Below are 57671 nucleotides of genomic sequence, written 5' to 3' on the forward strand. Positions count from 1 at the left end.
CAGTGGAAGAAGTGCTACTGTATTTGATCCAAATGGAAACATTACAAGAGAAGAAATGGCAACGATTATTGGAAAAGTACTTACACAAAAAGGCAAAGAAAAAGCAAATGTCAACGAATTAGAAAGGTTTAGTGACAAAATAAATATAGCTCCTTGGGCAGATGAGAATGTATCATTATGCGTAAAGGAAAAAATCATAAATGGAATGCCAGATAATACACTTATGCCAAAACAAAATGCCAATAGAGCTCAAGGTGCTGTAATGCTTTATAAACTCTATCAATCTATACAATAAATTAAAAACACTAGCATCTGCTAGTGTTTTTAATTAGATAAAAAATAAAAAAAGTATAAACTGTATATTTATAATTTGTATTATAGATTATAAAACGGAACATATTGTTTTAAAATGAAAAATATGGTAACGTTATAATGGAATTTAGATGATGTTATTTCTTGTGAATAGGATAAGAAGATTAAAGACATTACTATAAAATATTTTATGATTTTAAAATATATAGTAGTTTATGTAAAGCATTTTTTCTTATGGAGAAGATGATTTTTTAATAATATGAATAAGGAGGAAGTGAAAAAATGTCAAATAAAAAATGGAGAAAGCAGTTAGCTTTATATCTTAGCTTTATCATGATTTTCTCAGTATTTAGTTCGATATGCGTCTGGGCAGATGAAGGGTTAAATCAAGATATTACAAAAAATGAAGTTTTAAAAATTTCCAAAGAAGAAAATATGACTAAAACTAAAGAATCACTAAATAAAGTGGTTGAATATTATAGAAAAAATCAACCTACAATGCCAATGGATGATTGGGAAGCCTTTGTTGCTTTATGGGCAGCAGGAGAAAACTTTGAAAAATCTCCATGGAAAAATTATTCGTGGAAAAAGAAAGATCCAGGTTTTAGTGCTACAGTTGGTGGTAACGATCATATTCATCATATTTTTAGTTTGTTAGGAGTAGGTAAAAATCCTGCAAAGGCATTCGAAACAAATAGAAATCTTTTTGCTGAATTAGCAGCTCAACAAAATAAAAAAGGAAGCTTTGGAACAATAGGTAAAACAGTATGGGCAATAGTTGCTTTAGATGTAGGTGTAGAATTAGGGGTAGATGTAGGTGTATGGAATGAAGAAAATAGAGAAAAAGCTATTGAAGCATTAATAAAAGAACAAAATGACAACGGAAGCTTTGGATCTTTTAGTAATATTGATAATACAGGTTGGGCATTGATTGTATTATCAAAATCAAAAGGAGAAGAAGTACAAGAAAGTATTCAAAAAGCTAAAGAATACTTAAAGAGTATGCAGTTAGATAATGGGGCCTTTGGTGGAAAGGGTCAGTGGGATCAAGAAAATTCGAATAGTATTGCTTGTGCAATTCAAGGTTTGGTAGCAATCGGAGAGAATGTTGTTGATGCAAATGGATATTGGGCAGTAAATGGAAAAACCCCAGTAAATGCTCTTTTAAAATATCAAAATAGAGATGGTTCTTTTAGATGGAAATTAGATGATGGCGGATCTGTAGGTATGGCAACAAAGCAAGCCGCAATAGCTGTATGTGACATGGTTCATCAAAGTTCAACTTGGTATAGATTAGGACAAATTAAATTTCAAGATGACACATCAAAACCAGAAATAAATAAAGAAGAATTAACTAAGGCAATAGAAGTAGCTAATAAAAATAAAGATTCAGTAGTCATAAGTGTAGAGGGACAAGATGTATCATTAAAAGATGTGTGGGTAACAGAAAAAGATGTAAAAGATTATGTAACTGAAATAAAAAAAGCTCAAACAATATCTTATAAAGCAAATGCTACACAAGAAGAGGTAGACAATGCACTAGCTTTATTAAACATAGCTACACAAACGTTTAATAAAGCTAAGAAAAATGGGAAAAAAGAAGGAGTAGAACAAGAATATGTAACTATATCTATAGAGAAATTTACTTTAGGACAAGGATACTACAAAGAGCCAATAAAAATGCCTTTGAATAAAGGCGATAATGGAGCAAAAATGATAACAAGGCTAATAGGAGAAGGAAATTATAAACATACAGGAAAAATTGATCGAGAATTTTATCTAGCTAAAGTAAGAGATGATGATAAAAGTCAAGTTAAAATTCCACAATATATTTTAGATAAAGTTGAAAAAGAAATAGGATCAAAAAAAGAAGAAGAGTGGCTTGGAGAATTTGACTATACTTCTATGTCTGGTTGGATGTATTCTGTGAATAATAAAATTGTTAATTATGGTTTTTCAAATTATATACCAAAGAATGGAGATGTTATTAGATGTCAGTTTACTGTATATGGACTTGGTGCTGATCTTGGAGGTACAGATTTTATGGGAGAAGATCCTTATATTACTCCTGCTAATAAAGATGCTTTAACAGCAAAAATTGCTGAGATTAACAGTGATTGGGCTAAAAATAAGATTCTTTCCAATACATTAGTATTAAAAGCATATCATCATGCCTATGATGTACTAAAAAATATGGAAGGCAGTCAAGAAAGTGTAGATGATGCTTTGTTACACCTTGATAAAGCATTAGTAGGCGAAGAAGAAAAACCAATAGAAATAGTAGTAGAGGGTTTAAATCATAATATGAAAGTTAATAAACCCAAAATGAGCTTTAAAGCTTATGCAAAAGACAATGAAAGTAGTATTGTTGTAATTCTTAATGATAAAATAATAAAAGAACAAGGTGGACAATACAATGTTACCTTTAAAAAAGGAAAAAATACACTTATCATTAAAGCAGTAGATCAAGAAAATAAATATAATTCAGTAATAAAAATATCAAAACATATAATAGAGTAGAAGAATTATTTCATGAGTAATTATGATAAAAAATATAAATTTTATTGAATAATGTTTTATATTATGGAAGAATATAAAGAAAATTTTTAAAAATATGTAACATATTGGTTGAAAAAGAAACTAGAATATGAAATAATATTTATAGAGATGAATAAAATTATATTTGAATAGATTCTTATATAAAATTACATATTATTTTTTAGGTTCTTTGATGTATACATCAAAGATGAAAAAGGGAATTAGGTGAAAATCCTAAACGGTCCGGCCACTGTAAGTGGGAAGCTACCTTTGATATACCACTGGGAAACTGGGAAGGTAAAGGAAAGCGTTGATCCACAAGTCAGGAGACCTGCCTAAAAAGTGTAGCATTTAACCTTCCGAGGAAAGGTGATATGCAAGGTAAAATAAGAAAATATAAATATAAGTGAAATGTACTTATGTTAAAAAAGCCTTGACTTTCATTAGGAAGTCAAGGCTTTTTTATAGAAAAGTATAGATGTTTTTTTGTGATTTTATTTTAAACTTCACCCTTTGACAGATAAATTTTCGACAAATTTGTTATATAAAATGATTGTAATCACAAAGGGAACATTTATACAAAAAGTCCTAATAAAATAAAAATTAGGACTTTCCTATTGCTTTTATTTATTATTATGAAAGGAGAAGAAGAATGAAAACAAAATTACAATAAAAAAGGAGGACGGTCATGAAAAAATCTATTAGTATACTTTTAGCAGTTGCAATGTTTTTTTCGTATATACCAGGGATTGACAATTTAATGTATGTTTATGGACAACAAACAGTAACAGATCATGTATATGAAAAAGAGAAAACGACAACTGAGGATGTCTATGAAGAGAATGGCTACAAAAAAGAAGTAGAAGAGGTGATAGAAAAGGTTGAAATACAGCCTCTTATGGAAGAACCAAAGACATTAAATTATAAAAGTGAGATTGATGATGCACTAGAAAAATTAAAGGAGTATTATAAAAATGAATCATTAGATTACATATCAGCTATGGCATATCGTCATTCAAGTAAAAACTTAAATGAAGACATAAAAATTATTAAGAACAATTTAAGAAAATATGAACCTAAAAATGAATTTAATTGCTATAAGGGAATCATGGAAGCTATTTCTATAGATCATGATCCTAGAGCTTTTGATTATAAAGGAGATATTGTAAATTATGTAGATGTTCTTGCACAAAAGCAAAAACCAACAGGAGAATTTACTACTCTTACAGATGGATTATCCTATTCTATACTAGCATTAGATTTGGCAAGTGCAGACTATGATAAAGAAAAAGCAGTAGAAGCTTTAAAAAATAAATTTGAAATAAAAAAAGATCAAGCTTATATAAAGGGAACTAGTAGTGCTGATTTAAAACAGACTGCTTTAGCTATGATTGCTTTGTCTAATCATAAAGATCATGTAGGAGTTCCTAATTTATTGAAAAAATGTGTAAATTATATAAAAGTATCTCAACAGAATGATGGAGGATTTGGAAATTATTCAACTGACCCAGAAACATTAGGAAAAGTAATTCAAGGATTGATTGCAGTAGAAGAAGATCCATTAACTGGAGATTATGTAAAAAATAAAAAAAACATAATGGATGTATTGATGGAATATCAAAATGAAGATGGAGGATTTAGAAAAGGTGCATGGAAGGCTCCATCAGATACAAAATCTACAGAAGCAGCTTTTGCAGCCTTGGCAGATTTGGATAGAAATGAGTCTATGTATCATGCTTTAAAAATAAAGCTAGGAGATGTAGCATCTAAAATTGAGATTAAAGCAGAAAAAACTGAAATCATCAAAGGAAAGAGCATAAAACTTCAAGCTAAGGTTCTAGATAATGAAGATAGATTGGTAACAGGACAAAAAATAAAATGGACAAGTTCTAATCCAAATATCTTAGAAATTGAAAAAGGAGTAGTTACAGCAAAAGAAAAAGGAGATTCAATTATCACAGCACAAATAGAAGAAAATGCTTCTATCAAAGGATTTATAAATATAAAAGTAGTAGATGCAAAGCCATCTTTTATAAAAATTTATTTAAAGGATCAACAGATCAAAGATATTAAAATCAAAAAAGATGAGATTATTGAAATTACTGCTAAAGTATTTGATCAAGATGAAGTAGAAATAAAGGATAAAGAAATTATATGGAGCGTAGAAGATGAAAATAAGCTTGTAAAAATAGAAAAAGGAAAAATTACAGGCTTATCAAAGGGAAATACAAGTATAAAAGCTTTATGTGAAGGAATAGAAGAAATCTGTAATATAGAAGTTGTTACAATTAATGATATAGCAAAAGATGTATTAGATGAAGTAAAAGGTTTCTATCAAGATAAATCACAATATTCTGAGATAGAGGCTTTAGGTTTAAGTTATATAGGAGAAGACAAAAAAGTAATAGGAGAAAAAATTAAAATAGATAATAATTTATATACTCCTAATGCTTATGCTAAAAATATAATGATGTTGATTGCAGCAGGATTAGATCCAAGGGATTATAAGGGACATAATTATGTAGAAGAATTGTCAAGATCTCAAAATGATACAGGATATTTTAAAATAGGTAGTAGCTTTACTTATCCAACAAAGGCAGAAGATATGATTTTACCAATTATAGCATTAGATATGGCAGGTGCAGTATACAATAAAGAAAAAGCAATAAGCTTTTTACAAAATACAGCAAAGACAGATAAAGATAGCAAATATTTTGATAAAAGCTATAATTATAATCAAATGGAAATGACAGCTATGGCAATGATAGCTATGTCTAATCACATGGAAATAGATGGAGTAAAAGAGCTAGTACAAGAATGTAAAATATATCTTAGAAAATATCAAAGTAAAGAAGGCGCAATAACTGCACCATCTGGAAGTAATGGATATTTAGAAGATAATTGTAAAGCTACGTCAGTTACTATACAAGCTCTTTTATCAATAGAAGAAGATCCTTTTTCAGATGAGTTTAAGAAAAATGGAAACTCACTACTAGATGGACTACTAACATTTAAAAAAGAAAATAAATTTAAAGAAAAAAAATCTGATTTTATTACAGATGACAAAGCTACAGCTTTAGCTTTTGCAGCTATGACAGATATTTATACGGGTAAATCTATGTATAAAGAAATAAAGATACAAATAGGAAACCCTGAAAAAGTAGAGATTCAAGCAGAAAACGATCAAAAAGAGCTCAAGATAGGAAAAAAATTAAAATTATCAGCAAAAGCATTAGATAAAGACGGTAAGCTTGTACCTTCTCAACAATTTACATGGTCTGTAAGTGATCCAGCTATTGCAACGATAAATGCAAACACAGGAGAAGTTACAGCTATAGGTTCAGGAACAGTAGTTATTACGGCTATGGTGAAAGATTTTAAAAGTGCTAAAAATACTTTTGAATTAAAGATTATTACTGTAAATCCTAACAAAATAGAAGTATCTGTAGATCAAGATATTAAAGAAATAGAAGAAGGTAAAAAGATAAAAATCAATTCAAAGGTATATGATACAGATGATGATTCTGTTGAAAACTATCCTGTAGAATGGACTGTTGCTCCTAATGATTTAGCAAGTATTGATTCATCGGGTATTGTAACAGCTCTAAAAGAAGGAATAATCAAAATAACAGGAACTGTACAAAAAGAAGATGGACAAGAAATTCAAGGTGAAGTAACTTTAACAATTGTTAAAGGAAAAACAAATGAAGAAAAAATTAATGAAGCCATTCATGATGTAAAAGAATATTTTAACAAACAAGATTCATATGATTTTATCACATCTTTAGGACTTAGATTTACAGATGAGAATATAAGTGACATAAGTTCTAAAAAGAATATTTATTCCTATAGAAATCTCGAAAATGATGCAAAAAATATTATTAATATTATTGCAACAAATGAAGATCCTAAAAATTATAAAGGTAAAAACTATATAGATTTTATTTTAAATGATAAATCTAAGTTTTATAATGATTCTAATGCTGGATCTATAACAAAAGCTATCATTGCCCTTGATATGGCAGGAGAAAGCTATGAAGAAAAAGAAGCTATTGATGCTTTAATAGGAAAGATTACAAAGGATAATGACCAATACTATATAGCAGGAAGATTTGCTATAGAGGATACATCTTATGCATTGATTGCTCTTTCTAATCATAAAGAAAAATTAGGTGCACAAGAAGCTATAGAAGGAATTAAAAAATATTTAAAAGAACAACAAGATGAAAATGGATTCATTGAAAGCTGTTCAGATACTGCAATTGTCATTCAAGCTTTAATAGCAATAGGTGAAAATCCATTTTCAGATGAATGGACAAAAATTGATGGATACGGAAATAAAATTACTCTATTAGATGCTATTTTATCATGTAAAGATGGGGAGCAGTTTAAATCAAAACCTTCTTCAACGTTTAAATCAAAACCTGCAACATCGTATTCATTAGCAGCATTAGGAGATTTAGCTAAAAATAAATCAATGTATCATGAGTTAAAATATGTACCAGCAGGAAAAGCAAAGAGTATAAAAATTAACTCAGAGAATTTAAATCTTTTTGTAGGAGAAGAAAAATCTATAGAGGTACAAGCTTTTGATGAAAACAATGTATTAGTAAAAAATGCACAGATAATTTGGGAGAGCTTAACTTCTACGATTGTGGAAGTTAAAGATGGAAAAATAAAGGCATTACAAATTGGAGAAGGAAAAGTAAAAGTAACATTACAAGAAAATAAAGATGTATTTGATGAAATCACAGTAAAAGTTATTGAAAGTCAAGATATTAGCTTGAATGTAAAAGTAGCTATAGATAAATTAGTAGCTTTTTATGATCAACATGGCTCTTATGATTATATGGCAGCATTAGCTTCCAAACATATAGGAGAAGAATTTAATGTAGATCAACAAAAAGTAGCGTCAAATTTAAGACTTTATAGAAAAGATTATGCAATCCATTATGCAAAAAATATAATGGAAATTATAGCAGCAGGACAAAATCCTAGAGATTATAATCTAAAGGATGAAAAAGGAAATATTGTAGAAAGTAAAAACTATGTACATAATCTTGAGAAGGCGCAAAAGAAAAACGGAGAATTTATAGTTCAACAAACAACAGATCAAGATAGTGTAGTTACTTTATCTTTATCTATTATGGCACTGGATATGGCAGATGGAAAATATAATGTAGAACAAGCTGTAAATAGACTTGTCAATATGATGAAAGATGAAAAATATCAAAAGGATGGTCTGTATACAGAAATTGAAACAAAAGCATTAGCCATTACTGCTTTGTCTAAGCATAAAGATATAGATGGAGTAAAAGTTACTATTGAGGAATGTATTACTTATATTAAAGATAATCAAAATGAAGATGGTGGATTTGACCATGGTGGTTATAAAAACAATCCATTTGCTATAGGGACTGTTATTCAAGGACTTGTTGCAAATAAAATAGATCCTATGAAGTGGGTCAAAAATGGAAAGAACATGGTACAAATTTTACTAGATCGTCAACTTGATAATGGTGGATTTGAATATAATGAGCAATTGCCTTCGACACCAAATAAAGAGATATTTGATGATTTTAAATGCACAGAAACGGCATTTGCAGCACTAGCAGATTTATATAAAAATAAATCTATGTATCACTCTATTGAAATTAAGAATGATGTAGATGATGAAATAGATGAAAAAATAAAAGAAGAAATAGAATTTTTAAATAAAGCGTATCAACAAAAGAAAATATTAGATTATTTATCTGCTTTATCAGGAAATTTATCAGGATTAGACAAACAATTGATACAAAATAAAATACCTGAAAATAAAAAAGCAGATAGAGCTCAGTTTGTATCAAAACAAATTATGTGTTTAATCGGTGCAGGCTTAGATCCAAGAGGTGCATTGATCGAAAAGGATGAAGTGAAAAACTTTGTTCATGAGTTAGTATCTTCACAAATGGTAAGTGGAGATAACAAAGGAGAATTTATACTAAAAGATAGCGATCAAAACTCTATTGAAGCTTTAGCATACTCTATCATAGCCCTTGATATGGCAGATGGAAAATATGATCAAGAAGCAGCAGTAAAAAGACTTATTCAAATGCTTAATGATAAAGATTCTAAAACTTATAATGAAGTTACAACAGAAGCTTTAGTTTTAACAGCTTTATCAAGACATAACGATATAGATGAAGTAAAAGAAACAATTAAAAATTTAATACATTTCTTAAAATCTAAACAAAATGAAGATGGTGGATTTGATACTAAATCAAGATCGTTAGGATTAAAAAATAGTACGATAGCAACAGGTAGAGTGATTCAAGCATTGATAGCAAATGGTATTGATCCTATACATAGCAAAGAATGGATAAAAAATGATCAAACTATGTTGGATGGGTTGTTAAAAAATAAAATATTACAAGACAATCCAGAAAAATGTGGTTATGGAAAAGGTGGAGGACAAGGAGAAGCATATTTACATGCTGATTCAACTCATCAAGCATTTGCAGCTTTAGTAGATCTTTATAATCACGAATCTATGTTTGAAAAACTTGCTATCAAAAATGATGGACCAGAGATCACATCAAAAGAAAGAATTGATAAGCTCATTAAAGCAGTAAACTCCTACTATCAAACAGATTATTTTATACAAAACCAAGGAAATTTAAATGCCTTAGAAACAGCAACATTAAAAAGAGCAGGAGTAGATTTAAGTAAATGGAGTACAGATATAAAACATACTACAAAGTATGATACAACCTTAAAAAATCTATCTAGTATCATTACGCAAGTATCTATTTTATTAGATATACAAAAAGATCCAAAAGATTTTGAAGGAAAGAATTTGGTACAAGAAATTGTAGATAAGCTGGATCAAAGTACAAATCCAAATGAATATATCAATGCTGTAACAATTTTGGATAAATATAATGAAAAATATCCAGATCAAAAGGCAGTATATAGTATAGAAAAAACTATCAAAAAGATTATTTCAAATCAAACAGATGATGGAGGATTTGCACTAAGAAAAAATATATCAAATCCTAGAACTACAGGAGATGCATTGCTTGCATTAAGTAAGCACAAAGATATAGAAGGAGTAGAAGAAAGTATTAATAAGGCTGTATCTTATCTTCAATCTATCCAAAAAGAAGATGGAGGATTATACGATAACGTATATATTACAGGATATCATGCAGATGTAGTGAGAGGACTTTTATCAGTAGAAGAAGATTTAAAATCACAAAAATGGATGAAGTCAGGCAAAAATCCAATAGATGCATTGTTTATACTATGGAAAGAAAATAACTCCTTTGATAATCAAAAAGGAGAAAGTATAAACAATAGAGGATGGATAGAAGCTACACAAAAAGCATTGTATACATTGATAGACTTACAAGAAGCTGGATATGAAAATTACTATGTAAAAGATGTAAAAATATCAAGTGAGATTCAAGAACCAGAACAGACTAGTACTGTTTATACAGCTATTGTTGTACCAGAAAGCGGAAAATATGTAGCATATTCTAAACCACAACAAGTGACTATTAGTACAAAAGAGCATAATGGAGGACTTACTGCATTTGGAGCATTACAAGCTACTACTACTTTATATAAAGCCATAGGTGGATTTGTTACAGAAATATATGGCATCCAAAACAAAGGTATGGGTGGCTGGATGTTTACTTTAAACGGAAAAGTAAGTGACGAATATGCAGATAAAACTATTGTAAAAGATGGAGATCAAATTATTTGGTACTATAGTTCAGAAGGAATGGAAGGAAAAGTTCCAAGATGGGATGAAATAGAAGGTGAAATTTCTAAAGAATTAAAGCTTATTGTAGATGGAATCTCTGATCAAATGATTGTAAATAAAGAAGAAATAGTATTTACAGCAAAAGCTTCAGAACAAGAAGTAAATATTATAGTAAAACTTGGGGATATAGTCATTAAACCAGATAAAGACCATCAATATAAGGTACTTTTACAAAATGGAGAAAATAATATTATTATAGAAGCAATACACAAAGAAAAGAAAATACAAAATGTATACAAAGTGATATATATAAAATCAAGCAAATTTGCAACAAAACTAATAGAGTATACACCAGCTCCAGGACAATTTATCAATTCAAAATTTGGAACGATAGAAGATGCAAAATCAACTTTAAATGGAAAAAATGGGTTGATATCTTTAGGAGGATTTGGAGGATCTATTGTATATGGTTTTGATCATCCAATTAAAAATAAAAAAGGAGCTTGTGATTTTAAAGTATATGGAAATGCATTTAAAGGTAATGAAGAACCTGCTGGCATAGCTGTTATGAAGGATGAAAATAAAAATGGACTAGCAGATGATACGTGGTACTATTTATCAGGATCAGAATACAACAAAAAAGGAACTATAAAAAATTATCAAGTAACTTATAAAAATCCAAAAAGTGCAAAAGATGTAGAATGGATAGATAATCAAGGAAATAGTGGAGTAATCAAACAAAACAGTGATCATAAACAAGCTTATTATCCATCAAAAGAAAACTTTCCACATATTAACCAAAATGAATATACACTAAGTGGAATACGTATCAATACAAGAACTCCACAATGGGGATATGCAGATGTAACACCAGGTGGAGATGAAATGAATATTGACTGGGCAGTAGATGAGAATGGAAATAAAATAGACCTAGATGAAGTAGATTTTGTAAAAGTATATACAGCAGTACAAATGGATGCAGGTATGTTTGGAGAAGTATCTTCAGAAGTATCAGGAATAGAAGTATTAGATAAAGTAGAAGAAGACCAAAACCCACTTGCAAAAGTTTCAGTTACTTGTGAGAAAGTCACTTCAAAAGAAGTAACTTTAAAATTCTCTACAAAGAATACATCAGCAATTGATCATTATAAAATATTTAGAGATCATTTTGATAAAGAAATAGCTATCTCTAAAAACAATATTTATATAGATAAAACAGTTGAACCTAATAAAGTTTATCAATATAAAATAAAAGCAGTAGATACTTTAGGCAATGAATCAGAGTTTAGCGATATATTAAAAGTCAAAACTTTAGCTGATGAAAACGGTAATGTTACACCGCCAGAGAATAAATCTATCAAAGTAAATGTAAGAGTAGAAGGAAATAAAAGTACAATGATTCAACCAACAAAAGTATATCTAAGTGAAAGTGATTTAGATTTGAACAAATATGGTATTGATAGAATCTATAAAAACTATATGGCTATTCATCCGACAATAAAAACATTAGAAGAAAAAGGCATATCATATGATTGTAAAAATTCAGATTACAATTTTGTTACTATGATTAATGGATTAAAAATGAATACAGTCAACGAAGGAAAAGATGGTTGGATGTATTATGTAAATCACAAATTTGCAAATCGTGGATTAAGCGAATATTCTATTCATGATGGAGATAGTATAGTATGGTTTTTTGCTGAAGATCATACAAATTATTGGTATGCTTGGTTTGATAAGGAACAAATCAAAACAAAAACAGGACAAGACGTAGTACTAAATCTTCAAGGAAGTCATTATGATATGGATAGTGGAAATGTTTTAACAACATCCATTCAGGATGCAACAATCCTTGTAAACAATGAAAAATATAAATGGAATGAAGAATTTGTAAAAACAGATAAAGATGGAAAAGTTATTTTAAAATTCAATCAAGCAGGAACTTATTATTTGTCAGCAGAAAGAATGAATGAAAGCATACGAGATATTTCAAGACCATATTGTAAGATTGTAGTAGAAAGAAATATAGTTTTAGATGATGGAGAAGATAATATTTCAAATGAAGATTATGATAAAGAATATTCTAAAGTGATAGATCCAAATTCAAGCGAAAAAGATATCATAAATGCAACAAAAGAGGTAGCAAATAAGCTAGATAAAAAAGTGAATGAAATGAAAACAGAAAAAGATGCACAAAATATAGTAAAAGAGGTAAATGATGTTGTAAAGATTATTGAAAAAGCAGCAGATCGAGTTATTACTGAGGAAGGAGCCAAAGCAGTAGCAAAAGATAGTATAAAAATTGTAAATTCTTTAGTAAAATCAACAGAAAAATTATCAAAAGATAGTGATCAAAAAGAAATAAGCAAAGCAGTAGATAAAAATATAAAAGTTACAATAAAAGCAATAGATAAAGTAAATGATACAAAAGAAATGAATAAAGTGGCAGGGGATATGATTGATGCTGCTGGTAAATTAATTGAAAATATAGGAAATAAAAATGGAAAAGAAGTTATTGAAAGCACAATCCAAATAGCACAAAAAGCAGTACAAAAAGTTAGTGTGAAAGAATTGGATAAAAAGCTAGTAAAAGTACAACAAGATAAAGCTATAGCACAAATAGATGTAGATATAATAAAAGAAATGTCTCAAGACACATCATATACAGTAAAAGAAATGAATGAAAAATTAAAATCAAATGGTATAGAGGGTACTTTACTAGAAAATAAAGTGATTGTACAAATACCAAAAGTAGAGAAAGAACAAGTAGAAGTAATACTTCCAGCTAATATGATGAAAATAGTAAAAGAAAATAAGATAGAAAAAGTAGCTATTCAAACAGAAAATACAATCTTTAATGTAACACCAAACACATGGATTCAAAAAGATGAAAAAATAACTTTAAGTTCAAGAATAATAAATCGAAATGATTTAACAACTTTTGAAAAAAATAAAGTACCAAAGCGCTGTATAGTAGTAGATTTAAATGTAAAAATAGGAGAGCAAAAAATAACTCAATTTAATGAACCTATGCAAGTATCTATACCGTACAATGGAGAAGTTAAAGCTAAAGAAGTAGTACAAGCCTTTTACTTAAATGAGGATGAAAGTGTAGAAAATATGGGTGGAGTATATGATTTTACTACTAAAATGGTAACATTTGAAACGACTCATTTTAGTAAATACTTTGCTCAAAAGATAGTAAAAGAACAAGAAATAAATAAAGAAGCACTAAATGCTGCAAAAAAAATAGCAAGCACTAAAGATGAAAAATATTACACAGAAGAAAGTTATAAAGCTTTAAAAGAAGTATTAGAAATGCCAGAGACAACACAAGAAGAAGTAGACGCAAAGGTGAAAGCTATAAATAAAGCCATTGAAGAGTTGATCAAAAAATCAGAAACACCAGAACAACCACAAAATCTAGAAATAATAGTAGAAGGTTTAACAGATGATATGAAAGTAAATAAACCACAACTAACCTTTAAAGCATATGTTAAAGATCACGAAGACAGCATTAAAGTAATCTTTAACGAAAAAACAATAATAGAACAAGATGAAAAATATTCTGTTACATTACAAGAAGGAAAGAATATAATCATAATCAAAGGAGTAGACAAAGCAGGGAATAAAGTAGAAAAAAAATACAGTGTGATCTATGAAAAAGCTAAATCATCAATAGGTAGCTCTGGTGGCGGTGGAGGAGGAGGTTCATCACTACCAAGTGGAATAAAAGTAGAAAAAGATAAGGATTCAAAAGTAGAAAAATATAATTTAGTCATAGAAATACCAAAGGATGCAATAGACGAAGAGATGTATGTAAAAATAGAAAAGAAGGAAAATGTATCTAATTTAAAATTAAAAGACAATGAAAAATTAGTAAGCTCTATATATGAAATTACAAATGATAAAAATAAAGATTTCAAAAAAGTTATTACTATTACATTACCATTTGAAAAATCAAGCATAGATAAAAATCAAGAAAAGATTAGTATATGCTACTATGATGAAAATTATAAACAATGGGTAGAGCTTGAAAATATGAAAGTAGATTTTGAAAAAGGTAAAGTAAGTGGACAAGTTAAACATTTTGCAAGATTTGCAGTATTAGTAACAAAAGTTCAAAAAGAACAAGAAGAAATCAAAAAGCCAGTAGATCAAGAAGCAAAAGTAGATTTAAAAGATGTGAATGGACACTGGGCAGAAGGATTTATCAAAGAATTAATACAAAAACAAGCAATCAGTGGATATTCAGATCAAACCTTTAAACCAGATAAAAATATTACAAGAGCAGAATTTGCAATAGTAGTTATCAAAGCATTTAAACTACAAGATAAAGAAGGAAAAGTCTTTACAGATATAAAAGATCATTGGGCAAAAGATATAATCTCTACAGCATCAGCATATGGTATCGTATCAGGGTATGAAGATGGAAGCTTTAGACCAGATGAAATAATAACAAGAGAACAAATGGCAGTAATGCTAGTAAAAGCTTCAAAATTGGTAAAACAAGAAAATATACAAGTATTTATAGATAGTAAAGATATATCTAGTTGGGCAAAAGATGCTATAGGCACACTAGTAAGTAAAAAAATTATCCAAGGATATCCAGATGGAAAATTAAAACCACAAGGAAATGCTACAAGAGCAGAAGCCGTAACAGCAATAGTAAAAGTGATGAAGTAAAAGATAAAGTAATAAAATGAATAAAAAAGATAAGTTTTAAAAAGAGAATTCTTTTATAAAAAAGGATTCTCTTTTTTGTGTGTGTAATACAAATAAGAAAATAAAACTCTTTATATACAATCACTACATTTAGGTTAAAGTTGAAATTATATATAGAATCAGTTAAAATATACCATGTGTTCAAACAAAATAATTAATTATTACATTTTTCTTACAATGGTAAAAGAAAAATATCAACTCATTTTTAATACTTCAGCTGCAAATTATGCAAAAAATATTATGGCTTTAATAGAAACAGGACAAGACCCTAAAAATATGGTAGATGAATTACTAAGTAAACAGACAATAGAAGGGAAGTTTATTGTTCAGGGATGGGATGATTATCCATCTACTCAAGCTTATTGTATTCTTGCTCTAGATTTATCAAATGCTGATTATGATACACAAAAATCAGTCAAATCTCTTATAAAATATCAAAATACAGATGGAACGTTTGGCGAATATAGAGATATAGATACTTTGGCTATGTCTATTATGGGGCTTTCTAATCATAAAGACATAGAAGGCGTAAATGAAGCAATACAAAAGGCTGTACATAAATTACAGTTAGAAAAGAACAATATTATAAATAATGATAATGCAAATACATTAGCAACAGTGATTCAAGGGCTTGTTTCTGTAGGAGAAAATCCTTTACAGAGTCAATGGAGAGTAGATCAAAAAACTATGCTCAATGCTATGTTAAAGTATCAAAATGAAGGTAATTTTGGAAATGATTTAGCTACAGAACAAGTATTTGCAGCTTTATCTGATTTATATCAAAAACAATCAATGTATACAAAACAATCTATTTCTACAGAAGGTTTTGAAGATTATTTCATTTCTACTAAAAATGATGGATCAGGATCTGGAGGAGGCTCTATTGAACAAGGAGATGAAGCTTTTATTTCCATCAAAGGATATAATAATGATCCCAATATATCTAAAACAAAAATAAAATTGCAAAAAGGAGATACAGTTTTATCTGTAACAAAAAGAATTTTAAAGGATAAAAATATAAGCTATGTGTTAAATGAGCAAAAAAGTTATTTTAAGCGTATAGGAAAATATGGAGAATTTGATCAAGGAGCAAAAAGTGGATGGGAATATAAATTAAATGGAGAAAAAGTACAAAAAAGTGTAGATGATTGTAGTGTGAAAAATAAAGATGAAATAGAGTGGATTTATACTACAGATTATACAAAGAGTTCTTCAGCAAATACAGAAGAAGATGAAATTACGAAAGAAATAGACAAAATACAAGATATTTTAAATAATACAAATATAAATGAAGGAGATATTAAAAAAGCAGTAAAGAATGTAATAGATCAATTGAATAAAAAAGCAGAAGATATAAAAACAGAAGCGGATGCAAAAAATTTAGTATCTTATGGTAAAGAAATTTCTAACTCTATACAAAATGCTACAGAAAAAATAAAAAGTGAAGAAACAGCAAAAAATTTGCTAAAAGAAAATGTAAGAATACTAAATATTTTAGCGAAATCTACAGAAAAACTATCGAAAGAAGAGAATCAAAAGGAAGTAAGTGAAGTTGTATCAAAAAATATTTATAATACTTTAAAATTAATCAATAAGGTAAATGATCCAAAAGAAGTAGTGAGTTTAGCAGGAAACATCATAGATGAAAGTGGAAAAGTATTAAAAGTCATAGGAAAAGAAAATGGAGAAGAAATAGCAAAAAGTATTATAGATATGGCTCAAAGTACAATCAATAAATGGAGTATAATACAAGTAAAAAAAATAGAAGATGAAAGTGAAAAATCAGTAGCTCAGCTAGATGAAAATATAATCAAAGAAACAGCAAAAAATATAGAAAATACTACAAAAGAGATAAAGAAAAAATTAAATAAAAATGGTATTGAAGCTAATCTGATAGAAAATAAAATGATGATTCAAATACCAAGTATAAGCAAAAAAGAAGTAGAAACTATATTACCAGCAAATACAATAAAAATATTAAAAGAAAACAATATAGAAAAAGTGATTATAAAAACAGAAAAAGCAGTGTTTACTCTTACATCCACTACGTTTGATGAAGTAAAAGACAATATTATATTAAAAGTAAAGGAAATAGAAAAAAATACATGGACTTTTTTAATACCAAAAGAAAGTATAGTAGTAGATTTGACAGCTCATATAGGAGAAAAATCTATTAAAGAATGTAAAGAAAAAATAAAAGTATCTATTCCATATAATGGAGAATTTAAAACAGGAGAAATAGTACAAGTATTTTATCTAAAAGACAATGGTACTATAGAAAATATGGGTGGAGAATATGATTTAGATACAAATATGGTAACTTTTGAAACAAGTCATTTTAGTAAATACTTTGCTCAAAAAGTAGAAAATGGAGAAGAAATAGGATTTCATGATTTAAAAGATTATGAATGGGCAAAAGAAGCTATAGAAGAAATGGCTCAAAAGGGAATTATTAATGGAAGAAGTAAAGATGTATTTGATCCGAGTGCATCTATTACAAGAGCAGAATTTGTGACTTTTATTACAAAAATGCTTGGATTAAATATAGAAGATATAAATATAAGCTTTACAGACGTAGAAGATTCTGCTTGGTATACTCCATATGTAGAAACTGCTTACAAAAATGGACTCATCAGTGGAAAAAGTGAAGCTGTATTTGATCCAAATGGAAAAATTACAAGAGAAGAGATGGCAGTAATTATTGGAAAGGTATTGATACAAAAAGGATACACAAAGGAAAGTCTAGAGGAATTAGAAAGATTTAGTGATAAAGCCAATATAGCACCTTGGGCAAATGAGGATGTAGCATTATGTGTAAAAGAATCTATCATTAGTGGAATGACAGATAAAACATTTATCCCAAAAGAAAATGCAAATAGAGCCCAAGCAGCTATAATGCTTTACAAATTATACCATTTAGTTGTAGAATAAAATAAATAATAAAAACTGCTAGAATATGCTAGCAGTTTTTATTACAAAAGAAAAAGGTAAACACACGAAAGAAATCGCTATATGAAGAGCAATCGTATTTTTAAATTATATTTTAATAAAGATCAGGTGATAAAATGAAATTTCATCCATTAACAATGATATTGTTTTCTATAACTTTGCTATTTATGACCCTTGTATATTCTCATCCCGTATATATTGGTTCTATACTTTTATTTATGATTATGAGTATATGCACTTTAGGAGAAGGTAAAAAGATCATAAGTAGCGTAAAGTACGGAATTTATGGAGCAATACTTATAATTATCGTTAATCCTTTAGTATATCATGAAGGAAGAATGGTTATTTATGAAGGAATAAGACTTCCCATCATAGGAAGATTTAAAATTACTCTAGAAGCTTTGGCTTATGGTGGAAATAGTGCTTTAAAGCTCATTTGTATTTTATTAATCTTTGCTTTTTATGGAGTCATGACAGATCGTGATGATACTTTTAGTTTTTTTTCAAAATATGCTCACAAATTGACACTTACTTTATCTATGACCATTAATATGATTCATAGACTGAAGCTAGAGGTTTTAAGGGTAAAGGATGTAATGATCTTAAGGGGAGTCAATTTTAAAGAAAAAAAGATCATAAAAAGAGTAAAAGCTTATTATCCAATATTAAAGGTTATTTTTATATCCTCTTTGGAAGGATCTTTAGATCGAGCAGAGTCTCTTTATTCAAGGGGATACGGAAAATATATAAGAACTTCTTATTCAAAGCTTGAGATGAAGGGAAGAGATTATTTATTTTTAAGTTTAAATACTATTGTATTAGCGGTATTCATATATGGATTATTGTCAGAAAAAGGATTGGTGCTGTTTTATCCTACTTTTACAGGTTTTCATATAGAGAATCTTTTATTTGTAATTTGGATAGATGTAGCCCTATTTAGTTGTGTTTTACTATTATGGGGGTGTATGAGATGGAAATTTCTAAAATACAAGATTTAACTTATTATTATCCTAGAAAGTCAGAGCCTGCACTAGAAAAAATTAATTTATCTATAAAAGAAGGAGAATTTGTTCTTTTGTTGGGAGAGTCAGGATCAGGAAAATCTACATTAGGAAGAGTATTCAATAAAATTGTACCAGAGTTTTATGGAGGAAAAATACAGGGAAATATAGACAATCAAGTAGAGGTTGGAATGGTATTTCAAGATCCAGAAAAACAACTTGTCATGGATTGTGTAGAAAGAGAAATTGCTTTTGGGCTAGAAAATTTAGGGAAACCATATGAAATCATGAGAAAAAAAGTAATGGAGGCTTTAAGCTTTTTAAATATATGGGATATTAAAGATAAAAAAACCTATGAGTTATCAGGAGGACAAAAGCAAAAGGTGGCAATAGGAGCCACTGTTGCGATGGGTTATCGTTTTTTTGTTTTAGATGAACCTACTTCTCAACTAGATCCAGTAGCAGCAGAGGAGATTTTACATATTTTAAAAAGATTAAATGAAGAGTTAGGATACACTATTGTATTGATTGAGCAAAGAATTGACCGATGTTTTCATTTAGCAGATCGAGTGCTTTTTATGGAAGATGGAAAAATCGCATTTGATGGAGAACCACAAAGTTTTGTAAATTTTAGTTATGAAAATGATAAAAACTTTTCTCCTTCAGTCTCTGAGTATTTTATTAGAAAACAAAAAAGAGAGGTTCCTTTGACAATAAAAGAAGGAAGAAAAATATTAAGAAAAAAATTTTCTATGGATGATTCTACACCTTTTACATATGAAGAAGAAAAAATATCTAATGAAGAAGTTATATCTATTCAAAATTTATCTTTTACTTATGAAAATGGGAAAGAAGCTTTAAAAAAATTAAATTTAACTGTTTTTGAAGGAGAAGTTCTTGGAATTATGGGGGAAAATGGAGGAGGAAAATCTACTCTTCTTAAAAATATTTCAGGGCTTGTAAAACCTACAAAGGGAAAAGTAAAAGTAAAAAAAGAAGTAGGATATCTTTCTCAAAATCCAAATGATTATTTATTTAATGATACAGTATATGAAGAATTAAAATATACATTAGATCAAAAGAACATAAAGGATTTGTCTAGAATTGATAAAGTTTTAAAGGATTTAGAGATTTTTCATTATAGAGATAAAAATCCAAGGGATTTAAGTGGAGGAGAAAAGCAAAGAGTAGCTTTAGGTTCTATACTAGTTATGGAGCCTGAGATTTTGATTTTAGATGAACCTACAAGAGGACTAGATAGAAAACTGAAAGAAAGATTAGGAAAAATTATAAATGATTTAAAAAACAAAGGAAAAACTATTATTTTAGTAACTCATGATGCAGAATTTGTGTCAAAATATTGTGCTAGAGTATGTCTGATATTTGATGGAACTATTGCTCAAATAGGTTCTAAGTATCATGTATTGACAGACGGAATTTATTATACTACTCAAATGAATAAATTATTTAGTGGATATATAGATCATATTCTTACTTTAGAGGATGCTTTAAAAGCTACCAAAGAAGAGGTGAAAATATGAATTATGGACTTCTATCAGTAGCAGTTATATTGATCTGTTTTATATTTGTTTTTATTTCTTATGAAAGGAAAAAGGTTTCAGTAAAAGAAATATCTCTTATTGCTACTTTAGCGGGTTTAGCAGGAGTAGGAAGAGTTCCTTTTGCAGCTCTTCCAAATGTACAGCCTACTACTTTTTTGGTAATTATTTCAGGGTATGTATTTGGACCTTTTTTTGGATTTATGGTAGGAGCTTTTGCTGCTTTAGCTTCTAACTTCTTTTTAGGACAAGGACCATGGACTCCATGGCAGATGCTTGCTTGGGGACTTTGTGGAGTAAGTGCAGGGGTTTTAAAGAAATTTTATCAAAATCCTTCAAGAATTATGATTAGTATGTTTGCGTTTTTATGGGGTTTTTTATTTGATTATATTATGAATTTGTGGCATTGGCTAGCTTTTGTATATCCACTTACACTACAAAGCTTTTTATTCACATATATGAATTCATTTTATTTTGATTTGATGCATGCTATAGGAAATTTCTTTTTTGCTTATCTATTTGGAAAAGATTTTATTCATTTATTATCAAGATTTAAGGATAGAATTTCTTATACAGAAATACCTGTTGAAAAAATAAAAAACCTGCTTTAAGCAGGTTTTACATTGTCAATCAATCGTATAACTTTATTTTTTATGCATCTGCCAAAGCAGGTTCTTCAGAAGGAATAAGGAGAGATTCTCCACTCATCTCAATTGGTTTTTCCAGATCCATTAATTGCAGAAGGGTAGGGGCAAGGTCTGCAAGTTTTCCTTCTTTAATATCATATTCGCTAGAAGTATTGATTAAAAGAATAGGAACAGGATTTGTAGAATGAGAAGTAATAGGATTTTCATTTTTATCAAGCATCTCATCTGCATTTCCATGATCAGCAGTAAGGATCATTTGTCCGCCTACTTCTATGATTTTATCTACAATTTTTCCAACACAAGTATCTACAGCTTCTATAGCAGTAATCGTTGCATCTATTACACCAGTATGACCTACCATATCAGGATTTGCAAAGTTTACAACGATAAAGTCATAAATATCTTGATCTATTGCTTCTATTAATTTTTCAGTGACTTCATAAACGCTCATTTCAGGTTTTAAATCGTAAGTTGCTACCTTTGGAGAAGGAATCAATATTCGATCTTCTCCTTGTAGGGAAGCTTCTACTCCTCCATTAAAGAAAAAGGTTACATGAGCATATTTTTCTGTTTCTGCAATACGAAGTTGTTTTTTCCCTAATTTAGATAAATATTCTCCTAATGTGTTTGTAAGAGTTTGAGGCGGATAAGATACATTTACATTAGGCATAGTTGCATCATATTGAGTCATACATACATAATGAAGAGGGAAAAATCCGTTTTTTCTTTCAAAGCCTTGAAAATCTTTATCTACAAAGCTTCTTGTGATTTCTCTTGCTCGATCAGGTCTAAAATTAAACATAATAACAGAATCATTTTCAGATACTTTGGCAGTAGGCTCATTATTTTCTAATATAATTGTAGGTTTTACAAATTCATCTAATTCATTTTTAGAATAAGAATTTGTAATAGCTTCTATAGAGGAGTTAGCACATTCACCTACTCCTAAAGTAAGTGCATCATAAGCAAGTTTTACTCGATCCCATCTATTGTCTCGATCCATTGCATAATAACGACCAGAGATGGTTGCTATTTTTCCTACACCTATTTTTTTTATTTTCTCTTCTAATTCTTCTATATATTTTATAGCACTATCAGGAGGAACATCTCTTCCATCTAAGAAAGCATGAACATATACTTTTTCAATATTATTCTTTTTAGCCATTTCAAGAAGTGCATAAAGATGAGTATTGTGACTATGAACTCCTCCATCTGATAAAAGACCAAATAAATGAAGGGAAGTATTATTTTTTTTTACATGATCTATAGCAGATAACAAAGTATCATTTTCAAAAAAAGTTTTTTCTTCAATAGCTTTTGTGATTCTTGTAAATTCTTGATATACGACTCTTCCAGCACCAATATTTAAATGACCTACTTCTGAGTTTCCCATTTGGCCTTGGGGAAGACCTACATCTAAACCACTAGCATATATCTGATTATGTGGATATTTATTTAAATATTGATCAATATTTGGAGTACTTGCCATTTTTATAGCATTTCCATAATCATTTTCATTCCATCCAAAACCATCTAAAATCATAAGAATTGTAGGTTTTTGCATAGTAAAGCTCCTTTCAAATTTGAATATAAACTAATTTATACATACCCAAATGGGCGTATTACTCTTCAATGATTGCATGAAATTTACAAAGGCTTTTGCATTTTCCACAATGAATACATTTTTGTTGATCAATTTCATAGCCTTCTTTTGCAAGTCCTCCAATAGCTTCTACAGGACAATTTTTCAAACAGCTGTTACAGGCTACACAATCATTTTTTATAATAAAATATTTCTTCATATAAAAACTCCTTTTAAGATTTTATAGTACTATTATTATATCATAGTAAAAATATGTTGAAAAATAAAAGGAAGCCCTAGGGTAGGGCTTGCCATATTATTAACAAAATATATTAGATAAAATTCATAAAAAATAAGGAATCATTATTGAAAATTTAGTGACGTTTTTTTATAATTTTTACTTATAGTATTTCTTGTTCTTGAAGAAATTTAACAAATTCATTTGTTAAATGATTTGTATTTTTATATTTTTCAAAGAAAACTCCATCATTTGTAATTTGTAATTTTGCATTTTTATTTTCAAAATTAAATCCATCAGTGTATAAAATAGGATTTTGATGGGTAGGCCAAAACTCATTATTTTCTTCTTCATTAAATTTAAAATACTCGTAAATATTGGTACAAATTTCTTTTCTAATTTCATTAGGACCATTATATTTCATATTCAATCCTAGAGAATTTGAAAGGTTTAAGATTATTTGCCAATTTTCTAGTCCACATAGTGGAGGAATAGCTTGATGGATTTTTTGAATCCTTCTTTCGCTATTAGTAAAGGTTCCTCTAGATTCAGCAAAGCTTACTCCAGGAAGCACTACATCAGCTAATTTTGCAGCAGCTGTAAGATGTGTATCTTGAACCATTAAAAATTCAAGGGAGTCAAGATCTATATCGTAAGGATCTTCTCCAAAGATCATAAGACCTTTTATTTGTTTGTCATAAATTCTTTGGTTCATTTCATCTTTGTTGATGCAAATACCCATGTCTACAAGACCTTGACTATTATTATTAGGTTTTAGTTGAATGATTCCACATCGAGCTTTTCCAATGTGACCAGATACTACTGCTATATTTGCAATAAGCTTTTGTGCATCATAGCTGACAAAAGCTTGATCAAATACAATCATAGCTTTCTTAGAAGAACCATAAAGACTAGCAATTTCTTTTGCATTTTGGCTTACTTCTACGTTTGATAAGTTTTTTTGTAATTGTTCAAAGTTATCAGCATTTTTAGGAATGTAGCCATCATCTATCAATGTTTTTAATATACCTTTTAAAAGAGTTAAATCGTTTTTAGGAGTAAGTTTTTTATGTGCCCATTCGTCTATAGAAGAAGTAAATGGATTGATTACTATAAGCTTAGCACCTTTTTTAATGGCATTTTGAATTTTTAATCCTAAAACAGTGTGATCCTTCATTATATTTGACCCTATTAATAAAATTAAATCAGTAGATAAAATTTCTTCAAACGTATTGGTAGATGCATCATATCCTAAAACATCTTTTAGTCCAGAAGGTACTTTATTAAAAGAACCTATACTTTGATAATCAAAAATATTTTTTGCAGTTTTTTGTAAAAGATATAATTCTTCATTTGTATATCTATCAGAGACAGAGATTCCAATAGATTTATTTCCATAAAGGGAAGATAAGGTTTGGATTTTTTTAGTTGTATATAAGATAGCTTCGTCCCAAGATACTTCCTCAAGTTTTCCTTCTTTTTTAATGAAAGGCTTTTGAATTCTTTTTTCTATTTGCTCTGAATCAAAGCCAAATCTTCCTTTGACACATAAAAGTCCATGGTCGATATTACTTTTTTTATTAGGAAGAGAACGAAGAAGTAAATCTCCTTTTGTAGTAAGGTCTATATTACAGCCTATACTACAGTGAGAACAGATAGTATGTGTAGTATTTGTCTTTATAGGAACACTCTTTTGGATACTTAGTTTTTCTCCTAAAGCACCTGTAGGACACATATCAATACAAGCTCCACAAGATATACATCCACTTTTATTTAAAGGTTTATCTAAAGAAGGTGTAACAGTTGTATCAAAGCCTCTATCTACAAGACCTAAAGCTGAAATTCCAATAATTTCATCACAAACTCTTACACACAATCCACAAAGAATACATTTGTCAGGATTTCTATGGACAAAAGGATGAGTATCTTCTATTTGAGATTTATGTATTTCACCTTCATATCTTTGAGGAGATACTTGATATTCGTTGGCATATTCTAAAAGTTTACATTCAAATACATCATGACAGCCACACTCTAAACATCTTGATGCTTCTTGTCTTGCTTTTTCTTTTGTATAACCTGTTACGATTTCTTCAAAATTATTTTTTCGAATAGAAGGAGATAGGTGAGAAATAGAAGGACGATATAATTTTTCACGATCTTTAAAATCCTCTTTTGTTAAATCATCTCTTTCTACATAGAAAGGCTTTTCATAAGGAGTTATTTTTCCATCTAAGTAAGAACAGATGACTTGAGATGCATATTTACCTTCTCCAATAGCAGAGATTGCAATACTAGCTCCCTTATTTGTAGCATCTCCACCAGCAAATACTCCAGGAATATTAGTTTGAAAAGTAGATTCATCTGCATGAATTGTTTCTTTTTTTGTTAAACAGATATCATCAAATCCTTTTGTATTTGCACTTTGACCTATGGCTACAATAATAGAATCTATATCTAATAAATCTGTTTCTCCCTCTATAGGAATAGATTTTCTTCTACCACTTGTATCTTTTTCCCCTTGCTTCATTTTTTGGAGTCTAACATTTTTAACTTTTCCAGATGCTCCTATGACTTCTATAGGATCTACTAAAAATTTGAAAATAACTCCTTCTTCTTCAGCTTCTTTTATTTCTATTTCTTCTGCAGGCATTTCATCCTTTGTTCTTCTATATAATAGATAAACTTGTTTTGCACCTAGACGAATAGCTGTTCTACAAGCATCCATTGCAGTATTTCCGCCACCGATGATAGCTACTTTTTCACCAATTTGAACAGGTTTATTCATAGAAATATCAGATAAAAAGTCAATTCCACCTATTACACCTTCTAAATCATTTCCAGGACAAGAAAGAGGAGTGCTTTTCCATGCACCAATAGATACATATACAGCATCAAAATGCTCTTTAATATATGAAAAATCTATATCTTTTCCAATTCTTGTATTTGTAATCATAGTAACTCCCATATTTTCTATGAGCTTTATTTCTTGATCCAGTATTTCTTTTGGAAGACGATACTGAGGAATTCCATATTGAAGCATTCCACCCATCTTAGGCATAGCTTCATAAATAGTAACATGATGACCTTCTTTTGAAAGAAAATATGCAGCAGTAAGTCCAGAAGGTCCTCCACCTATGATTGCAACTTTTTTATTTGTAGAAGGTTTTATATCTGGCATAAAAGTATTTAAATCTTTTAAATCTAGATCTGCTGCAAAGCTTTTTAACTGTGCAATAGATATAGGTTCTTCTACTAGATTTCTTCTACAAGCTTCTTCACAAGGATGAGGGCAGACTCTTCCTATACTTGCAGGAAGGGGAAGTTGTTCTTTGATAAGGGCTAGAGCTTCTTTATATTCTCCATTCGCAATAAGACCTATATATCCTTGACAATCTGTATTGGCAGGACAGGCTAGAACACAAGGAGGACGACAATCTCCAGTGTGATTAGATAAAAGAAGCTCAAGTGCTGTTTTTCTAGATTTTTTAACTCTTAGAGTGTCGGTTTTTACGATCATACCATTATTTACTTTTGTAGCACAAGCTCTTAAAAGCTTTGGAACTCCTTCTACTTCTACTACGCAAAGACCACAGGCACCATAAATTTCAAGCCGATCATCATAGCAAAGAGTAGGAATAGAAATTCCATTTTCTCTTGCTACCTCCAAAATAGTTTGATTAGGATAAGCAATTACTTCTTTGCCATCTATATTTAATGAAATTTTCATCATAATTCCCCCCTTACATTACTTACGATCTACAGCATGGAAAGGACAGACTGTATGACACTTTCCACACTTGATACATTTTTGTTGATCAATGAGTACTGTACCATCTTTTTTAGATATAGCATCTACTGGACAACTTCTTATACAGATACCACATTTTCTACATAAATCTTCTTTAATATGATAATGAATAAGGGCACTACATGTGTGAGCAGGACATGTTTTTTCATAAATATGTTTTTCGTATTCTTCTCTAAAATATTTTAGAGTAGTAAGGACTGGATTAGGAGCAGTTTGACCTAGTCCACACAGTGCTCCTTCTTTGATTTGTACAGCCAAATCTTCTAAAAGCTCAATATCTCCATTTTTGCCTTTTCCATCACAAATTCTATTTAAAACTTCTAACATTCTCTTTGTACCAATCCTACAATGAATGCATTTTCCACAAGATTCTTTACAAGTAAAGTCTAAAAAGAAACGAGCCATATCTACCATACAAGTCGTCTCATCCATAACTACCATTCCACCAGATCCCATAATAGCTCCAGTAGCAGTGATAGATTCATAATCAACAGAAGTATCTATTAAAGATAAAGGAATACATCCACCAGATGGGCCTCCCATTTGAACAGCTTTTAATTTCTTGTCATCTTTAATACCTCCACCGATATCAAATATAATCTTACGAAGAGGCACTCCCATAGGAACTTCTACAAGACCACCTTTTTTTATTTTGCCTGTTAGAGCAAATACTTTTGTTCCTTTGCTTTTTTGTGTACCCATAGATGCAAAGGATTTTCCCCCATTTTGTAAAATCCAAGCTACATTAGCAAAGGTTTCTACGTTATTGATGTTAGTAGGATATTGAAGATATCCTTTTTCAGCAGGAAATGGAGGCTTAAGCCTTGGCATACCACGTTCACCCTCTAAAGATGCAATAAGAGCTGTTTCTTCCCCACATACAAATGCACCAGCACCAGCTTTGATTCTCATATCAAAATCAAAATCACTACCAAATAAATTCTTTCCCAAAACTCCTTTTTCACGAGCTTGCAGGATAGCTTTTTTAAGTCTTTTTATAGCTAGGGGATATTCAGCACGAACATATACGATTCCTTCATTAGCGCCCATAGAAAAACCACCAATAATCATTCCCTCAATTAATGTATGAGGATCTCCTTCTAAAACACTTCGATCCATAAAGGCTCCTGGATCACCTTCATCTGCATTACATACAATATATTTAGGAGAACCTAAAGAGTTTTTTGCAGCATTCCATTTAAACCAAGTTGGAAAACCAGCTCCACCTCTTCCTCGTAGACCAGATAATTTAATTTCTTCTATGACTTTATCAGGATCTTTATCTAAAATACATTTTTTTATGGCCTCATAACCACCAATAGAAGTATACTCTTCTATAGATTCAGGATTAATGATCCCACAATTTCTTAGAGCAATTCTTTTTTGTTCGTGTAAAATATTTAAATCTTCTTCTGAAATGATATAATTTTTAGCCTTTTTATGATTTAATGCACTTAATAATATTTCATCAATCATTTGAGGAGATACTTTAACATATGTAGTTATATCATCTTTATCATATACATCTATGATAGGTTCAAGATGGCACATTCCAATACATCCCGCAATTTGTAAATCTATGTCTAAGTTTTTTTTATGTATTTGATCTTCTAGTTCTTCATACACGTCTTTTGCACCAGCTGCCAAACCACAGCTGCCATAGCCCACAACTATTTTCATTATCTATACCTCCTTACTTTCCTTTTTTTTGATTTCTCTTATAATTTTTTTTGCTTCTTCAGGAGTTAGTTGTCCATAAGTTGTATCATTGATCATCATAACTGGAGATAAGCTACAACAACCAAGACAGGCAACATTATTTAAAGTGAAAAGCCCATCCTCTGTAGTTTGTCCCTCAATGATTCCTAATTCATCACAAACAGCTTCTTCAATAAGTTTTGAACTATTTACATGACAGGCAGTTCCTTGGCAAAGCATGATAAGATATTTTCCTATAGGATGAAGGCGAAACTGGGTATAAAAAGTTGCTACTCCATGTATCTTTGATGCTTTGATATTAGTCTTTTGTGCAATATAGTCAAGAAGCTCTAAAGGAAGATAACCATATAATCCTTGAGCTTCTTGCAAGATAGAGATTAAATTTGTGGAACTTTCTTTGTACTTTTCTAAAATAGGGTCTAACATTTGGAAGTCTTTACATTTCATTTTCTACACTCCCTTTATATAAAGTAAATTTTAAGAAACAAAATATAACAATTTTGTAATTAAATTATAACATGGGTATAATTGAAAGTAAATTAAACATAAAAAATATTCAGAAATTAAAAATGTTGAGTATAATATAAAAATCATAAAGAAAAATTTACTCAAATAGAATATTTTTGATACTATAGAATATGAGAAATAGTGATTAATATAAATGTATAACTTGTAAATCAAATTTATTGATAAATAGGAGGAATAGAATATGGAAATTTTTAAAGAATGTTGTGCAATTGCAGTTGTGAAAGATAAAAAAGTATTATTAGGACTTAGAAAAGATGGACAAGGGTGGAGCATGGCAGGAGGAAAATTAGAAAAAGGAGAAAATTATGAAATGGCAGCAATGAGAGAATTGAAAGAGGAATTTAATCTAGTTGCTAATGAACTTTATGATTTAGGAAATATAGAATCAAACGCTTATGTAAGAGGAGAAGAAAAAAAAGTAAGCCCTAAGGTTTTTTTATGTAAAAATTTTAGTGGAGATGAAAAACCTCAAGATGATGAAATGAAAGAATTAAGATGGTTTTTACTAGATGAATTAAAGGAGCTTTCATTATTTTTACCTACTAAAGAAGTGATTGATAAATATAAAAATGAAATATTTAGATGTTTATAGGACATAGTAAGTTGATTATGAAAAAGGACTGATGTTAAAGTTAAATAGAATTGGATTAAGGGAGCCAGTTAAAGTCATTTGAATGATCGTTACTGGTTTTTGTTTTATCTAGAATATGATGATATTGAATCCAAATATTTAATAAATTTACATTAAATAAACCAAGGTTCTTAACTATAATAAAAATATAAGAATAATAACAATATACATGTTCAAGGCTATTTATACAAACTATATAAAATTTTGTCGTTTTTTAAAATAAGATGTAAGATTAACAAGAAAAATATTAGAATTTGATGAATGATTTATAGGTATATAGATGAATATGAGGGTATTATTACGATATAAAAAATATAGGTAGGATAGAGATGCATAAATTAAAAGAAATGGAAATTAAAGAATTGAAAGAGGAAATCAAAAGGTTGAGGGCATTGTTAGATTTATGTTATATAGATGAAAATATGTCCTTTGAAATGAAATTAAAAATAAGTGAAGATATGGATGTATTGATTGTTAAATATTATAAACTTATGAAATTTAAAATGTAATTAGAGGATAAAAAAATAGCAATATATGTATAAAAAGAAGGGAAAACAAGATAAATATAGAATAAATATACAATATATTTAAAGAATTTTGTGAATGGTTATATGAAAAGAAAGGGAGGATATCATGAAAGAAGTTCTTAAAACAAAACCAACTTTGACTGATGATCAAAAAAATATATCTAGAGATATTCAAAATATCTATCAAGTGTTACAAACTATGGCGAATGTTTTAGACAATGTGGCAGCTCGTCAAAAAGAAATAGTAGAATTAAAAAAAGAAGTGAAATATTTAAAAGAAAAGGTAGAGAAAAAAAGATTTTTTTTCTTTTGAAAAATAAAGTTTTTTAATAATTGATGTGGGTATATAGTAAATATCAATATGAAAGGAGTGAGTCCGCCAAAGTATGCATAAATTACAACTGAATATAGAGTAAAAAGACAACTCCATTGAATAGTAATCATTAAAGAGTTGTCTTTTTATTTTATGAAAGATTTTCAATTTTAAAAAGCGTATTTTTAAAAAATAAAATGTTAACAAAATTGATTTTAATAAATTATAAAGAAAAAAAGTACAAGGAGGAAATTATATGAATGACAAAAGATTAATTATCATAGGAGGAGATGCTGCTGGTATGAGTGCAGCAGCAAAAGCCAAAAGGGTAGATCCAAGTTTAAATATTACTGTCTTTGAAAAAGGAGAATATATTTCTTATGCACAGTGTGGATTGCCTTATTATATTTCAAATGTGACAAAAGATGAAGAAACATTAATTGCAAGAACAGTACAAGACTTTGAAAAACAAGGGATATCTGTTTTTACCAATCATGAAGTAATTCATATTGATATAAAACAAAAGTGTATACAAATTCGTGATCAAAATCAAAACATACATACAAAAAAATATGATTATTTATTAATGGCTACTGGAGCTGATCCACAATTACCACAAGTAAAGGGAGCAGATTATAAAAATATATTTACATTAAAGACAATTCCTGATGCAAAAAATATAAAAGAAATAGCTCAACGAGAAGAGATAAGAGATGTAGTCTTGATAGGCGGAGGCTATATCAATGTAGAATTGATAGAATCTATGATTTTGTTAGGAAAAAAGGTAAGAATTATTCAAAGACCAAAAACTTTACTCAATATTATGGATGAAGAGTTTGGAAAAATGATACAAACAGAAGTAGAAAAATATGGAGGGATTGTAAATACAGAAGAAAGTTTAGAAGAGTTTATAGGAAAAGAAAAAGTAGAAAAGGTGCGTACTAATAAAGGAGAATATAAAGCAGATTTAGTGATTGTTGCTATAGGAATTAAACCTATGACAAATCTTTTAAAAGATACAAACATACAAATGTTAAAAAATGGAGCAATTAAAGTGGATGCTTATGGAAAAACATCTATTAAAGATATATATGCTGCAGGAGATTGTGCTAGTGTATATCATTTAGTCAAAAAAGAAGATGTATATATTCCTTTGGCAACCAACGCAAATAAACAAGGAAGATTTACAGGAGCTTTTATTGCAGGCGAGAAGAAGAAATTTCCTGGTGTCTTAGGATCATCTGTTGTGAAGGTGTTTGATATGACCTTTGCAAAAACAGGAATAAGTGAAAATGAAGCAAAAAAAATGGATATAGAGTATGAAACTGTTAGTGTGAAGGCACCTAGTCATGCTAGATATTATCCAGATCAAAAGCAGATATACATCAAGCTTGTATATGAAAAAGAAACAAAAATATTATTAGGAGCTCAAATGGCAGGAAAAGATGGCGTAGCAAAAAGATTAGATGTATTTGCATTAGCAATTGATCGAAAAATGACAGCACAGGAGCTAGGTAGTGTGGATTTTTGTTATTCTCCACCTTATGCAACCCCTTGGGATGCAATACATATTGCTGCAAATAGTATAAAACTATAATAGTATTTTTTTACTTTAATAAATTTCTATCATAAAGGTTTATTGATAAAAAATAATAGCTTCTAAAATTTTGAAGGAAGGACTTTTTAATATACAAAAGAAGAGGTTGAGGAAAAATTTTAAAAAAAACAATAAGTGTTCCTCGATCAAAAAAGAAGACATCTTTATAGAGTTTCAAAGATGTCTTTTAATCACTAGTGTTCAAATTTTATAAAAATGAGGTATATATGGAATATAGTGTTAATTGATATGGGAAGGGTGTTAGTGATGAATAATGAAAATTTAAAAACATGGAAATGTACGGTATGTGGGAAATCTTTCAATGGGGAGTATCCTCCTATTCCTTGTCCAGTATGTGGAGTGGGAGAAGAATATTTTATTGAAATTAAAAAAGAAAAAATAAAAAATTCATCTACTTTACAAGAAAAAATAATTATTGTTGGAAATAATGCTGCAGGAGTATCTGCAGCCGAAGCTATAAGGGAAAGAAATAAAAATGCATTTATTCAAATTATATCTAATGAAAAAGTATTTGGATATTATCGCCCTAGTCTTTCTAAATTTTTATCGACTAATTTATCTGATGACGAATTTTATTTAAAATCAAAAGATTGGTATCAAGAAAATAACATTACGATTACTTTAAATACTAATGTGAATAAAATTTTAAAAGATCAAAAGAAAATACTTTTAGATAATGGGGATGTAGAAGAATACGATAAGCTTATTTTAGCTAATGGAAGTAGATGTTTTATGCCTCCTATAAAAGGTTATGAAAAAGAGGGAGTATTTACCTTAAGAAATTTAGAAGATGCTAATCATATTAAAAACTATGCTAAAAATTCAAAGGTAGCTGTAGTAGTAGGTGGAGGTATTTTAGGGATTGAAACTGCTTGGCAACTTCATCTATTAGGTGTTCATGTAACTATAATAGAACGTTCAGATAGACTTTTATTAAGACAATTAGATGAAAGAGGATCTACTTTATTAGAAAAAGCTATACAAGCACAAAATATAAGAATCATAAAAGATTCTTTAGTAGAAGAAATTTTAGGTGATAAAAATATTACTGGAATAAAAACAAACAGGGGAGAGAATATTTTATGTGATCTTGTAATTGTTTCTGCTGGTATTTGTCCTAATAAAGAGATTGCAGATGAAGCTGGAATTGATACAAATAGAGGAGTTGTTGTAAATGAAAAAATGCAAACTAACGAAATAGATATATATGCTTGTGGTGATGTTGCAGAATTTGAAAAAATTAATTATGGACTATGGACAGAGGCTATTGAGCAAGGTAAAGTTGCAGGAGCTAATGTAGTAGGGGATTCTCTAATTTATAAAAATATTACGCCCTCTAATGTTTTTGAATGCATGAATATACAGATTTTTTCCATAGGGGATATTGGAAGAGATACAGATAAAAATTATGAAACAAGTGAAATTTATAATTCTGAAAAAAAAAATTATCAGAAAATGTATTTTGAAAACAATAGATTAGTAGGAGCAATTTTATTTGGAGATGTTTCTAAATCAGTAAAGATAACAGAAGGAGTTAGAAAACATTTTTCTTTATCTATGATGATCAAAAATTTATATTAAATGGGGTATGAAAAAACAGAAAAAGAAAATATTATTAGAATGGTTATTTAACAAAATAGTGAGTTTAAAGTTAGAAAAAACCTCTTGAGTTTTTAAGAGGTTTTTTCTAATTTTATTTTTGTTCATAATCAAATTTCTGAATGGTCTGTTCTAAGTTTTGAATATTTTCTTCTAAATCTTTTATTGTTTTTACCATAGTTTCCATAGAAGCTGTTTGTTCTTGTGTTGAAGCTGCTACTTCTTCTGTATTGGCAGAAAATTGTTCTGTAATACTATTTACTTCTTCAATGCTTTTAGTAACAATTTGAGATTTTTCATTTACAAGGATTACTTTTTCATTAGCTGTATATAGACTGTTATTTGTAATTTGGAATCCTTCTATTATGTTTTTGAAGGATTGTAATACTTCTTCTAAAACAAATTTTCCAGCTTCAGCTTCTTGGTTTCCTTCATCAATGGAGGTTAATGCTTTTTTTGTATGATTTTGAATATTAACAATTAGATCTTTAATATGATCTGCTGAATTCATGGACTCTTCTGCTAACTTTCTTATTTCTTCTGCTACTACTGCAAAACCACGACCTGCTTCTCCTGCTCTTGCAGCTTCAATAGATGCATTAAGAGCCAGTAAGTTTGTTTGATTTGCAATACCATTGATCATATCTACAATATTTCCTATTTTTGTGGAAGTTAATTCTAATTCATTAATTACTTGAGAAGAAGAGTGAACACTACCTCTTATTTTATCCATTTGAGTAGCTAACTTATCTATTTTTTCTCCTCCTAAGGATAATACTTGATTTGTTTCATCTGAATATTTAACAACCTTTGAGATTTCAGATTTTACATCATCTATATGAGTGATTACATCTTTAATACTAGCGGATGCTTCATTCATAGATATAACTTGCTCTTCTGCTCCTTCTGCAATATTTTGTGTAGCGTTTGCTATTTGTTCAGAAACATCTTCAACTTGTAAAGATATATTTACCAACTCTTTTGTATCGGATAAAGAAGTTGAGGAAATAGATTGTATTTTTTGTATCATTTCCCTTAGGCTATCTATCATATGATTAAAGCTATTTCCTAACAATCCAATTTCATCATTAGTAGTAATATCTATTTTTTGATTAAGATTTCCTGATGAAGTTTCTTCAGCAAGAGAAGATAAATCTTTTAGTGGAGAAATAATTTTTCGAATGATCAGTAATAATAAAGCTCCTGATAGTAAGAAACATATACTGCCTAATAAAATAGATACTTTAAGAATATGATTCTTTGTATTATTAAGGTTATCTAAAGAAAGTCCCACATTTACTGCACCTATATGATTTCCATTTTCATAAATTGGAATTAATACATCATAAGCGGAAACTCCTGGTTTATATTCAAAAACACTACTATAAGGTTTTCCATCTACAGCAGAAGTTTTACTTCCTAAATCATTTAGTGTTTTTCCAATTTTTTTTGTATCACTATGTGCTATTACTGTTAAATTTTTATCTATGACTACAGCATATAAGATACTTTCTTTTTTAGCTATTTCTTCTACAACTTTTTGTTTCCCTAATTTTTCTTTTAAATCATTTACATTATTTGCTTCAATGCCAACTTGTATAATTCTATTAGGACTTAGGGCTATAGCTCCTAATTTTAAAAACAATCCCTGTTGATTTCTACTTTCTCGAATAGGTTCCATAATTTCACCAGTACCACTTTCGAATAAAGGAATTATAGGGTGATCTGGATTGCATGTTATACCTATACGATCTAAAAGATTAGAAGAAATAACTTTTTTCTTTTCATCAAAGACTTGAATGGTAAAAAGATTTAAATCTTGAGCAATTTGTTGAAGATACTCATTTGAAATGTTTTGATTGTGACCAACTAAATAAGCACAAGTTCTAATTTTATCTTCTAATAATTTTTCTACTGTTTCTTCAGAAATTTGACTATTTTCTATTTCATTGGCTATTTTTTCAGATAATAACATACCATCTACTTTTAGTTGATTCTCCATTTCTTTATTTACAATATGTAAAGAGACTGATGTCATTATAAAAACTACAATGAACAAAATGGATAAAGATAAACTTGCAATTTTAAATTTTATAGATATATTTCTTTTTTTCAATAAGGCTACCTCCTCTTTACGGTTATTATTTTTTAGAAAGATAAATTACCAATAGCCATATCAATTTACATGTTTTTTATGAATATAAAGATAAAAATGGAATTGTTTTTATAAATAATACAACTTATAAAGCTTTATAGATTATGGCTGATGTAAGTAGTATGACTATAGGATATAAGCGGATTATCCCTCCTTTATATAAATTTTACTATATGAATTATATTACATTTTTGTATTTGAATTCATATATTAGAGTGATAATGAAAACAAATCTTATGATAAAAAACTAAAAGGTATAAAGAGGAGGTTATTGACAAATATAGAGATAAAATATTTAAATTACTGCCAAATCATGATTTTTAATATCGGTAATAAACATATGTCCAGGGGAGTGAGTAATCATAATTTCTGGCTTTACATGCATTGCTACTGCTTGAGGAGTAACCCCACAAGCCCAAAATACAGGAACTTCACCTTTTTTTATTTCAACTGGGTCTCCAAAATCAGGATGGTTTATATCTTTTATACCGATTATATTAGGATCTCCTATATGGATAGGAGATCCATGAACACTTGGATACCTAGAAGTAATTTGAACAGCTTTTACTACTTTGTCATAAGGAATAGGTCTCATACTTACAACAGTAGGACCAGAAAATATTCCAGAGGGATGGCAGTTTATATTTGTAATATACATAGGAACATTTTGATTAAGATCAATATGACGCATTTGTATGTCTGCTTCTATTAAAGCATGTTCAAAGGTAAAACTACATCCTAATATAAAAGATACAAAATCATCTTGCCAGAAAGGTGTGATATTGGTATATTCTCCTACTAATTCTCCTTTTTTATAAATTCGATACTTTGGAAGATCTGTAGCGATATTTGCATCTTTCCCAATGAAGTTTAAGGTTTTAGAGCCTACATCTGTTACTTCTAATATAGGACAAGGTTTTGGATTTCTTTGAGCAAACAATAAAAAGTCATAAGCTAAGCTTTTAGGAAGAATTACTAAATTGCCTTGGGCATAGCCATCACACATACCACAAGTAGGTTTGATGATTTTTTCTTCTCGAATAAGTTTTCGAATATGAGAAGGTGTTGTAAATTTTAAATCATTCATAAAAAAATCCTCCTTTTACAATATAGTTTACATTTATTGTAATGGGCAAAGAATGTTTTGACAATAATAAAAATTCAGCGAAATAAAAAAATAGTGTATAATGAAATTAAAATCATTATAAAAAAGAGGAGCGTTTAAGAAGAATATGGAACAGGAGAATCAGATCAATCAAAGTCTAGATAAGGCATTACATATTTTACAATATTTCACTTTGGAAAATCCAGTAAGAGGATTAAGTGAACTTACACGCCTTTCATCCATTCCAAAGGCAACCGTTTATAGATTACTCAATACCTTTGAGAAAGATGGATATTTAAGACGTGTAGATCTAGATGGAAAGAAAAATCAGTACAAATTAGGTGTTAAATTTTTACAATTAGGAACTATTGCTTCTGAGTCTATAGAAATAAAAGAAATTGCACTACCTTTTATGAAAAAATTAAGAGATACAATCAATGAAGATGTACAATTAGTTATGAAAGAAGATAATTATGCCATTTATGTAGAAAAAATCATGAGCTCTCATCCAGTAAGGTTATTCACAAAAACTGGAAGACCAGCATCGTTTAATGCAGGTGCTTGTCCAAGAGCCATTTTATCATTTCTAGAAGATGAAGAAATTCATCATATTTTAAAAGAAGAAAGCTTAATGAAATATACCCACAATACAATAACAGATCCTAATGAACTTTGGGAGATGATTTTAGATAGTAGAAAAAAAGGATATACCATTAGCTTTGGTGAAATGGAAGATCAAACAGTAGCTGTAGGAGCACCTATATTTGATTATAGAAAAAAGGTCGTGGCATCTATCAGTACAGCAGGACCACAACAAAGATTTCATGAGGAAAGATTTCCTGAGATTATTCAAAGGACAAAAGAGACAGCCTTAGAAATATCAAAAGCATTAGGCTATAAAAAATAATGAAAGATGAAAATCTTTCATTATTTTTTTAAAAATTTTTTGCTAAATTAAAAAACAAATAATAGAAAACTAGGTAGATAATAAAAGATGAAACATATATAAAAAACAGAAAATTAAGTCTAATGAAATAAAAAATGGAATAAATATTCGTTGCTAGAATTGTCGAAAATTTGTAAAAGTTATTATAGACAATGAAAAACTCATATGATACTATATAACTATAAAAAATGAACCATTGGTTCAATTAATGAAACAATTATGGAGGTGCTTTCATGTATACAGTAGATCTAAATAGTGACTTAGGAGAAAGTTTTGGTAATTATAAAATTGGATTAGATGAAGAGGTCATTCAATATGTAACTTCTGCAAATATTGCGTGTGGATGGCATGCAGGGGACCCTCTAGTAATGGAAAAAACTGTTCACATGGCTAAAAAAGAAAATGTAAGAATTGGAGCACATCCAGGATATCCTGATTTGATGGGATTTGGAAGAAGAAATATCACCTGTAGTCCTAAGGAAGTAAAAGCATATGTAAAATATCAATTAGGAGCTTTACAAGCTTTTACAAAATCTCTAGGAGAAAAGATTCAACATGTTAAACCTCATGGGGCTATGTATAATATGGCAGCAAAAGATTATGCATTAGCTAAAGCTGTAGCAGAGGCTATCTATGAGGTGGATGAAAACGTTATTTTGATGGGACTTGCAAATAGTGCTCTGATAAAAGCGGCAGAAGAAATAGGACTTAAAGTAGCCAATGAAGTATTTGCAGATCGAGCTTATAATACAGATGGAACATTAGTTTCGAGAAGTTTAGAAGGAGCAGTCATTCATGATACAGATGTGGCCATAAAAAGAGTGATAAAAATGGTAAAGGAAGGAAAAGTTACAGCTATAAATGGAGAAGAAATACATATAAAGGCTGATTCTATTTGTGTCCATGGAGACAATCCTAAGGCTGTGGCATTTGTAAAGCAAATTAGAGAAAAGTTAGAAGAAGAAGGTGTAAAAGTTACTGCAATTTCAAATTTTATTAAATAGGGGGAGATAGGATGAAAGCTAAAACACAAAAGCGAAAAATGCCTAAAGCAAATAATTTGGGAGCTTTATTAGGAGCTGCTTTTATCATGGCAACATCAGCTATTGGACCAGGATTTTTAACGCAAACAGCTACTTTTACAGAACAATTTGCAGCAAGCTTTGGTTTTGTTATTTTATTATCTATCATATTAGATATAGGAGCTCAGGTAAATGTATGGAGAGTTATTGGGGTATCTGGTATGAGAGGGCAAGATATTGCCAATAAGGTAGTACCAGGGCTTGGATATTTTGTAGCTATTTTAGTAGCACTAGGAGGGCTTGCTTTTAATATTGGCAATATTGGAGGGGCTGCTTTAGGATTAAATGTAATTTTGGGAATTGATGTAAAAATAGCTGCCATTCTATGTGGAATCGTAGGAAGTATCATTTTTTTATCTAAAGATGCAGGACCAGTAGTAGATAAATTTACAAAAATTCTTGGTGGACTCATGATCTTACTTGTTGGGTATGTAGCTTTTGTAACGAATCCTCCTATGGGGGAAGCTTTATATAGAAGTATTGCACCTGAAAATGCAAAAGAACTTGTTTTTCCAACAATCACTCTTGTAGGAGGAACCGTAGGAGGTTATATTACTTTTGCAGGAGGACATAGGTTAATTGATGCAGGAATTACAGGAGAAGAAAATTTAGGAGAAATCACTAAAGGATCTGTAATGGGAATTGTAATTGCATCTATTATGAGAGTATTTCTATTCTTGGCAGTATTAGGTGTAGTTGTAAAAGGAGTTCAATTAGATCCTTCAAATCCTGCTGCATCTGCTTTTAAGCATGGAGCAGGTATGATTGGATATAAATTTTTTGGAATTGTCTTATTGTCTGCAGGAATCACATCTGTAGTAGGAGCAGCTTATACATCTGTATCATTTTTAAAGACTCTTCATTCTTCTATTGAAAAAAATGAAAAGTATTGGATTATTGGATTTATTGTAGCATCTACTGCAATTATGGCGATCCTTGGAAAGCCTGCAAAACTTCTTATATTAGCAGGTTCGTTAAATGGATTAATTTTACCTATTACTATTGGAGTGATTTTATTAGCTTCTAAAAGAAAAGATATTGTTGGGGATTATAAACATCCTACATGGTTACTAATATTTGGTATAATTATAGTATTCATAGCAGGATATGCAGGATTAGGGGCACTTCAAAATATGCAAATGTTAGTTCATTAAGGATTAGCATCTAGGTTTTCCTAGATGCTATACCTAATTCGTACAAAAGGGAGGTTTATATATGTATGAACAAACAAAATTTTTAATAGCAGGAGAAAAAGCAGTAGTAGTAGAATTTGGTGATGAAATTTCAGAAAAAATAAACCAAAAGGTAAGATCTATGATGATTGCTACTAAAGAAAGAAATATAGATGGAATTATAGAGTTTATTCCTACTTATAGATCTTTGATGATTCAGTATGATCCTTGTAAGATTGAATATGAAACTTTGTTAGATAATCTTAAAAAAATAGAAAAACAATTAAATGAAATAGATATTCCCCTTCCAAAAGTCATTGAAATCCCCACTCTTTATGGAGGTGAATATGGTCCAGATATACAAAATGTAGCAGATCATAATCATTTGAGTATAGAAGAAGTGATAAATATTCATTCATCAAAAGAATATTTGATTTATATGTTAGGTTTTACACCTGGATTTCCTTATTTGGGAGGAATGAATGAAAAAATTGCAACACCAAGGCTTAAGGTGCCAAGGACTAAAATTACAGGAGGATCTGTTGGAATTGCAGGAAGTCAAACGGGTATCTATCCTATAGATAGTCCTGGAGGGTGGCAATTAATTGGAAGAACACCTCTCAAATTATATGATGCTTATAGAAAAGATCCTATTTTATTAGAAACAGGCAATTATATTAAATTTGTTCCTATTGATGAAAAAGATTATAAAAAAGTTCAAGAGAAAATTCAAAATAATATTTATGAATATAAGACATATCCTAAAGAAAGGAATGAATGATTATGGGTCAAATAAAAATTGTTCATCCAGGGCTTTTAACAACGATTCAAGATGAAGGAAGATATGGATATCAACAATTTGGTGTTCCAGTATCAGGAGTAATGGATGATTTTTCTTATAGAGTATCTAATATATTAGTAGGAAATGAAGAAAAAGAAGCAGTGCTAGAAGTTACTATGATGGGTCCTACCATAGAATTTGAAGAAGAAGGAATGATATCTATTACAGGAGGAGATTTATCTCCTATGATTAACGGAAAAAGTATTTCTATGTGGAGAAGTATTCATGTAAAAACAGGGGATACATTGTCTTTTGGAGCTATCAAAAGTGGTTGCAGAAGTTATATCTCATTTTGCGGAGGAATTAAGACTCCCATAGTGATGGGAAGTAGATCTACTTACATGAAAGCAAAAATAGGAGGACTAGAGGGTAGAGCATTAAAGGCAGGAGATATAGTACCGATAGGAGAAAAAATAAAGAATTTTTCTAGTAGAATCCTTCCTGTTAAATATATTCCTCAATATGAAAAAGAAATAGAAGTAAGAGTCATATTAGGTCCTCAAGAAGATGCTTTTACAAAAGAAGGAATACATACTTTTTTAGCTAATTCTTATACAGTAACAAATGAGTGTGATCGAATGGGATTTCGATTAGATGGAGAAGAAATAAAGCATATAGATGGAGGAGACATTATTTCTGATGGAATTAATTTTGGAGCTATTCAAATTCCAGGTCATGGAAAGCCCATTGTGATGATGGCAGATCGACAAACTACAGGAGGATATACTAAAATTGCAAATGTTATTTCTGTAGATCTTTATAAAATAGCTCAAGCAAAGCCGAAGGATCAAATAAGATTTAAAAAAGTAGATATCAAACAAGCTCAAAATCTTTTAAAAGAAACAAATGAAAAAATAGAACAAATAAAAGAAGTAACTATTTCCCAAGAAATTATTAAAATAAATAAATATATAGTAAAAATAAATGGAAAATCTTACGAAGTGAAGGTAGAAGAAATAAAGGTATGATAAATTTTATTTTATCATACCTTGTTCTATACATACAGAAATAGAAAGAGATCTGATACCAAATTTTTTAAAATCTACTTCCATAAAATCTTTTTCTATAGATAGAATTTTTCCATTGCCAAAAAATTTGTGATGAATTTTCATATGAATAGAAAAAGAATGAGCTATTGTTTTTTCTGATTTTATAGGATAAGATATGTAGAAATCCTTATGAGAAGAAACCTCTGTTTTAAGATGATTTTCTAACTCCTCTATAAAAGGAGAACTCTTTTGATAAGCTCCATCTAAAAATATAGGAATCATCAATGAAAGATTTTTTTTTGCTCTTGTCATACCTACATAAAAAAGTCTTCTTTCTTCTTCGATAAGATTTATTTTTTCTTCTTCAGAAAGATCAGAAGGAATATTAGGTGGAAATTGTCCATCTGTTAGATCTATCATATAAACACGATCAAATTCTAATCCCTTAGCACCATGAACAGTAGAAAGATAAATAGATACTTTTTCATTTTTTTTAGAATTTTGTATAAAAAAAGATTCTAAAGCATTTAACCTTTCTATAAATTCAATAAGTGAAGAAGCATTTTTACTAATGAGCTTTAATTGTTCAAGGATCAATAATGTATTTTCATAAGATGATCTGATTCGTTGACAATAGTTTTTAAAATATTTTTTATAATCTAGATTTTCTTCAATAAATACAAGAGCATCATAAGGATTCATAGAGGATAGATGATAAAAATCCTTTTGAAGTCTTTTTAAATTTTTGATTTGAAAAATTTTTAAATCTGGTTCATTTAAAAGGTTATCAAAGACAGAAATAGGTCGTTGATATTCTTTAATAGAAAGAATTGATTTTTTTGAAATATATCCATTCATTTTATAATAAATTTTTTCAAAAGCCTCTAAATCATAAGGATTAAGTGATACTTTTAAAAAAGCTAATAAATCTTTAATCAACCAATGATGAAAAAAAGACGTTTGAAATCCATTGATAGAAAAAGAAATATCATTTTTCAAAAGAAAATCTACTAAAGCGATAGAAGATACATGACTTCTATAAAGAATAGCAGTAGTTCCTTTATAAGCCGTTTTTAATTCTTGATCAATGTATTTGATTTGATCAAAAAAATTTTGTATTTTTATGATTTGTACAGGTTCAAAAGATTGATTTTGAGTATACATATTTTTTATATATCGTTGTGTATTTTTTTTAATAAAATCGTTACTAACACAAACTACTTCTTCGGAAGAACGATAATTTTTTTCTAGAAAAAATAATTTTCCACCCTTATAAATTTGATCAAACGAAAGTAAAGCTTTAGGATGTGCTCCGCGAAATCCATAAATAGATTGATCATCATCTCCTACCATAAATAAATTATGATGAGGAGTAGATAAAAGATAAATAATATTATGCTGAATTTTAGAAGTATCTTGAGCTTCGTCTACTTGAATATAAGGATAATGATTTCTATATTGATGAAGAAGTATTTTATCTTTTTTCAAAATAGAAAAAGCTAGAGATAACATATCATCAAAATCAATAAAACCATGCTTTTTTTTATATTTTTCATAAGAAGTATACATATCTAAAAAGTTATTGACTTCAAAATCATAAGAAGAAAAATCATTTTCCTGAATTAAATTGTTTTTGACAAAACTAATATGACTTAAAAGAGCTTCAAGTTTTTCTTCTGTAAGTTTTTCACGATTGAATTGTTCATAAATATTTTTCAAAAGAATAGTCTTTTGAATTGGACTATTACTTCCTTCTATAATGGTATAGGAAATATTATTTTTTCGAGCATATTGATTGACTATTTTTAAAGCCAATTGATGAATAGTAGAAAAATATACTTTTGAATGAATATGTTCTCCAAAAACATCATAAAATCTTTTTTTCATATCTGTAGCAGAAGCTTTACTAAAGGTGACAGAAAGGATATTGGAAGGATTAATTTTATGATGAAAAATTAAATGAGCTGTTCGACAAATAAGAGTAGTAGTTTTTCCACTTCCAGGAACTGCTAAAATCAAAGCAGGACCGTCTTTATGAAGAACAGCTTTTTTTTGTTGTGGATTTAATTCTATATTATGATTTTTATGTAACATTTGAAAAAATGAATTGTACAAGATAACTGCCTCCAGTTTAAAAGATCATTGTATAGTATATCACAAAATATATATTTAAAACAAAAAATCCCCTGAAAAGGGGATTTGTCTTTATACTTATGAATGAGATTTAGGATCATTTCTAAAAATAAATGCACTAATGATTCCAAATATAATAGATGGGATCACCCATGCAAAGCCAGCATCCGCAAGAGGTATATGACTAATTATCTTTCTAAAGAAAGTAATTTGTATACCCATAGCACTAAGTCCATCATAAAAGCTTACAAGTAATGCTCCAAATACAGCTCCGATATAAGCTCCTTTTGGCATAAATTCATCTAAAGCATTCATAATAATGAGTACAGCAGTAATAGGATATACTGTTACCAATAAAGGAACTGCAATAGCTAGGATTTTTTCAACTCCACCAATAGCAAACATACCACTAAATACAACTGTTGCAATAACAATTACTTGATAACTTATTTTGTTGTTGCTTAATTTATTAAAGAAAGTTCCAACAGTTGCAGTCAGCCCAATAGATGTAGTAAGACATGCTAAAGATACAACAATTCCTAAAGCTACTTTACCAAAATCACCTAAAAGGGTATTTGTAATACTCATTAGTAAAACAGATTTATCTATAGTAGGTGGGTAAACAGAATTGGCATGAGAACCAAGATACATAAGTCCTCCATAAACAATTACTAAACTAATTGCTGCAATGACACCAGCTCGTATAGTAATTGTTACTTGCTCTTTTACATCTTTATATCCTTTTCCAACAAGAGCAGTAAGCATTACTCCTGCAAATACTACGGAAGCCAAGGCATCCATTGTTTGATACCCTTCTGTAAAACCTTTTGTAAAGGCATTTCCTTCCATTGCAGTAGAGGCAATTCCCACTGGAGATATAAATCCTTTAATGATGATAATAAAAATTACAACTAAAAGAAGTGGTGTAAGGATTTTACCAATTTTATCTACAATTTCAGATGGTTTAATAACAAAATACAAAGTAATACCGAAAAATATAATAGATGAAATTACAGGGCTAATACCTGGAAAATTAGGAAGTACTCCCATTTCAAAAGTAGTTGCTCCAGTTCTTGGGATAGCTAAAAGAGGTCCTATAGCTAAAATAATAATTGTTGCAAATATCTTACTAAAAACTGGATGAACCTTATTACCAACATCGTTAATTGTACCTCCAGCTTTTGCAGAGGCTATAATTCCTAAAAGAGGCATACCAATAGCGGTTAAGAAAAATCCAATAGCACACATAATCCAACTTTTACCTGCAATAAGTCCTAAAAAAGGTGGAAAAATTAAGTTTCCTGCTCCAAAGAACATAGCGAATAAAGCAAGGCCTAATACAAAAGCATCTTTGTTTTTTTGATTCATTTACATCCCTCCATAATAAAATATAAAATTTCATGAAAAATCTAAAAATTCAATTGATATTTAAATATATGATAGAAATTATGACGTAGCTACAATTTTATAAATTACATAATTTCATATACATAAAAAAACCTTCATCTCTATGAATAATATATTCATAGGGACGAAGGTATATTTTCGTGGTACCACCCTATTTTGCATAAAAATGCCTCTATCAGATCTAAGAAGACCTCAAATCCTAGCCATATATCGGTGGCAACCGGCCAAATCTACTAAATAGTTTCGAGATGGCTGCTTAGAAGTGAGTATTGTATACACCTTTGACGCTAACTTTCAGCAGCTGTTAGCTCTCTGTAGTCGAAAGAATAGTATTTTTTTCTTCATCATTGCATTATTATGTGTAATTGATTAATATGTATTATATGTGTAATTTAAAATATTGTCAATGTTTTTTTAAAAAAAGAGGTGATATAATATGAAAAATCTCTTAATTTAAGAAATTTTTTATATTATAGATTAATAAGTATAGGTACTAAAATAGGAACAGAGCTAGATAATATTACTCCAGTAATAAAGGATACAATAGCTGTTTGAGAATTGGTAGCATTAGAAATAATAGGGAGTGTTGTATCCATAGCTGTAGCTCCTGCAGGGGCTATGGCTTCAAAATCTCCAACATATTTTGCTATAAATGGAATAGAAATGAGTGCAATAATTTCTCGAACTACATTAGAGATAAAAGCTAATGCACTAAGTTCCGGTGAATATTGAGTAAGCATCATAGCAGATAAAGTATACCATCCAAAGCCTGCACCTACTGCACTAGATTCATTGATTGGAAGATGAAGTAAAAATCCACCTATAATACTTCCTATAATACTTCCTACAGCGATCATAAATGGAATGAAAAGAATTTTAAGTCCCATTTTCTTGATTTGTGAAAAAGCATCTTTGTTTCTACCCATATCTAAACCTACAAAAAACAATAAAAGACATAAGCCTATATCAATTATTAAATCTGTATGTTGTAATATTTCTGAAGATAAAACGAAATGTCCAAAGCCTATACCAAATACTACAGAAGCGATAATATTAAAGCTCATGAGAAGTTACCTCCTTATTCATGTCTTTTGTTTGATGATTTTTTTGAGAGGAGATACCTTTTAGAATATAGCCCTTTACCAGTTTTACACCTAGTACACTAAATAAAACTGCAAAAATAGACATAATAAGAGCTTGATAACCAAGTTTAAAAAAAGATGATAAAACCTTTTCATCTACACCAATTCGAATTCCCATAATAAAAAGTAAGAATAAAAGGCATGAGTTTTGAATGAAATTTAATTTGCTAGCTAAATTTTCAGACAAATGACCTTTAAAGCCTATCAAAGCTCCAATTCCTAAAATAAATAAGTAGAGTAGTAACCTTGTTAACATGACTTTATCCCCTTTCAGATCAGTAAAATATTAACTTAACTTCTTCAAGATAACATAGTTTTATATAGATAACAAGCGTTTTCTTAATAAATGGAATACTTAGAAGGTTTAAAAAACAATTTGATTTCTGACAAGTGGAATATTGAACAAAATGAAAAGATTTTGTTGGTGCTATGATAGAAACATGTGAATTTTTTGTAAAATAAATATGTATTAATTATAATATTTAACTTTTTTAATATCTTTTATTTGGGGATAAGTAGTTAATAAATAATTTAAGAACAATAATAATTCCTTGGATTTTCCAATAAAACATATTCTGTTTTGAGATGTAAATTTTAACATACTTCATATCCCCTTCCTTTATATAAATTTAAATATTATAGGACTTTATACCCAATTTTTCTTTTTATTATATCATTTTTTTACTTAAATTTTATAAAAAGTGTCGTTTAATAAAAAATAAAAAATAGAATGAAAATATGAATACTTTTAGTAGTAAAGTGATAATTTTTTATCCATGAACAACACTTATAGCCATCTACATAAAAATCAATTATGTTATAATAATAAGACATAGTAAAGGAGTGAAAGTATGGGAATTTGTTGTGTTTTGGGGAGAAGTGGAGTAGGAAAAACTCATTTTGTGCTTAAAAATATAAAACATTATATAGAAAATACAAATAAAACATTAATTTTAATTGTACCAGAGCAATTTACACTACAAGCAGAAAGAAATTTGATTGAGAAATTAAATCTTCCTGGTATTATGCATGTTGAAGTCCTAAGTTTCACAAGGCTTGCACATAAGGTATTAAATGAGGTAGGAGGAATTACTAGAGTTCACATTAATGAACAAGGAAAAAATATGATTCTTAGAAAAATTATAGATGAAGGGCAAAAAAATCTTACTATTTATAAAAATGCATCCACACAAGAAGGATTCATTCCTATGTTTCATGATTTGTTATGTGAACTCAAACAACAAGATATTTTACCTATAGATTTATTAACAGGAATCAATAATATAGATGAAAACGAAATATTATACTCTAAAATAAAAGACATTACTTATATTTACGAGTTGTTTGAACTCTATTTAGAAGGTCGTTATATAGATACAGAAGATTATTTTAATCTATTAATTGAAAAAATGGATGAAGCGAAATTCTTAAAAGATGCTTATATTTGGATTGATGAATTTGATACCTTTACTCTACAGACTTATAGGATTATAGAAAAATTAATGAAAATGTCTAAGAATTTGACTATGACTTTTTCTATGGATCCATCTTCGAGTAGAGATGATGGAGATTTGTTTAAAATATCAGAAATGACTTATGAAAAAATATCAGATATGGCTTTTAAAAATGGTTTGTCTAAAGAAAATATAGATTTAAATAAAGAAAATAACATTTCTATTAAGAAAGATGAAATTAATCATATACAAAAAAATATTTATGCATATCCGTACCATACTTTTTCAAAAGAAATAAATAATATAGAAGTTTTTGCGGGGGTAAATATTCGCAGAGAAACAGAAAATGCAGTAGCTCAAATGACTCATTTGGTAAGAGAAAGAGGATATAGATGGAAAGATTTTGCAGTTGTGTCTAATGATCTTAAAAATTATGCTCCTTTTATTAAAAATGTACTGGAAGAGTATGATATTCCATATTTTTTAGACCAAAAAAGAGGGATTGCTCATAATCCTATTGTTGAATTTGTTTTATCATCTTTATCTATCGTATGGAAAGGGTATAGATATGAAGATGTATTTCGGCTTTTAAAAACAGGATTTACAGATGTAGACATAGATGGGTATGAAAAACTTGAAAACTATGCGCTTCAGTATGGAATAAAAGGAGATAAATGGAAAACAGCCTTTGAATATGGAAAAGAAATACACAACTTAGAAGAGCTAAATGAATGTAGACAAATTTTTATAAAACCTATAGAAAATTTAGAGAAAAAAATAAAAGGTAAAAAAAATATTTCGGACATGACAAAAGGGTTATACAATTATTTAGAAGAAAGTAAGCTTCAGGAAAAAATAGAAAAGTGGATTGATCATTTAAGAGATCAGGGTAAGTATGAGTATGTCAATGAAAATACACAAATATGGAATGTGATTATGGAAGTATTCGATCAGCTTGTAGAGATTATGGGTGACCAACGGGTTACTTTAAAGGAATATATACGCATGCTTGATTCAGGCTTTTCATCTATGGAAATAGGAATTATTCCTACATCTATTGATCAAGTATTAGTAGGAAATATGAGTAGATCCAAAAGTCATGATATAAAAGCTTTATTCATACTAGGAGTCAATGATGGAATATTACCATCAGGAAAAGAAGATGATGGAATACTATCTGAAGAAGAAAGAATTTATATGAAAGAACAAAATATTGTATTAGGACATGATGGAGAAAAAAAAGCATATCAAGAAAAATTTACTATTTATTCTACTTTTTCAAAACCTAGTGAGTATTTATGGATTAGTTTTTCAATGGCTGATGAAGAAGGAAAAGCAATGCGTCCATCTATACTGATAGACAAGCTAAAAAAAATATTTCCAAATCTTACAGTCTATAGTGATTTGATGGATGGGATAGATCAACAAAAAAGAATGATTACAACACCTAAAAGTACTTTTGCACATCTGGTTGAAAACATAAGAATGAATCTAGATGGTAAAGAAATCAATCCTATATGGTGGGATGTATATGGATGGTATTACAGACAAAAAGAATGGGAAGAGAGAATGAAAATGGTTGTAGAAGGACTTTTTCATCATAACAATACAAATTATATACAAAAAGATGCTGTGAAAAAATTATATTCTATGCCTATAAAATCTAGTGTTTCAAGACTTGAACAATTTGTAAATTGTCCATTTGCTCATTTTATTAAATATGGGTTAAAGCCTAAGGATCGAAAAGTATTTGAAGTAAAAGCACCAGATATAGGACAGATTTTTCATAGATCTATGGAAGCTTTTACTGAGGAACTTGAATCACAAAATATAACTTGGAGACAATTAAAAAAAGATCAATGTGAAGAATTTATGGAAAAAGTAATAGATGAGATGATTCCTAATTATGAAAATGGGGTTATGCTTAGTACAAATCGATATAAATACCTTGTGAAAAGATTAAAACGAATTTCTAAAAGAGCTGTTTGGACATTAACAGAACATATTCAACAAAGCGAGTTTGAGCCTAAAGAATATGAAGTAGAATTTGGAATAGATAAAAAATATCCTCCTATTACAATAGAATTATCAGATGAAGAAAAAATATATGTAGAAGGACGAATCGATCGAGTAGATGTATTAGAAGAAGAGGATGAATACATTAAAATTATAGATTATAAATCAGGAGATAAGGACTTTAACCTTTCAGATGTATATTATGGATTTCAATTACAGCTTATGATTTATTTAGATGCAGTTTTAAATGGAGGGGATCATAGAAAGCCTGGTGGAATTTTTTATTTTAAAATAGATGATCCTATGGTAAAAACAGAAGAAAAAGTAAAACAAATAATAGAAGAAGAAATAAAAAAGAAATTAAAAATGAAGGGATTAGTATTAAAGGATGTAAATATTGTAAGAAAAATGGATTGTGAATTTGAGGGATACTCTCAAATGATTCCTGTAGGAATTAACAAAAAAGGAGAATTTTATTCTAATTCTTCTGCCGTAGATGAAAAAACATTTAAAGAATTGATTGCACATGTAAAAAAATTAATAACAGAGATTACTTATGAAATTATGAAAGGCAATATAGAGATTACTCCTTGTAAAAATGGAAAGCAAACTGCTTGTGATTATTGTCAGTATTTGAGTATTTGTCAATTTGATACAAAAGTAGAGGGAAATGATTATAAAAATATGAAAAAGCTATCAGACGATGAAGTAATTACAAAGATAAAAAATGTGAGGGATGAAAATGGTAAATTGGACGGATGATCAAAGGGATGCTATTGATGCAAGAAAAAGTAATTTGTTAATTGCAGCGGCAGCAGGATCAGGTAAAACAGCCGTATTAGTGCAAAGAATTATACAGATGCTTATAAAAGATAAATTAGATATAGATAGATTGTTGATTGTAACTTTTACAAATGCAGCTGCAGGAGAAATGAGAGAGAGAATTGCACAAGCGATTATGAAAGAATTAGAAAAAAGAGATTTGAATGAAGAACATTTAAGAAAACAGCTTCACTTGATCAATAAAGCATCTATAAGTACACTTCATGCATTTTGTATAGACGTAGTAAGAAAATATTTTCATCTTATAGATATAGATCCTCATTTTAGAATTGGAGATAGTACAGAAACAACTATTATGAAGATAGAAGCTTTAGAAGAATTATTTGAAAGTCAATATGAAAAAGAAGAAAAAAATTTTTTAGGACTGGTAGAGCGGTTTGGAGGAAATAAGGAGGATACACCTCTTGGGGATTTGGTTCTTCATTTATATGAATTTATTCAAAGCCAACCTTATCCAAGTAAATGGCTTGAAGAAAAGGTTGAAGATTTTAAATTAAATATAGATGATTTTGAAGATTCCAATTGGTATAAAATGCTTAAATACCAAATTGAAATGTCTTTACTTGCGGCAAAAAATCTATTCTTAGAAGGAAAAAAACTTTGTAATATTCCTTATGGACCAAAAGGTTATGAAGATGCTATTGATCAAGATATTTTTATAGTAGAAGATATGATGAATGGTTTATACGAAGATATCCATAAGTTTTATACTATTGTTTCTAATGTAGAACATAAAAGACTAGGGAAAATAGATAAAGATACAAATGAAGATGTAAAGGAATCTGTAAAAAGCTTAAGAGATCAAGGAAAGGATATCTTAAAAAGCATAAAAAACGAAATACTTATGAAAGAACCACAAGATTTTATAAAAGATTTGAATGAATTGTATCCTTATATGGAATATCTATACGAGCTTGTGGTAGATTTTGAAGAAATCTATAATGAAAAGAAAAAAGAAAAAGGAATTGTAGATTTTAATGATTTAGAACATTATGCATTAGCTATTTTAGAAAATAAGGAAGCATCAAAAGAATATAGAAAAAAATATGAATATATTTTTGTAGATGAATATCAAGATAGCAATATTGTTCAAGAAACTCTTTTAAGTCTTATAAAAAGAGAGAACAATTTATTTATGGTAGGGGACGTAAAACAAAGTATTTATCGATTTCGCTTAGCAGATCCATCTTTATTTATTGAAAAATATGAAACGTTTCAAAAAGATAAAGATGCTCAAAATAGAAGAATTGATTTGAGTAAAAACTTTAGAAGCAAAGAAGAAGTTATTCATGGAGTAAATTTTATTTTTAAAAATATTATGACAAAGGAATTAGGAGAAATAGATTATGATGAAGATTCGTATCTTTATTATGGAGGAGAAAATCAATCTTTAGACGACATGGAAATAGAATTTTGTTGTATAGAAAAAAAGGAAGATCGTACAGATGAAGAATTAGAAGAGTTAGAAGATATGGAAGTAGAAGCACGTACCATTGCAAAAAAAATAAAGGAATTATTAAAAAAAGAAATATATGATTCAAAGTTACAAGATTTTAGAGAAATAAATTATAAAGATATGGTCATTCTTCTTCGTGGTACGAAAAATTGGGCTCAAAATTTTTTAGAAGTTTTTACAGAGGAAGGAATTCCTTCTTATGCAGATGTAAATACAGGATATTTTGAAGCAATAGAAGTAAATATTTTTATGAATCTTTTAAAAGTGATAGATAATAAAAGACAAGATGTTCCATTATTGAGTATGATGCGTTCCCCAATAGGAGGATTTTCTACTGAAGAGCTTATAAAAATTCGTACAGAAAGTATAGAAAAAAGTTACTTTGAAGCAGTATGTAACTATGCACAATATAAAGATTATCTAGGAGATAAATGTAGAAAGCTTTTAGAAAAAATGAGTCTTTGGAAAGAAGATGCAAGGTATATTCCTATGGATGAACTTATTTGGAAGCTTTTAAAAGAAACAGGATATTATCATTATGTAGGAGCTATGTCAGGAGGTATACAAAGACAAGCAAATTTAAGAGTATTAGTAGATAGAGCAAGACAGTTTCAAAAAACTTCCATAAAAGGACTCTTTAATTTTATCAAATTTATTGATAAACTTAAAAGTAGCAGTGGAGATATGGGAACTGCAAAAACATTAGGAGAAAATGATGATGTAGTAAGAATTATGAGTATTCATAAAAGTAAAGGATTAGAGTTTCCTATTGTCATTATAGCAGGAATGGGAAAACAATTTAACCTTAGAGATAGTTATTCACAAGTTTTATTTCATAAGGATTTAGGGTTAGGACCTAGATATGTAGAACCAAACCTTAGACAATATACAGATACTTTTCCTAAGATTGTCATGAAGCATCAAATTAAAATAGAAAGTTTATCAGAAGAAATGAGAATACTATATGTAGCTATGACAAGAGCAAAAGATAAACTTATTTTAGTAGGATCTATAAAAGACATAGATAAAACTTGTAAAAAATGGACAAATCCAATACATTCTTTTTCTTTATCACATAGTAAAAATTATATGGACTGGATAGGAGCTGTTCTTATAAGACATAAAGCTGGTGAAAAATTAAGAGAATGGGCAAGTGTTTCATGGGATGATAATAAGTTATGGGATGATCCTTCAAAGTGGATTGTTAAAAGATTAAGCAAAATAAATATTCAACAGCAAGAAGCAAAAAAGAAGATAAATCAATTGGAATTCAGACAATGTTTAGAGGATTTTAAACTTAAGAATATAGAAAATGAAGAGTTTGTAGAGTCAAGATTAAACTTTAGATATCCTTATGAAATTGCTACTCAAATACCATCTAAAATGTCTGTAACAGAAATTAAAAAACTATCTTTAAAGGAATTAGATACAATCAAGATGCATATTCCTGCATTGATTCAAAGACCCGAATTTATGGAAAAAACAAAAAAGTTAACAGGAGCACAAAGAGGAACTATGATCCATTTTGTTATGCAGCATCTTGATTTATCAAAGGTAGGAACACAAGAAGAAATTAAAATACAAATAGAAAACATGATAGAGGTAGAGTTGTTAATAAGAGAAGAAGCAGATGATATAGACATTAAAAAAATTATAAATTTCTTTGAAAATTCTATTGGAAAACGTATGATAAAAGCAAAGCAAATATATAGGGAAATTCCATTTAACTTTGTAAAAAAGGCTTCACAAGTTATTACAAATGGAGAAGATTGTAATGAAAAATTATTGATACAAGGAATTATTGATTGTTATTTTGAAGAAGATGATGGATTGATTTTAATAGATTATAAAACTGACTACATAGGTAGTGAAAATGAAAAAAAAATAATTGATCAATATAATTTACAGATCGAATTGTATAAAGAAGCTTTGCAGGAAATTACTAAAAAGAAAGTAAAAGAAAGTTATATTTATTTATTTGATATAGAAAAAGAAGTTAAAGTATTGTAAATAGAAGGGACATGAATGAAAGAAAAACTAAAAGAATTTTGCAGAAAAATTAATATTGAATATGTAGGTATTGCACCAGTAGGACGTTATAAAGAATTAGAAAATATTCTAAAAAGAAGAATGAAAAAAGGATATTTAACAGGGTTTGAAGAAAAGGATTTACAAAAAAGAATCAATCCAAAAAAGATTATGGAGGATGCTCAATCTATCATTGTATGTCTATTTCCTTATTTTATAGGAGATAAAGAAGATGGTAATTTATCTAAATATACTTATGGATTAGATTATCACAAAGTGATTGAAGAAAAATTAGAAGAAATAGGGCAAGTTTTAAAAAAAGAAATAAAAAATTTTACTTATAAAGCTTTTGTAGACAATGGACCTTTAGTAGATCGATATTTAGCATATATTTCTGGAGTAGGATACTTTGGTATGAATCAGCATATTATTACAGATGATTATGGGTCTTATGTATTTATTGGATATATAGTTAATAATTATCCCTTTGAAGTAGACCATCCTTTAAATAAGAATTGTATAGAATGTGGAAAATGTATAAAAAGTTGTCCAGGAGGGGCATTGCTTTCAAATTATGAAATGAATCCTAAAAGGTGTGTTGCTTATTTAACACAGAAAAAAGAAGAGCTAACTTATGAGGAAGAAAGCATTTTTAAAAAAGGAAAAACTATATTTGGATGTGATATCTGTCAGGATATATGTCCTCATAATGCAAATGTTAAAAATACACCTTTAGAAGAATTTAAAAAAAATATTATTCATAAAATAGATGAAAAAGAAATAGAGAGCCTGTCGAATAAAGGATTTCAAAAAAAATATAAGGATCATTCATTTAGTTGGAGAGGTAGAAAAACAATTCAAAGGAATTTAGATATTTTTAAAGATAAGGAGTAATGATGATGAGACTTGTACCCGTTAATTGTCTAAAAGATGAAATGTATTTGGCCCAAACACTACACGATAGAGATAATAGAGTGCTACTGCAAAAAGGGGTCAGGTTGAATGATAATTTAATAGAAAAAATAAAAGAAAATGGAATATATAGTATTTACATTCATGATGAATATAGTGATAATGAAATAGAAGATGTAATTAGCTCTACCCTTAGAAATGAAGCAGTAAAATCTATGAAAGAAACCTTTGAGGGATTTAATCAATCTTATCAACAAAGAAATAGTCTAAAAAGTATGCAATACGAGAAACAACAAGAAAAGAAACTAGAGGTATTAAGTGATGTATCAAAGGATATTGTAGAAGAAATTGCGTTAAGCAAAGACATAATGATTCGTTTAGTAGACATAAAGAATATGGATACCTATACGTATCAGCATTCTGTAAATGTAGCAGTTTTATCTTTGATTTTAGGAATTGAATTGAGCCTAAATCAACATGAATTGTATGATTTGTGTATAGGTGCTATGCTTCATGATGTAGGCAAAGCATCTATTTCTAAAGAAATTCTCCTAAAGAGGGGTATGCTTACAAACGAAGAGTGGAATATGGTAAAACAGCATCCAAAGAAAGGCTATGATCAATTAAAAGATCAGTATCAATTAAATACAAATGTGAAAATTATTGCGCTCCAACATCATGAAAGAGTAGACGGAACAGGATATCCTAATGGGTATAAAGACGAAAAAATTAATAAACTTGCAAAAATTGTTTCGATTGCGGATGCATATGATGCTATGATTTCAGATACCCCATACCAAAGAGCTGTTTCTCCAAATGAAGCTATAGAGATGATTATGGGAAGTGCAGGAAGACAATTTGATTTTGAAATGGTAAAAGTTTTTGTCAAAAAAATTATCCCTTATCCTGTAGGAACTTTGGTGCAGCTTAGCAATAAAGAAATAGGAGTAGTAGAAGAAATTCATACAGATTTTCCTCTTCGTCCTAAAATAAAAATTGTAAAGCAAAATGCAGTAACGGTAGAGATGAAATCTATAGATTTGATGAAAGAGACAAACCTTGTAATTGAAAGAATGCTCTATGAGGTTCCTAATGCGTGTGTATCTAAAAATTTAGGAGAAGAGAATTCTTTTAAAACACAAGGGGTAATTTCTTAGAAGGAGGATTCATTTGGAAATTAATTATATAAATAGAAAAACTTCTGCAAAAGAAAAGGAGATTGTAGCAGGAGATTTTTTTTTAAAGTGGATTTATGATACCAAAATAGGAAGTACAATTCTTGAAATGATTGTAAAAAGAAAGATGTTTTCAAGTATATATGGAAAAATGCAAGATTTATCTTTTAGTAAAAGAAAGATCAATCAATTTATAAAGGATCTTAAAATTGATATGAAGGAAGCAGAAATAGAAAATATAGAAGAGTATAAAAACTTCAATGATTTTTTTGCAAGGAAATTAAAAAAAGAAGCAAGACCTATTGAAAAAGATGAAAAATATTTGGTATCTCCAGCAGATGGAAGGATTTTAGCTTATGAAAATATAGATAAAAATTCTATTATACAAGTAAAAGGTTTTACTTATACTCTTAAAGAATTAATAGGAGATGAAGAGTTAGCCAATGAGTATCAAGGAGGAGACTGCATAGTCATTAGACTTTGTCCTGCTGATTATCATAGATTTCATTTTCCTGATAGCGGGATACCCATGGAGACAAAAAAGATAAATGGTCTTTATTATTCAGTGAATCCTATTGCTCTTAAAAAAGTTGCTTCTATTTATTGTCAAAATAAAAGAGAGGTTACTTTATTCCATTCAAATCATTTTAAAGAAATGATTTTGATAGAGGTAGGGGCTACTTGTGTAGGGTCTATTATTCAAACATATATACCGAATAGGAAAATTCAAAAGGGAGAAGAAAAAGGATATTTTAAATTTGGAGGGTC

The 57671-nt window shown here is 29.0% G+C and carries 33 protein-coding genes, 1 riboswitch and 1 other annotated feature (1 of these 35 running past the window's edge); of the genes, 22 read left to right on the top strand and 11 right to left on the bottom strand.

From position 1 onward, the window contains the following. From EK368_RS07655 to EK368_RS07685, 7 genes are all read left to right on the top strand, one after another. Positions 1–295 (top strand): S-layer homology domain-containing protein (locus EK368_RS07655; RefSeq protein ID WP_165000371.1); only part of this gene is annotated, 295 nt, incomplete at its 5' end. Between the two features lie 299 nt (positions 296–594). Beyond that, on the top strand, positions 595–2832 hold the full coding sequence (locus tag EK368_RS07660) for a prenyltransferase/squalene oxidase repeat-containing protein (protein WP_129598135.1): 2238 nt from the start codon (positions 595–597) through the stop codon (positions 2830–2832). Positions 2833–3016: 184 nt separating this feature from the next. After that, a riboswitch (cobalamin riboswitch) is annotated at positions 3017–3203 on the top strand. A gap of 335 nt (positions 3204–3538) precedes the next feature. Next, entirely contained in the window at positions 3539–15286 is an 11748-nt protein-coding gene (locus EK368_RS07665; RefSeq protein WP_129598137.1) for an S-layer homology domain-containing protein, read from the top strand. A gap of 216 nt (positions 15287–15502) precedes the next feature. After that, positions 15503–18256 carry an S-layer homology domain-containing protein gene (locus tag EK368_RS07670; RefSeq protein WP_165000372.1) on the top strand — a complete coding sequence of 918 codons (2754 nt, stop codon included), beginning with the start codon at positions 15503–15505 and terminating at the stop codon, positions 18254–18256. Positions 18257–18390: 134 nt separating this feature from the next. Continuing rightward, entirely contained in the window at positions 18391–19272 is an 882-nt protein-coding gene (locus tag EK368_RS07675) for an energy-coupling factor transporter transmembrane component T (RefSeq protein ID WP_129598143.1), read from the top strand. Next, a complete protein-coding gene (locus EK368_RS07680) occupies positions 19245–20816 on the top strand; it encodes an ABC transporter ATP-binding protein (RefSeq protein ID WP_129598145.1) in 1572 nt (523 codons plus the stop codon). Before EK368_RS07675 ends, EK368_RS07680 begins: the two co-directional genes overlap by 28 nt. Continuing rightward, complete coding sequence (locus tag EK368_RS07685; RefSeq protein WP_129598147.1) at positions 20813–21445, top strand: ECF transporter S component; 633 nt, start codon at positions 20813–20815, stop codon at positions 21443–21445. The genes EK368_RS07680 and EK368_RS07685 overlap by 4 nt, the downstream gene beginning before the upstream one ends. 40 nt (positions 21446–21485) lie before the next feature. Here EK368_RS07685 and gpmI read toward each other — a convergent pair whose 3' ends face one another. The 5 genes from gpmI to nuoE form a co-directional block, all read right to left on the bottom strand. After that, positions 21486–23045 carry a 2,3-bisphosphoglycerate-independent phosphoglycerate mutase gene (gene gpmI, locus EK368_RS07690; RefSeq protein ID WP_129598149.1) on the bottom strand — a complete coding sequence of 520 codons (1560 nt, stop codon included), beginning with the start codon at positions 23043–23045 and terminating at the stop codon, positions 21486–21488. Between the two features lie 58 nt (positions 23046–23103). Beyond that, on the bottom strand, positions 23104–23283 hold the full coding sequence (locus EK368_RS07695) for a DUF362 domain-containing protein (RefSeq protein WP_129598151.1): 180 nt from the start codon (positions 23281–23283) through the stop codon (positions 23104–23106). Between the two features lie 181 nt (positions 23284–23464). Then, positions 23465–27031: a molybdopterin-dependent oxidoreductase gene (locus EK368_RS07700; RefSeq protein ID WP_243109381.1), complete on the bottom strand. Its 3567-nt coding sequence runs from the start codon at positions 27029–27031 to the stop codon at positions 23465–23467. A gap of 18 nt (positions 27032–27049) precedes the next feature. Next, a complete protein-coding gene (nuoF, locus tag EK368_RS07705; protein ID WP_129598155.1) occupies positions 27050–28792 on the bottom strand; it encodes an NADH-quinone oxidoreductase subunit NuoF in 1743 nt (580 codons plus the stop codon). A 3-nt stretch (positions 28793–28795) separates the two neighbouring features. Beyond that, on the bottom strand, positions 28796–29278 hold the full coding sequence (nuoE, locus tag EK368_RS07710) for an NADH-quinone oxidoreductase subunit NuoE (protein WP_129598157.1): 483 nt from the start codon (positions 29276–29278) through the stop codon (positions 28796–28798). A 262-nt stretch (positions 29279–29540) separates the two neighbouring features. Between nuoE and EK368_RS07715 the strand changes: the two genes are divergently transcribed. From EK368_RS07715 to EK368_RS07735, 5 genes are all read left to right on the top strand, one after another. Beyond that, positions 29541–29951: an NUDIX domain-containing protein gene (locus tag EK368_RS07715; protein WP_129598159.1), complete on the top strand. Its 411-nt coding sequence runs from the start codon at positions 29541–29543 to the stop codon at positions 29949–29951. A gap of 368 nt (positions 29952–30319) precedes the next feature. After that, positions 30320–30499, top strand: coding sequence for a Spo0E family sporulation regulatory protein-aspartic acid phosphatase (locus tag EK368_RS07720; protein WP_129598161.1), 180 nt, complete (start codon positions 30320–30322; stop codon positions 30497–30499). A 124-nt stretch (positions 30500–30623) separates the two neighbouring features. Then, positions 30624–30830: a hypothetical protein gene (locus EK368_RS07725; RefSeq protein WP_129598163.1), complete on the top strand. Its 207-nt coding sequence runs from the start codon at positions 30624–30626 to the stop codon at positions 30828–30830. A gap of 256 nt (positions 30831–31086) precedes the next feature. Then, positions 31087–32427 carry a CoA-disulfide reductase gene (locus EK368_RS07730; protein WP_129598165.1) on the top strand — a complete coding sequence of 447 codons (1341 nt, stop codon included), beginning with the start codon at positions 31087–31089 and terminating at the stop codon, positions 32425–32427. 267 nt (positions 32428–32694) lie between these two features. After that, complete coding sequence (locus tag EK368_RS07735) at positions 32695–34029, top strand: FAD-dependent oxidoreductase (protein WP_165000373.1); 1335 nt, start codon at positions 32695–32697, stop codon at positions 34027–34029. A gap of 112 nt (positions 34030–34141) precedes the next feature. On the opposite strand, the gene EK368_RS07740 is transcribed toward EK368_RS07735, so the two are convergent. After that, on the bottom strand, positions 34142–36163 hold the full coding sequence (locus tag EK368_RS07740; protein WP_129598169.1) for a methyl-accepting chemotaxis protein: 2022 nt from the start codon (positions 36161–36163) through the stop codon (positions 34142–34144). A 334-nt stretch (positions 36164–36497) separates the two neighbouring features. After that, on the bottom strand, positions 36498–37289 hold the full coding sequence (locus EK368_RS07745; protein ID WP_129598171.1) for a putative hydro-lyase: 792 nt from the start codon (positions 37287–37289) through the stop codon (positions 36498–36500). 145 nt (positions 37290–37434) lie between these two features. Here EK368_RS07745 and EK368_RS07750 point away from each other — a divergent pair, with 145 nt between their 5' ends. The 5 genes from EK368_RS07750 (at position 37435) to EK368_RS07770 (ending at position 42316) form a co-directional block, all read left to right on the top strand. Beyond that, positions 37435–38214, top strand: a complete 780-nt coding sequence (locus tag EK368_RS07750; protein ID WP_129598173.1) for an IclR family transcriptional regulator — start codon at positions 37435–37437, stop codon at positions 38212–38214. A 272-nt stretch (positions 38215–38486) separates the two neighbouring features. Further along, the gene (locus EK368_RS07755) at positions 38487–39257 is read left to right on the top strand and encodes a LamB/YcsF family protein (RefSeq protein WP_129598175.1); all 771 of its coding nucleotides are present in this window, start codon (positions 38487–38489) and stop codon (positions 39255–39257) included. Positions 39258–39268: 11 nt separating this feature from the next. Further along, positions 39269–40489, top strand: coding sequence for an NRAMP family divalent metal transporter (locus EK368_RS07760; protein ID WP_243109382.1), 1221 nt, complete (start codon positions 39269–39271; stop codon positions 40487–40489). 61 nt (positions 40490–40550) lie between these two features. Continuing rightward, a complete protein-coding gene (gene pxpB, locus EK368_RS07765) occupies positions 40551–41288 on the top strand; it encodes a 5-oxoprolinase subunit PxpB (RefSeq protein WP_129598177.1) in 738 nt (245 codons plus the stop codon). 2 nt (positions 41289–41290) lie between these two features. Beyond that, positions 41291–42316 (top strand): 5-oxoprolinase subunit C family protein, encoded by a 1026-nt coding sequence (locus EK368_RS07770; RefSeq protein ID WP_129598179.1) that lies wholly within the window; start codon positions 41291–41293, stop codon positions 42314–42316. 6 nt (positions 42317–42322) lie between these two features. Here the strand turns inward: EK368_RS07770 and EK368_RS07775 are convergent, their stop codons facing one another. The 4 genes from EK368_RS07775 to EK368_RS07790 form a co-directional block, all read right to left on the bottom strand. Continuing rightward, positions 42323–44452, bottom strand: coding sequence for an ATP-dependent helicase (locus EK368_RS07775; RefSeq protein WP_129598181.1), 2130 nt, complete (start codon positions 44450–44452; stop codon positions 42323–42325). Between the two features lie 96 nt (positions 44453–44548). Further along, positions 44549–45838, bottom strand: a complete 1290-nt coding sequence (gene brnQ / locus EK368_RS07780) for a branched-chain amino acid transport system II carrier protein (protein WP_129598183.1) — start codon at positions 45836–45838, stop codon at positions 44549–44551. 156 nt (positions 45839–45994) lie between these two features. Continuing rightward, positions 45995–46234: a binding site (T-box leader), on the bottom strand. A gap of 113 nt (positions 46235–46347) precedes the next feature. Further along, positions 46348–46941 (bottom strand): LysO family transporter, encoded by a 594-nt coding sequence (locus EK368_RS07785; protein ID WP_129598185.1) that lies wholly within the window; start codon positions 46939–46941, stop codon positions 46348–46350. Continuing rightward, positions 46931–47275, bottom strand: coding sequence for a LysO family transporter (locus EK368_RS07790; RefSeq protein ID WP_202976445.1), 345 nt, complete (start codon positions 47273–47275; stop codon positions 46931–46933). Before EK368_RS07790 ends, EK368_RS07785 begins: the two co-directional genes overlap by 11 nt. Before the next feature lie 595 nt (positions 47276–47870). Here EK368_RS07790 and addB point away from each other — a divergent pair. The 5 genes in view from addB to EK368_RS07815 are tightly spaced (at most 15 nt apart) and all read left to right on the top strand, a layout consistent with a single transcriptional unit that may run on beyond the window. Then, the gene (gene addB, locus EK368_RS07795) at positions 47871–51251 is read left to right on the top strand and encodes a helicase-exonuclease AddAB subunit AddB (RefSeq protein WP_129598188.1); all 3381 of its coding nucleotides are present in this window, start codon (positions 47871–47873) and stop codon (positions 51249–51251) included. After that, a complete protein-coding gene (addA, locus tag EK368_RS07800) occupies positions 51232–54798 on the top strand; it encodes a helicase-exonuclease AddAB subunit AddA (protein WP_129598190.1) in 3567 nt (1188 codons plus the stop codon). Before addB ends, addA begins: the two co-directional genes overlap by 20 nt. A gap of 15 nt (positions 54799–54813) precedes the next feature. Next, entirely contained in the window at positions 54814–55710 is an 897-nt protein-coding gene (gene queG, locus EK368_RS07805; RefSeq protein WP_129598192.1) for a tRNA epoxyqueuosine(34) reductase QueG, read from the top strand. A gap of 5 nt (positions 55711–55715) precedes the next feature. Further along, the gene (locus tag EK368_RS07810; RefSeq protein ID WP_129598194.1) at positions 55716–56885 is read left to right on the top strand and encodes an HD-GYP domain-containing protein; all 1170 of its coding nucleotides are present in this window, start codon (positions 55716–55718) and stop codon (positions 56883–56885) included. Between the two features lie 13 nt (positions 56886–56898). Then, on the top strand, positions 56899–57671 hold the 5' portion of the coding sequence (locus EK368_RS07815; protein WP_129598196.1) for a phosphatidylserine decarboxylase. 118 nt of this gene lie beyond the right edge of the window; the window shows 773 of its 891 coding nt (coding positions 1–773); it begins with the start codon at positions 56899–56901; its stop codon lies off the right edge, out of view.

Origin of the sequence: Anaerophilus nitritigenes (genome assembly GCF_004138215.1) — a bacterium.
Taxonomy (GTDB): Bacteria; Bacillota; Clostridia; order Peptostreptococcales; family Thermotaleaceae; genus Anaerophilus; species Anaerophilus nitritogenes.

Excerpts from the sequence above, each read along its gene's own strand:
- EK368_RS07660 (WP_129598135.1), top strand. The coding sequence starts at position 595 with ATGTCAAATAAAAAATGGAGAAAGCAGTTAGCTTTATATCTTAGCTTT.
- EK368_RS07665 (WP_129598137.1), top strand. The coding sequence starts at position 3,539 with ATGAAAAAATCTATTAGTATACTTTTAGCAGTTGCAATGTTTTTTTCG.
- EK368_RS07670 (WP_165000372.1), top strand. The coding sequence starts at position 15,503 with ATGGTAAAAGAAAAATATCAACTCATTTTTAATACTTCAGCTGCAAAT.
- EK368_RS07675 (WP_129598143.1), top strand. The coding sequence starts at position 18,391 with ATGAAATTTCATCCATTAACAATGATATTGTTTTCTATAACTTTGCTA.
- EK368_RS07680 (WP_129598145.1), top strand. The coding sequence starts at position 19,245 with ATGGAAATTTCTAAAATACAAGATTTAACTTATTATTATCCTAGAAAG.
- EK368_RS07685 (WP_129598147.1), top strand. The coding sequence starts at position 20,813 with ATGAATTATGGACTTCTATCAGTAGCAGTTATATTGATCTGTTTTATA.
- gpmI (WP_129598149.1), bottom strand. The coding sequence starts at position 23,045 with ATGCAAAAACCTACAATTCTTATGATTTTAGATGGTTTTGGATGGAAT.
- EK368_RS07695 (WP_129598151.1), bottom strand. The coding sequence starts at position 23,283 with ATGAAGAAATATTTTATTATAAAAAATGATTGTGTAGCCTGTAACAGC.
- EK368_RS07700 (WP_243109381.1), bottom strand. The coding sequence starts at position 27,031 with ATGAAAATTTCATTAAATATAGATGGCAAAGAAGTAATTGCTTATCCT.
- nuoF (WP_129598155.1), bottom strand. The coding sequence starts at position 28,792 with ATGAAAATAGTTGTGGGCTATGGCAGCTGTGGTTTGGCAGCTGGTGCA.
- nuoE (WP_129598157.1), bottom strand. The coding sequence starts at position 29,278 with ATGAAATGTAAAGACTTCCAAATGTTAGACCCTATTTTAGAAAAGTAC.
- EK368_RS07715 (WP_129598159.1), top strand. The coding sequence starts at position 29,541 with ATGGAAATTTTTAAAGAATGTTGTGCAATTGCAGTTGTGAAAGATAAA.
- EK368_RS07720 (WP_129598161.1), top strand. The coding sequence starts at position 30,320 with ATGCATAAATTAAAAGAAATGGAAATTAAAGAATTGAAAGAGGAAATC.
- EK368_RS07725 (WP_129598163.1), top strand. The coding sequence starts at position 30,624 with ATGAAAGAAGTTCTTAAAACAAAACCAACTTTGACTGATGATCAAAAA.
- EK368_RS07730 (WP_129598165.1), top strand. The coding sequence starts at position 31,087 with ATGAATGACAAAAGATTAATTATCATAGGAGGAGATGCTGCTGGTATG.
- EK368_RS07735 (WP_165000373.1), top strand. The coding sequence starts at position 32,695 with ATGAATAATGAAAATTTAAAAACATGGAAATGTACGGTATGTGGGAAA.
- EK368_RS07745 (WP_129598171.1), bottom strand. The coding sequence starts at position 37,289 with ATGAATGATTTAAAATTTACAACACCTTCTCATATTCGAAAACTTATT.
- EK368_RS07750 (WP_129598173.1), top strand. The coding sequence starts at position 37,435 with ATGGAACAGGAGAATCAGATCAATCAAAGTCTAGATAAGGCATTACAT.
- EK368_RS07755 (WP_129598175.1), top strand. The coding sequence starts at position 38,487 with ATGTATACAGTAGATCTAAATAGTGACTTAGGAGAAAGTTTTGGTAAT.
- EK368_RS07760 (WP_243109382.1), top strand. The coding sequence starts at position 39,269 with ATGAAAGCTAAAACACAAAAGCGAAAAATGCCTAAAGCAAATAATTTG.
- pxpB (WP_129598177.1), top strand. The coding sequence starts at position 40,551 with ATGTATGAACAAACAAAATTTTTAATAGCAGGAGAAAAAGCAGTAGTA.
- EK368_RS07770 (WP_129598179.1), top strand. The coding sequence starts at position 41,291 with ATGGGTCAAATAAAAATTGTTCATCCAGGGCTTTTAACAACGATTCAA.
- brnQ (WP_129598183.1), bottom strand. The coding sequence starts at position 45,838 with ATGAATCAAAAAAACAAAGATGCTTTTGTATTAGGCCTTGCTTTATTC.
- EK368_RS07785 (WP_129598185.1), bottom strand. The coding sequence starts at position 46,941 with ATGAGCTTTAATATTATCGCTTCTGTAGTATTTGGTATAGGCTTTGGA.
- EK368_RS07790 (WP_202976445.1), bottom strand. The coding sequence starts at position 47,275 with ATGTTAACAAGGTTACTACTCTACTTATTTATTTTAGGAATTGGAGCT.
- addB (WP_129598188.1), top strand. The coding sequence starts at position 47,871 with ATGGGAATTTGTTGTGTTTTGGGGAGAAGTGGAGTAGGAAAAACTCAT.
- addA (WP_129598190.1), top strand. The coding sequence starts at position 51,232 with ATGGTAAATTGGACGGATGATCAAAGGGATGCTATTGATGCAAGAAAA.
- queG (WP_129598192.1), top strand. The coding sequence starts at position 54,814 with ATGAAAGAAAAACTAAAAGAATTTTGCAGAAAAATTAATATTGAATAT.
- EK368_RS07810 (WP_129598194.1), top strand. The coding sequence starts at position 55,716 with ATGAGACTTGTACCCGTTAATTGTCTAAAAGATGAAATGTATTTGGCC.